General features: G+C 71.5%; 49 protein-coding genes. 10 read left to right on the top strand and 39 right to left on the bottom strand.

Annotated features, from left to right (window positions below; genetic code table 11):
* Window positions 1-167: 167 nt before the first annotated feature.
* The 3 genes from KBX21_RS22840 (at window position 168) to KBX21_RS22830 (ending at window position 2,390) form a co-directional block, all read left to right on the top strand.
* The gene (locus KBX21_RS22840; protein WP_210843590.1) at window positions 168-977 is read left to right on the top strand and encodes an alpha/beta fold hydrolase; all 810 of its coding nucleotides are present in this window, start codon (window positions 168-170) and stop codon (window positions 975-977) included.
* Window positions 970-1,560: a TetR/AcrR family transcriptional regulator gene (locus tag KBX21_RS22835; protein WP_210843588.1), complete on the top strand. Its 591-nt coding sequence runs from the start codon at window positions 970-972 to the stop codon at window positions 1,558-1,560. Before KBX21_RS22840 ends, KBX21_RS22835 begins: the two co-directional genes overlap by 8 nt.
* 104 nt (window positions 1,561-1,664) lie before the next feature.
* Entirely contained in the window at window positions 1,665-2,390 is a 726-nt protein-coding gene (locus tag KBX21_RS22830; RefSeq protein ID WP_210843586.1) for an HNH endonuclease family protein, read from the top strand.
* Between the two features lie 62 nt (window positions 2,391-2,452).
* Here KBX21_RS22830 and KBX21_RS22825 read toward each other — a convergent pair whose 3' ends face one another.
* The 9 genes from KBX21_RS22825 to KBX21_RS22785 form a co-directional block, all read right to left on the bottom strand.
* On the bottom strand, window positions 2,453-2,959 hold the full coding sequence (locus KBX21_RS22825; protein ID WP_082206674.1) for a hypothetical protein: 507 nt from the start codon (window positions 2,957-2,959) through the stop codon (window positions 2,453-2,455).
* A gap of 180 nt (window positions 2,960-3,139) precedes the next feature.
* Window positions 3,140-4,357, bottom strand: coding sequence for an L-2-hydroxyglutarate oxidase (lhgO, locus tag KBX21_RS22820; protein ID WP_049578246.1), 1,218 nt, complete (start codon window positions 4,355-4,357; stop codon window positions 3,140-3,142).
* Between the two features lie 74 nt (window positions 4,358-4,431).
* Window positions 4,432-4,884 carry a DUF742 domain-containing protein gene (locus KBX21_RS22815; protein WP_210843583.1) on the bottom strand — a complete coding sequence of 151 codons (453 nt, stop codon included), beginning with the start codon at window positions 4,882-4,884 and terminating at the stop codon, window positions 4,432-4,434.
* Window positions 4,874-7,348 carry a nitrate- and nitrite sensing domain-containing protein gene (locus KBX21_RS22810; protein WP_082206676.1) on the bottom strand — a complete coding sequence of 825 codons (2,475 nt, stop codon included), beginning with the start codon at window positions 7,346-7,348 and terminating at the stop codon, window positions 4,874-4,876. The genes KBX21_RS22815 and KBX21_RS22810 overlap by 11 nt, the downstream gene beginning before the upstream one ends.
* 270 nt (window positions 7,349-7,618) lie before the next feature.
* Entirely contained in the window at window positions 7,619-8,536 is a 918-nt protein-coding gene (locus tag KBX21_RS22805; protein WP_049578250.1) for a sirohydrochlorin chelatase, read from the bottom strand.
* Between the two features lie 147 nt (window positions 8,537-8,683).
* A complete protein-coding gene (locus tag KBX21_RS22800) occupies window positions 8,684-9,304 on the bottom strand; it encodes an ATP/GTP-binding protein (protein ID WP_049578253.1) in 621 nt (206 codons plus the stop codon).
* Window positions 9,285-9,794 carry a DUF742 domain-containing protein gene (locus KBX21_RS22795; protein WP_369801130.1) on the bottom strand — a complete coding sequence of 170 codons (510 nt, stop codon included), beginning with the start codon at window positions 9,792-9,794 and terminating at the stop codon, window positions 9,285-9,287. The genes KBX21_RS22800 and KBX21_RS22795 overlap by 20 nt, the downstream gene beginning before the upstream one ends.
* Window positions 9,791-10,225 (bottom strand): roadblock/LC7 domain-containing protein, encoded by a 435-nt coding sequence (locus KBX21_RS22790; protein WP_017546610.1) that lies wholly within the window; start codon window positions 10,223-10,225, stop codon window positions 9,791-9,793. Before KBX21_RS22790 ends, KBX21_RS22795 begins: the two co-directional genes overlap by 4 nt.
* A 1-nt stretch (window position 10,226) precedes the next feature.
* The gene (locus KBX21_RS22785) at window positions 10,227-12,872 is read right to left on the bottom strand and encodes a nitrate- and nitrite sensing domain-containing protein (RefSeq protein WP_307869253.1); all 2,646 of its coding nucleotides are present in this window, start codon (window positions 12,870-12,872) and stop codon (window positions 10,227-10,229) included.
* A gap of 286 nt (window positions 12,873-13,158) precedes the next feature.
* Here KBX21_RS22785 and KBX21_RS22780 point away from each other — a divergent pair, with 286 nt between their 5' ends.
* Window positions 13,159-13,740: an XRE family transcriptional regulator gene (locus tag KBX21_RS22780; protein WP_049578256.1), complete on the top strand. Its 582-nt coding sequence runs from the start codon at window positions 13,159-13,161 to the stop codon at window positions 13,738-13,740.
* Window positions 13,741-13,846: 106 nt separating this feature from the next.
* On the top strand, window positions 13,847-14,740 hold the full coding sequence (locus tag KBX21_RS22775; protein WP_210843581.1) for a trans-aconitate 2-methyltransferase: 894 nt from the start codon (window positions 13,847-13,849) through the stop codon (window positions 14,738-14,740).
* Between the two features lie 29 nt (window positions 14,741-14,769).
* Here the strand turns inward: KBX21_RS22775 and argH are convergent, their stop codons facing one another.
* The 20 genes from argH to ruvX all read right to left on the bottom strand — a co-directional run bounded on the left by argH (window position 14,770) and on the right by ruvX (window position 38,172).
* Window positions 14,770-16,188, bottom strand: a complete 1,419-nt coding sequence (gene argH, locus KBX21_RS22770; RefSeq protein WP_017546606.1) for an argininosuccinate lyase — start codon at window positions 16,186-16,188, stop codon at window positions 14,770-14,772.
* Between the two features lie 80 nt (window positions 16,189-16,268).
* Window positions 16,269-16,802: an arginine repressor gene (locus KBX21_RS22765; RefSeq protein WP_049578261.1), complete on the bottom strand. Its 534-nt coding sequence runs from the start codon at window positions 16,800-16,802 to the stop codon at window positions 16,269-16,271.
* A complete protein-coding gene (gene argF / locus KBX21_RS22760; RefSeq protein WP_049578264.1) occupies window positions 16,799-17,746 on the bottom strand; it encodes an ornithine carbamoyltransferase in 948 nt (315 codons plus the stop codon). Before argF ends, KBX21_RS22765 begins: the two co-directional genes overlap by 4 nt.
* Window positions 17,743-18,951: an acetylornithine transaminase gene (locus KBX21_RS22755; RefSeq protein ID WP_049578266.1), complete on the bottom strand. Its 1,209-nt coding sequence runs from the start codon at window positions 18,949-18,951 to the stop codon at window positions 17,743-17,745. Before KBX21_RS22755 ends, argF begins: the two co-directional genes overlap by 4 nt.
* Window positions 18,948-19,898, bottom strand: coding sequence for an acetylglutamate kinase (gene argB / locus KBX21_RS22750; protein WP_156208153.1), 951 nt, complete (start codon window positions 19,896-19,898; stop codon window positions 18,948-18,950). The genes KBX21_RS22755 and argB overlap by 4 nt, the downstream gene beginning before the upstream one ends.
* Window positions 19,899-19,936: 38 nt before the next feature.
* Window positions 19,937-20,743: a bifunctional ornithine acetyltransferase/N-acetylglutamate synthase gene (locus KBX21_RS22745; protein ID WP_210843580.1), complete on the bottom strand. Its 807-nt coding sequence runs from the start codon at window positions 20,741-20,743 to the stop codon at window positions 19,937-19,939.
* Window positions 20,744-20,758: 15 nt separating this feature from the next.
* Window positions 20,759-21,787, bottom strand: a complete 1,029-nt coding sequence (gene argC / locus KBX21_RS22740) for an N-acetyl-gamma-glutamyl-phosphate reductase (RefSeq protein ID WP_210843578.1) — start codon at window positions 21,785-21,787, stop codon at window positions 20,759-20,761.
* Window positions 21,788-21,929: 142 nt separating this feature from the next.
* A complete protein-coding gene (locus KBX21_RS22735) occupies window positions 21,930-23,348 on the bottom strand; it encodes an FAD-binding oxidoreductase (protein ID WP_247666184.1) in 1,419 nt (472 codons plus the stop codon).
* Window positions 23,349-23,544: 196 nt separating this feature from the next.
* Window positions 23,545-24,057 carry a MarR family transcriptional regulator gene (locus KBX21_RS22730; protein ID WP_199776680.1) on the bottom strand — a complete coding sequence of 171 codons (513 nt, stop codon included), beginning with the start codon at window positions 24,055-24,057 and terminating at the stop codon, window positions 23,545-23,547.
* 209 nt (window positions 24,058-24,266) lie between these two features.
* The gene (locus KBX21_RS22725) at window positions 24,267-25,493 is read right to left on the bottom strand and encodes an aspartate aminotransferase family protein (protein ID WP_049579221.1); all 1,227 of its coding nucleotides are present in this window, start codon (window positions 25,491-25,493) and stop codon (window positions 24,267-24,269) included.
* A 500-nt stretch (window positions 25,494-25,993) separates the two neighbouring features.
* Window positions 25,994-28,483 (bottom strand): phenylalanine--tRNA ligase subunit beta, encoded by a 2,490-nt coding sequence (gene pheT, locus KBX21_RS22720; protein WP_210843574.1) that lies wholly within the window; start codon window positions 28,481-28,483, stop codon window positions 25,994-25,996.
* A complete protein-coding gene (gene pheS, locus KBX21_RS22715) occupies window positions 28,483-29,601 on the bottom strand; it encodes a phenylalanine--tRNA ligase subunit alpha (protein WP_049579225.1) in 1,119 nt (372 codons plus the stop codon). Before pheS ends, pheT begins: the two co-directional genes overlap by 1 nt.
* A 188-nt stretch (window positions 29,602-29,789) precedes the next feature.
* A complete protein-coding gene (locus tag KBX21_RS22710) occupies window positions 29,790-31,025 on the bottom strand; it encodes an ATP-binding protein (RefSeq protein WP_049579228.1) in 1,236 nt (411 codons plus the stop codon).
* Window positions 31,026-31,695: 670 nt separating this feature from the next.
* On the bottom strand, window positions 31,696-32,544 hold the full coding sequence (locus KBX21_RS22705; protein ID WP_049579230.1) for an RNA methyltransferase: 849 nt from the start codon (window positions 32,542-32,544) through the stop codon (window positions 31,696-31,698).
* Between the two features lie 30 nt (window positions 32,545-32,574).
* A complete protein-coding gene (gene rplT / locus KBX21_RS22700; RefSeq protein WP_026117095.1) occupies window positions 32,575-32,946 on the bottom strand; it encodes a 50S ribosomal protein L20 in 372 nt (123 codons plus the stop codon).
* A gap of 163 nt (window positions 32,947-33,109) precedes the next feature.
* Entirely contained in the window at window positions 33,110-33,304 is a 195-nt protein-coding gene (gene rpmI, locus KBX21_RS22695) for a 50S ribosomal protein L35 (RefSeq protein ID WP_017546591.1), read from the bottom strand.
* 186 nt (window positions 33,305-33,490) lie between these two features.
* Window positions 33,491-34,057, bottom strand: coding sequence for a translation initiation factor IF-3 (gene infC / locus KBX21_RS22690; protein ID WP_307869254.1), 567 nt, complete (start codon window positions 34,055-34,057; stop codon window positions 33,491-33,493).
* A gap of 409 nt (window positions 34,058-34,466) precedes the next feature.
* Window positions 34,467-35,303: a shikimate dehydrogenase gene (locus KBX21_RS22685; protein WP_210843572.1), complete on the bottom strand. Its 837-nt coding sequence runs from the start codon at window positions 35,301-35,303 to the stop codon at window positions 34,467-34,469.
* Window positions 35,303-37,687: an endolytic transglycosylase MltG gene (gene mltG, locus KBX21_RS22680; protein ID WP_210843570.1), complete on the bottom strand. Its 2,385-nt coding sequence runs from the start codon at window positions 37,685-37,687 to the stop codon at window positions 35,303-35,305. The genes KBX21_RS22685 and mltG overlap by 1 nt, the downstream gene beginning before the upstream one ends.
* Window positions 37,684-38,172, bottom strand: coding sequence for a Holliday junction resolvase RuvX (gene ruvX, locus KBX21_RS22675; protein ID WP_049565729.1), 489 nt, complete (start codon window positions 38,170-38,172; stop codon window positions 37,684-37,686). The genes mltG and ruvX overlap by 4 nt, the downstream gene beginning before the upstream one ends.
* Between ruvX and KBX21_RS22670 the strand changes: the two genes are divergently transcribed.
* Window positions 38,164-38,313 (top strand): hypothetical protein, encoded by a 150-nt coding sequence (locus KBX21_RS22670; protein WP_169336572.1) that lies wholly within the window; start codon window positions 38,164-38,166, stop codon window positions 38,311-38,313. The genes ruvX and KBX21_RS22670 overlap by 9 nt on opposite strands.
* Before the next feature lie 387 nt (window positions 38,314-38,700).
* Here KBX21_RS22670 and alaS read toward each other — a convergent pair whose 3' ends face one another.
* From alaS to KBX21_RS22645, 5 genes are all read right to left on the bottom strand, one after another.
* Entirely contained in the window at window positions 38,701-41,367 is a 2,667-nt protein-coding gene (alaS, locus tag KBX21_RS22665; RefSeq protein ID WP_210843566.1) for an alanine--tRNA ligase, read from the bottom strand.
* 341 nt (window positions 41,368-41,708) lie between these two features.
* Window positions 41,709-42,362 carry a hypothetical protein gene (locus tag KBX21_RS22660; RefSeq protein ID WP_210843563.1) on the bottom strand — a complete coding sequence of 218 codons (654 nt, stop codon included), beginning with the start codon at window positions 42,360-42,362 and terminating at the stop codon, window positions 41,709-41,711.
* A gap of 97 nt (window positions 42,363-42,459) precedes the next feature.
* A complete protein-coding gene (locus KBX21_RS22655; protein WP_210843561.1) occupies window positions 42,460-43,017 on the bottom strand; it encodes a hypothetical protein in 558 nt (185 codons plus the stop codon).
* 149 nt (window positions 43,018-43,166) lie between these two features.
* A complete protein-coding gene (locus KBX21_RS22650; RefSeq protein WP_049565716.1) occupies window positions 43,167-43,445 on the bottom strand; it encodes a hypothetical protein in 279 nt (92 codons plus the stop codon).
* Complete coding sequence (locus KBX21_RS22645; protein WP_017546580.1) at window positions 43,442-43,834, bottom strand: DUF948 domain-containing protein; 393 nt, start codon at window positions 43,832-43,834, stop codon at window positions 43,442-43,444. The genes KBX21_RS22650 and KBX21_RS22645 overlap by 4 nt, the downstream gene beginning before the upstream one ends.
* Before the next feature lie 402 nt (window positions 43,835-44,236).
* Here KBX21_RS22645 and KBX21_RS22640 point away from each other — a divergent pair, with 402 nt between their 5' ends.
* A complete protein-coding gene (locus tag KBX21_RS22640) occupies window positions 44,237-45,799 on the top strand; it encodes a serine/threonine-protein kinase (protein WP_210843558.1) in 1,563 nt (520 codons plus the stop codon).
* A 453-nt stretch (window positions 45,800-46,252) separates the two neighbouring features.
* Here KBX21_RS22640 and KBX21_RS22635 read toward each other — a convergent pair whose 3' ends face one another.
* Together KBX21_RS22635 and KBX21_RS22630 are read right to left on the bottom strand one after the other, a co-directional pair.
* Window positions 46,253-47,590, bottom strand: a complete 1,338-nt coding sequence (locus KBX21_RS22635) for a replication-associated recombination protein A (RefSeq protein ID WP_049565710.1) — start codon at window positions 47,588-47,590, stop codon at window positions 46,253-46,255.
* Window positions 47,591-47,645: 55 nt separating this feature from the next.
* The gene (locus KBX21_RS22630) at window positions 47,646-49,700 is read right to left on the bottom strand and encodes a SpoIIE family protein phosphatase (protein ID WP_049565707.1); all 2,055 of its coding nucleotides are present in this window, start codon (window positions 49,698-49,700) and stop codon (window positions 47,646-47,648) included.
* A 578-nt stretch (window positions 49,701-50,278) separates the two neighbouring features.
* Between KBX21_RS22630 and KBX21_RS22625 the strand changes: the two genes are divergently transcribed.
* On the top strand, window positions 50,279-50,419 hold the full coding sequence (locus KBX21_RS22625) for a hypothetical protein (protein WP_169336573.1): 141 nt from the start codon (window positions 50,279-50,281) through the stop codon (window positions 50,417-50,419).
* A gap of 60 nt (window positions 50,420-50,479) precedes the next feature.
* Here the strand turns inward: KBX21_RS22625 and KBX21_RS22620 are convergent, their stop codons facing one another.
* The 3 genes from KBX21_RS22620 to KBX21_RS22610 form a co-directional block, all read right to left on the bottom strand.
* Window positions 50,480-52,147: an ATP-binding cassette domain-containing protein gene (locus KBX21_RS22620; RefSeq protein WP_210843556.1), complete on the bottom strand. Its 1,668-nt coding sequence runs from the start codon at window positions 52,145-52,147 to the stop codon at window positions 50,480-50,482.
* Window positions 52,148-52,452: 305 nt separating this feature from the next.
* Entirely contained in the window at window positions 52,453-54,219 is a 1,767-nt protein-coding gene (gene aspS, locus KBX21_RS22615) for an aspartate--tRNA ligase (RefSeq protein WP_082206225.1), read from the bottom strand.
* Window positions 54,220-54,372: 153 nt separating this feature from the next.
* Complete coding sequence (locus KBX21_RS22610) at window positions 54,373-55,050, bottom strand: MBL fold metallo-hydrolase (RefSeq protein WP_049565699.1); 678 nt, start codon at window positions 55,048-55,050, stop codon at window positions 54,373-54,375.
* A 458-nt stretch (window positions 55,051-55,508) separates the two neighbouring features.
* Between KBX21_RS22610 and KBX21_RS22605 the strand changes: the two genes are divergently transcribed.
* Together KBX21_RS22605 and KBX21_RS22600 are read left to right on the top strand one after the other, a co-directional pair.
* Window positions 55,509-56,741, top strand: a complete 1,233-nt coding sequence (locus KBX21_RS22605; protein ID WP_049565696.1) for a DUF349 domain-containing protein — start codon at window positions 55,509-55,511, stop codon at window positions 56,739-56,741.
* Window positions 56,742-56,873: 132 nt separating this feature from the next.
* Window positions 56,874-57,647 carry an LPXTG cell wall anchor domain-containing protein gene (locus KBX21_RS22600; RefSeq protein WP_210843554.1) on the top strand — a complete coding sequence of 258 codons (774 nt, stop codon included), beginning with the start codon at window positions 56,874-56,876 and terminating at the stop codon, window positions 57,645-57,647.
* The last annotated feature ends 24 nt before the right edge of the window (window positions 57,648-57,671 follow it).

Raw genomic sequence — 57,671 nt, 5'->3', positions numbered from 1 at the left:
CCCTCACACGACCACGCTACCGGCCGGGTGTCGGCCCAGTTCACGCGGCAGCGGGTGCGCGTAGGACACCGGTAAGGGCCGTGCCTTGACGCGCTGGGCTAATGGGATTAGCTTTATGGCTATGGGCATGAGCCACAGGGTTCGCGCCACGGACGAGGGACACCGTCATGCACCACCTCCAGCGCCCCGACGGGCGAATCGCCTATGACCTCCACGGTGCCGGGAACACCGGAACACTCGTGATCTGCGTGCCCGGCATGTTCGACCACCGCTCCTCCTTCCGGTTCGTCGCCGCCGCGCTCGCCGAGGCCGGGAACCGCGTGGCCGTCATGGACCTGCGCGGACACGGGGACAGCGACACCACCTTCGAGCGCTACGACAGCCGCGTGGCCGCCGGCGACGTCGTCGCCCTGGCGGAGGAACTCGGCGGCGGGAGGGTGGTCGTCGCGGGCAACTCCATGGGCGCGGCGGCCGCGACCATCGCCGCGCTGGACCGTCCCGACCTGGTGAGCGGTATCGCCCTGCTCGGCCCGTTCCTGCGACCCGGCGTCCAGAGCCGACTGGAGCGTGCCTCGCTGAGGCTCCTCGTCTCCGGGCCCTGGATGGCGCGGGGTCTGACGATGGTCTACGACTCCCTGCACAAGGGGCGCGTCCCCGAGGGGCACGCCGAGCAGAAGGCGCGCGTCCACGCGATGCTCCGCCCCGCCGAGCGGCGTCGGGCCGTGGCCCGAACCATCGGGGTCACCAACGAGACGATCGACGACGCGAGCGGGCTGTCCGCTCGGGCCGTGGTGATCATGGGCGAGCTGGACCCCGACTGGAAGGACCCCCGTGCAGAGGCCGACTGGGTGGCCTCCGTGGTGCGGGGCGACGTGGTCATGGTCCCCGACTGCGGCCACTACACGCAGTCCCAGCGCCCCGACGTCGTGGTTCCCGCGCTGGTCGACCTGATCGAGAAGGCGGAAGCCGTTGCCTAGGGCGGGGCTGACCCCCGTGGTGGTCACCGCGGAGGCGGCGTCGCTCGTCGACGAACGCGGGTTCGACAGCCTGTCCCTGGCGGCGCTGGCGAAGCGGTTGGGTGTGGCGACCCCGAGCCTGTACAAGCACGTCGACGGGTTGGACGGGCTGCGACGGGAGGTGTCCCTGCTCGCCGTCGGCGAACTCGCCGAGCGGCTCCGGTCCGCCGCGACGGGCCGGTCCGGCCCTGATGCCCTGCGGGCGCTCTTCGATGCCCACCGTCGCTACGCGCTGGAATACCCGGGCCGCTACGTGTCGATCCAGCGGGCTCCCGCCCCGACGGACACCGAGGCGCGAGCGACCTTCGCTCGGCCCGTCGAGGTGATCGCCGCGGTGCTGCGCGGGTTCGCGATCCCCGAGCGGCAGATGGTGCACACGATCCGCGCGCTGCGCAGCGCCGTGCACGGGTTCGTCGATCTGGAGACCCACGGCGGCTTCGGGCTGCCGGAGGACGTCGACGAGAGCTACGCCGTGCTGGTGGAGGGCTTCGTCCGCGCCCTGGACAACTGGCCCGGCCGCGATGAGGGGGCCAGGGAGATCTGACCCCGGGTGTCGTTACGGTCCGGGCCGGTGATGGGCCAAGCTTGAGGGACCCGGATCGGACGACCCGCCCGTCACGGGAGGCAAGACAGTGTTGGAGTTCCCCGATGGCCCAGAAATCCTCCCCCCGAAACCCCGCCAGGGGCGGGAAGCCCTCCTCTCGGCTGACCGCGATCATCAGTACCGTCGTCGGCGTCCTCGTGCTCGCCGCCTTCGTTCTGCAGCAGCTGGGCGTGATCGACCTGGAGTTCGGTGAATCCGGTACCGAACCGCAGAGCTCACCGGAGTCGAGTTCCTCCGACGTCGACCAGGCCAGGCAGCGGTTGGAGGAGATCCGTGTCGAGGAGGAGAACGACCCGCCGGGATACGACCGCGCGCTGTTCCCTCACTGGGACTCCGGGGTCCAGGACAACTGCTCCACCCGTCAGGTCGTGCTGCTCCGCGACGGTGAGGACGTCCAGACCAACGACAAGTGTCAGCCGGTCTCCGGTTCCTGGCACAGCCCCTACGACGGTGAGACCTTCACCGACGCGCAGGACATCGACATCGACCACATGGTGGCGCTGAAGGAGGGGTGGCGGTCGGGTGCCCACGCCTGGTCGACCGAGGAGCGCCAGGAGTTCGCCAACGACCTCGACTCCTCGCAGCTGTGGGCGGTGAGCGCCTCGACCAACCGGGCCAAGGGTGACGCGGACCCGGCGAACTGGCTGCCGCCTCTGGAGTCCTCCCACTGCGACTACGTGGTGTCCTGGATCGAGGTCAAGCACAAGTGGGACCTGACCGCCGATCCCGAAGAGGAGACCGCGCTGCGCGAGGTTCTCGACGGTTGCTGACCGGCCCCCGCGCCGATCCGCTGATCACGTGACGCGCTGGCCCGGCACCCCGGGCCAGCGCCCTAGGCCGGGTTCTCCTGGGCCATGCCCCGTGCGGTCGCCAGGATCTCCTCTTCGCCGATCAGCCCGAAGGGGTCACGGACCTCGACGGCCACCCCAGGCGCGGGCGTCCAGAAGGCCTCGGACCCCCCGTACAGTCCCCCGGTCCCGTTGTTGTCGAAGTCGCCCAGCTCCCAGGTGTCGGGATCGCGCTCGTGGTAGCGGGTGAGGAAGGAGCGGACAGTATCCAGGTCGGTGAGCTCCTCCCCCCTCAGGACCAGGACCTGGAGCAGCACCTCGAACCCACCACCCTCCTTGGCCTGTTCCCAGGCCCGTTGGGTGAAGGCGACGTCTCCCCACTCGTAGGTGAAGTCCGAGGCCGAGGCCTCTGGCCCGACCTGCGCGGGCAGGTGGCCGATGGTGAATCCGTCCAAGGGTCCTCCTCGGGGGCCGACGGCGGACACCGCCGCCGTGAGAACGAGTACGAGCACGGTGGCGAGGGCCACCTGGGCCCACCTGGTCGGGCGCATGTCACCTCCACCGGCGCCCCCGGGACCGTCCCGGGGGTGACCGGTGATTCCATGCTCCGCCGGGCGGGCGGTCAGTACCAGAGTGTCCTCGAACCTGTGGATAACTCCGCTCCGACACACCCCGCCGGTCCGCCTCCACGGGGGTCCCCACCCCGGTGAAACCTTCCCGGCTGTCCTGCCTCAGCCCGCGTTGACGTGGTGGTCGTACAGGAACTCGGCGATCGCCAGGGAGGAGGTCGCCGCCGGGGAGGGCGCGTTGCGCACGCACACGACCCGACCGTGCGTGTCCACGTGGAAGTCATCCAGGAGTCCGCCGTCCCGGCCCAGCGCCTGGGCCCGCACACCGGCGGGGGCGGGACGCAGGTCGGCGGCGGTGAGTTCGGGGAGCAGGCGACGGGCCTGACCGGCGAACACCGCCTTGGAGGCCGACACCAGCGTCTCCCGGGCGCCGACGGTCCAGTGCTGGCGGGCCAGGCGCCAGAAGCCGGGCCAGGCGAGCGTCTGCGCGAACTCGCGGGCCCGCAGGTCGCGGGCTCGGTATCCCTCCCGGGCCAGGGCCAGGATGGCGTTGGGCCCGGCCATGACCTCGCCGTGCACGTGGCGGGTCAGGTGCACGCCCAGGAATGGGTACCTGGGATCGGGGACCGGGTAGAGCAGGCCTCGCACGAGATCGCGGCGCTCAGGAACGAGTTCGTGGTAGTGACCCCGGAAGGGGACGACCCTGGGGTCGGCGCCGCCGCCTGCCATGCGGGCGAGCTGGTCGCTCTGGAGTCCGCCGCACAGGACCATGCGGTCGAACCGGTGGATGACCCGCTCCCCCTTGGGGTCCCCGGTCAGGGCCTCCGTGCCGTCGTGGTCCTGGCGGAGGTCGATGACGGGGGTGTTGAGCAGGACCCGGCCACCGGAGCGGCGCACGTCGTCGGCGAGCTGTTCGGCGACCGCGACGAAGTCCGTGATGGCCGTGGTGGGCGAGTGCAGCGCCCCGACGCCAACCGCGTGGGGTTCGATCTCGCGCAGTCCGTCGGGGCCGAGACGGGTGACGCCGGGGACGCCGTTCTCCTTCGCCTTGCCCTCGATGTCGTCCAGGCGCGCCTCGTCCTCGGCGTTCACCGCGACGAGGAGCTTGCCCGCCTCCTCGTAGGGCAGGCCGTTCTCCGCGCAGTAGTCCCTGAGCAGTCCGACCCCCCTGCGGCAGAGGGTGGCCTTGAGTGAACCAGGGCGGTAGTAGAGGCCGGCGTGGACGACGCCGCTGTTGTGGCCGGTCTGGTGCGCGGCGACCCGGTTCTCCTTCTCCAGGACGGTGACTCGGGTGCCGGGGCGGTGGAGGGTGATGTGGCGGGCCAGGGCCAGGCCGACGATCCCCGCTCCGATGATGCCGATGTGTTCGGTGCTGCGCATGGGCGCACGCTAGCAACCCGGTGTCCGGCGCCCGGGCACCGGGTGACGAGGAACACGGGACAAGCGGCCGCGGATCACAGTGAGCGCAGTCCCACCAGCACGGCGTGCAGGATGTCCTCGTGTCCCAGGGGACGTGAGGGGCCGCAGCACTGGAGTGAACCCTCGGCGACCATGACGGTGGCCATCGAGCGCACCTGTCCCATGGGGAGACCGACCTCGGCGGCGAGCTCGGCCACTGTCCGGGCGCGCCTTGCGTGGTTGAGGATGGCCTCCCGCTCCGGGCGCAGCCACTCGTGGTGGCCGGGGGTGCGGGCGGCCACCACGAGGGTGAGCAGGTCGAGGTCGGCGGAGTCCGTGGTGCGCGGCGCGGCGTGTTCCGTGGTTCCGACGTCGACGGCGTAGGGGCGCAGGAACCTCTCGTTCCCCGCGTCCTCTGCCTCGTCGACGGGTCTGTGGCCGTTCGCGTCGGTGCGGTCGGCCGGGCCACGTTCCGTCAGGCGACGGGCGCGGCGGCCCTCAGCGGTCACTGGGTCCTCCTGGTGGTGTCGGGAAGGGCGAGGTGTCGGTCGGCGCGGGACCGAAGGGGGCCTGTTCCCCGGAGTCGAGCCGAACGGACGGCCCCGTGGTGCCGCCGCGGTTCTGCGGCGCCGACGGGTCGTGCGGTCGCTGGGCGCCGGAGGGCCCGTACGGCCCTCGTGGCTCCGAGGCCCCGATCCGGTAGTGCGCGCCGCTCGGTGGCCGAGGGCCCGCCGTCCGGGGCTGAGGGCCGGTACGGGCCTGGGGGCCGGTCTGGGGTTGAGGCCCGGTCTGGGGTTGAGGCCCGGTACGGGCCTGGGGGCCGGTCTGGGGCTGAGGCCCGGTCCGGGAGCGGGGGTCGTGCTGGTCGGGGACCCCTTGGGGCCCGGACTGGCCGAACGGTCCCCGGGGTCCCGTCTGTTGGCCGGTCCCCTGGCCGGTCAGGTGACTCAGCGCGCCCGGGAAGGCGGGCACCCCAGCCGGGGCCCCGGTGACGGGGACCGGGTTGTCCACGGGCTCCAGCAGGCTGTCCGGGATGAGCGCGGTGGCCAGAGTCCCGCCGTAGGGCGAGGGGTGCAGCCACACGCGGATGCCGTGCCGTTCGGCCAGGCGGGCCACGACGAACAGCCCCAGCCTCGGGTCGTCCGGAAGGGCCATGACGTCGAACTCCGGCGGCCGTGTGAGCGTGCGCTCGGCCGCCGCGTAGCCCTGCTCGGACATGCCCAGCCCGCGGTCCTCGATCTCCACCACGAGTCCGCCGCCGACCGGGGCGCAACCCATGTCCACGGTGGTCCCGGCGGGAGAGAACTGGGTGGCGTTCTCCACCAGTTCGGCGAGGAGGTGAACGACGTCCGCCACGACCTGGCCATGCATGAGCACCCGGGGCGCGGACGTCAGCCGAACGCGCTCGAAGTCCTCGGTCTCGGCGATGGAGGCGCGCAGCACGTCCACAAGGGGGCGGGGCTGGCGCCAACGGCGCGCGGACTGGCCACCGCCCAGGATGATGAGGTTGTCGGCGTAGCGGCGGGCGCGGGTCGCCAGGTGGTCCAGTCGGAAGAGTCGGCGCAGCGCCTCGGGGTCCTGCTCCTTGTACTCGATCTCGTCGAGCAGGCGCAGTTGGCGTTGGACCAGGGTCTGGTTGCGGAAGGCGATCCCCAGGAAGGCTCGGTTGGCGCCCCTGCGGATCTCGGCCTGGCGGACGGCCGCCTCCACCGCGGTGATCTGGGCGCTGTCGAAGGCGTCGGCGACCTGTCCGATCTCGTCGTCGCCCTCCTCGTCCAGGGCCGGGAGTTCGTCCACGACGTCGACCTTGTCCCCGCGCTGGGCCCGCTCGATGATGTCGGGCAGGTCCGCGTCGCGGTCCAGGATCTGTTCGCGCAGACAGGTGAGGCGTTCGGTGAGGCGGCGCGAGGACCGGCCCACGAGCGCGATGGCGACCACTCCGCCGAGCAGGGTCACGGTGGCGGCCGCGACTCCGAGCGTGACCCTGAGCAGGGCCGCACTCCAGGCGAGGTCGACGGTGCGTTCGATCTGGGTCCTGGCGATGTCGTCCAGGGACCGGGCGGCGACGGCCGAGGAGGTGTCCCAGTCGTTGGCCTCGATGTCGATGGCGGAGTTCCACTCGGTGAGGGGTTCCTGGCCGGGGAGGGCGTCGTCGTTCTGCGCGACCGGGGGCCGGGTGACGACCCTGCGGCTGAACCCCTCCGCCCTGGTCCACGCGTCGTCCTGGACCAGGGCCTCGTGGGCCGCGCGGACGCTGGGGTGCATGGCGTGGCTGACGGTGTCGAGGGTGGCGCGGTAGGAGGCGGTGAGGAAGGTGAAGTGGGCCGTCTCCTCATAGGTCATCCGCTCCGCCGCGATGACCCCGGCGAGCAGGGCGTCGGCCGTCGCGTACTCCTCACGGGCGGCGAGAAGCTCCCTGGTGAGGACCGCGTCGGTGAGGTTCTCCCCGCCGTCGGTGGTGTGCAGCAGCGCGATGACGGTGTCTGTGAGGGTCCCCAGGAGGTCGCTGTAGCCGCTGAGGGCCTCCTCCCGGTTGGCCGTGCGGGCGTCGACCGTGGAGCGCAGGGCCTCGAGGCGGTCCGGGGCGCCGGTCACCAGAGCGGCGTGGCGGTTCACCTCGACGTCACGGCCGTCCTCCAGTCCCTCGCCGAGGGCCACGGCCTCGGCCAGGGCGTCGTCCGTGCTGGCGCGCTGCTCCTCAAGGTCGTCCTGGAGGGTCGCTTCCCCTCCGGCGTCCTGGACGCCCAGGTGGACCATGGACAGGCGGCGTTCGGCGCGGAGCTCGGTCGCGACCCCGGACAGGACCTCGGTGCCCTCGCGGGCCTGGCTCACGGCGCTCATGAGCTGGGCGGCCTGGGCTGTCCCGAGTGTGGCCACGATGAGCCAGAGCGCGAGGAAGCACAGGCTCGGGATGAGCACGATCCGGGTGAGCTGCCCGCGGATCGTCCGGGTGGACGCGTGTGTTCTTCGCAATGGCCCCCTCCAGCCCGTGCGGGTGCCGGGGCGTCCTGGGGAGGTGCCTCGGCGGCTTTCGGTCCTGCCGAGGCTATCGAAAAACCATTGCCGTACGTTGTCAAACAATCACGACTAGTTATCCGAGCTTGTGGGAAGGGCCGCCGAGCACGCCCTGGGGCGGTTCGTGTCCGGGGTGAAGGGGCAGGTCACCGCCGATCAACGCGACAGGGCCGCCCGGTGGTCCGGGCGGCCCTGTTCGACGGAGTCCTGGCGGGGCGTGTCGCGGAATCAGGACTCCGGACGGTGTCGGGAACCCACCGGGGCGGGCAGTTCCTCGGCGGTGGGCGGCTGCTCCACACCGAGCGAGTTGAGCACCTCGGCGTAGCGCAGCGCGGCGATCTTGCCCAGGAGGCTGTCCGCCCCCAGGGGAGCCCCGGGACGGGCGCCGTGGCGCTCGGCGAGGTCGGCCAAGTACTGGGCCGGGATCTCCGGGCCGACGGCGCTGGGCGCGATGACCGGACGCTGACAGCCGCCCTGGCGCAAGTGGGCCACGACCTGCTCGATCGAGGCCTCGTTCTCCAGGTCGGCCGGGAGCACCGTCAGCCCGAGCCGGGCCGCGAGCAGCACGGCGGTGACGCCGGCCGCTCCCACGGCGCCCTCTCCGCCCACGGCACCGACGACGACGCCGTCGGCCATGGTGGTGTTGCGGGCGGTCACGCTGATCAGGCGCATCCGGTCGGCGCGCACGAACCCGGCCTCGGCCAGGCGCAGGTGCAGCACCTCGGCCAGCATGGGGTGCGGGCCCAGGCCCTCGGTGACGCGGACGTCGGCCCCGGAGGAGGCCACGGCCGCCGCCACCGCGGCGTTGGTGCCCCCGTGCGGCGCCGTGACCAGGGGGACCACGACACCGCCGAGTGGTCGTTCGTCGGACTTCTCCAGGTCGGCCAGGGCCTCTTCGATACCCAGTTCGTGGCCCTCGGTGTGCCCGAACCTGATGGTGACCTCGGGGCGGTAGGCCCGGACGAGATCGGCCATTCGGGCACCGATCAACTCACCGTCGGCGTCCCTGGCCTGTTCGGCAGTGCCCGGGACCGCCATGATCAGTGTGGGGGTACCGAACCAGTTGTCGAAGGACAGCGGGTTGCGGTGGCGTCCGGAACGCCGCTTGGGCAGTTCGCGTGGGGGAAGTCGGTCAGAGTTTCGCATACCAGGATTCAGACGAGAAGTGGATGGGGCGCGCTGTCAAAGCGGGTGGTCACTGCCGCGACATTGTAGCGTTCAACACCACATTCACGGGCGTTTCTCCCGAACGTACAACGGACCGACCCGGCTCGGACTGGCGGGGTCGCCCGGTCAACCGCTGAGCACCGGGCGACGGCTGTTGATGACGTGGGTGACCAGCTGGACGAGGACGTCCTTGGACGACTCCCGTTCCCTGGCGTCCGCCATCAGCAGCGGCACCTCCGACGGTATGTCCAGCGCCTCGCGCACCTCCTCCGGCTCGTAGTGGGCCGCCCCGTCGAACTGGTTGACGGCGACCACGAACGGCACGCCCCGGCGTTCGAAGAAGTCCACCGCGTGGAAGCACGTGTCCAGCCGACGGGTGTCGGCCAGCACCACGGCGCCCAGGGCACCCTCCACCAGCTCGTCCCACATGAACCAGAAGCGGTCCTGTCCCGGTGTTCCGAACAGGTACAGCACGATGTCGTCGTTGATCGTGATGCGGCCGAAGTCCAGCGCGACGGTCGTCGTGTACTTGTTCTCCACTCCCCCGAGGTCGTCGACCCCCTGGCTGGCCTCGGTCATCACCTCCTCGGTGCTGAGCGGGGTGATCTCGCTGACGGAGGCCACCATCGTCGTCTTGCCTGCGCCGAACCCTCCGGCGATGATGATCTTGACCGCCTGGGGTATCGCCTCCGGCGCCTCACGCGCGTCCTGCGTACCCGGTCGGTTCTCAGAGTCTGCGGATGCCATCGAGTACCGCCTGAAGTACTTTCTTCTCGGGAAGCTGGGTCACGGGCATCGCTGCCCGGGTGTGGACGTCGCCCTCGGCCACCAGGTCTCCCAGGAGCACCTTGACCACCGTCAGGGGGATGTCCAGGCGCGCGGAGATCTCCGCGACCGAGATGGGCCTGCGACACAGGGCCAGGATCGCCTGGAGTTCGGGGTCGCGGACGCGGTCGTCGAGGTCGCGGGCGGCCATGACGATCGTGATCAGGTCCAGCCCGCGCCCGGCGCTGCCGGGTCGGGTCCTGCCCCTGGTCATCGTGTAGGGACGGACCAGCGGACCGGCCGGGGCGTCGCCCGCGGTGGCCCCGGCCGCTGGCCCCTCGGAGGTGGGGTGCCCTCTGCCCCGGTGCCAGGTGGGGTGCGTACGCCGTGCCGGGCCCGCACCCTCCCGCTCTCCTCTCACCGACGGCACGCTCGACAGCGAGCCGCCGCGCTGTTCGCCCGGGGTGTTCACGAACTCCCGCCTCCCATGGCCGTGAGGTGGCCCGGGCGCCGTGGCGGCGCGGTAAGGAACTGGCCCACCCTCTTGACCCGGAGGTTCATCTCGTAGGCGACCAGTCCGACGTCGGCGTCCTCGGTCGCCAGGACGGCCAGACAGGCCCCGGTGCCCGCCGCGGTGACGAACAGGTACGAGTGCTCCATCTCCACGACGGTCTGGCGGACGTCGCCGCCGCCGAAGTGGCGCCCGGTGCCCCGGGCCAGGCTCTGGAACGCGGAGGCCACCGCGGAAAGATGCTCGGCGTCGTCCGAGACCAGTCCCCGGGAGCGCCCGAGCAGCAGTCCGTCGGCCGACAGCACGATCGCGTGGCTGGCGCCCACGACGCGGTCGACCAGGTCGTCAAGGAGCCAGTCCAGGTTGTCCGCGGCCTTGCTCATGCCCACCATCTCAGTCGCTCTCTCCTGTGTGGTCGTCGGCGCCTGCACCGACCTGGTCATCACTGCTGTGCGCGAGCCCGTCGCGGCCGATCTCCTCGGCTCGACCGCGTCGGGTTCCGGCGCTGAAGGCGTCCATCATGCGGCGGGCCTGTTCGGGGCTTCGCTGCGACACCGGTCCGGAGCCGTGCGGGTCCGCCCCGGTCGAGGGGTCGTCGCGGAGCTGGGGTGCGAGGTTGGCCTGCCGCCTGCGGCGGGGCAGGCCCGCCCGGTCCGGTCTGGATCCGGCACCCGTCTCGTCTCCTCCTCTTCGGGGCAGGGGTGCGTGGCCGCTGGGCCGCGACCGTCCGGGCTCGGGTCCGGGGTCGTCCGGCGTGGGCTCGGGCTCGGGTGTCAGGTCCGGCACCTGGCGCAGCAGCGGGCCGTCGGGGACATGGTCGTTCGTCTCGTCGCCGGGCTGGCGGTCGTCGTGCTCGGGGACCGACCGCAGGACGGGGCGGGCGTGTCGGGGCCCCGACTCCGCGGCCAGCAGGTCGGCGGGGCCGTCGTGGTCCTCGCCCGCCTGGGGTTCGGGGCTCACACCGTTGGAGCGGGCGAGCACCGCCGCCCGGGGGCGCTCCACCGGGGCGCCGCCGCTGGAGACCACCAGGGCGTTGGGCACGAGCACCACGGCGCGGGTTCCTCCGTAGGGCGAGTGCCGCAGCTGCACACCGATCTCGTGCTTGAGGGCGAGCCTGGCCACGACGAACAGACCGAGGCGGCCGTCCGTTCCGGGGGTCATGACGTCGAACTCCGGCGCCTCGGAGAGCGTGGCGTTGTTCTCGTCCAGGACCTCCTCCGTCATGCCCAGCCCCCGGTCCTCGATCTCGATCACCACACCCTTGGGGACGTTGTCCGTGGCGATGGTGACGTTCGTGTGCGGCGGCGAGTAGGCGGTCGCGTTCTCGACCAGCTCCGCGAGCAGGTGGATGACGTCGGCGACCACCGCTCCCACCAGCGACAGGTCCGGTACGGAGGTGAGTTCGACCCGTGCGTACTCGTCGGTCTCGGAGATGGCTCCGCGCAGGATGTCCACGAGCGGGACGGGGTGGCGCCAGCGCCGGCCGGGCTGGGCGCCGCCGAGGATGATGAGGTTCTCCGCGTGGCGGCGGCCCCGGGTCGCGAGGTGGTCGAGCTGGAAGAGGCTCTCCAGCAGGTCCGGGTCCTCCTCCTCCCGCTCCACGCGGTCCAGGAGTTGGAGCTGACGCTGCACGAGGGACTGGTTGCGATGGGCGATGCCGAGGAAGACCCGGCTGACGCCCGCACGGATGTCGGACTGCTTGACGGCGGCGCCGACTGCGGTGCGCTGGGCGATGTTGAAGGCGTCGGCCACCTGTCCGACCTCGTCGGTTCCGTGGTCGAGCTGCTTCATCTCGGTGTCGAGGTCCACGCTCTCCCCCGCCTCCAGACGGCGCACGATCCGAGGGAGGTCGCTGCGGGCGATCCCCAGTGTCTCCGCCCGGAGCCTGGCCAACCGGTAGGTGAGGCGGCTGGCCGAGCTGGCGGCCACCCCGTAGGCGACCGTTCCGGCGAACAGGGAGGTGATACCGCCGCCGAGGGCCATCGTGAACATCCACGAGCTGGCCTCCTCGGTGGAGGTGACCACGCTGTCCACCCGGTCGGTGGTGACCTCGGCGAGCCCGGTGTTGACCTCGTCGGCCGCCTCTCGCCAGTCGCCGAGGCCGCTCGGCGGGGTGCGGTCGCGGTTGATCTCCCCGGTGAGGGGGTCGATCTCCACGGGCGCCTCGTGTTGCATGAGGGTGTCGGCGATCCCCATGGCCTCCACCCACGCGGCACCGCGGGTGATCCGCTCGACGCGGGAGGCCTGATCCTCCTCCTGGGAGACCGTCCCGGGAGCGAGCCCGGCCTCCGCGGGGGCCTCGGCACCCCGGTCCGGGATCTCCTCGGGCGTCTCCTCCGCGCTCAGACGGCGACGCGTGTCGCCCGCGAGCGAGGCGATCTCGGCCTGGTGCGAGCGGGTGAGGTCGTTCTCCGCGAGAACGGCGGTGATGACGGCGTCGACGTGGCCGAAGCTCTCCATGGACCACAGCAGGTTGTCGGCCTCGGAGGCGGCGTCGGAGACGAGCCCGTCGTCCAGTCCCTGGACGGTGGCCGAGTAGAGGCGGATGCCCTGTTCGATCGCGCCGGTGTAGGTGTCCAGGACCTCCGTCACCGGGCCGGGGTCGGCGAGATTGTCGGTGCGCAGTGCCTGGACGTCCTCCAGGGAGCCGAAGAACGCCAGGGCCAGCGGCTCGGGTTCGCCCCGGCCGCCCTCCAGGGTGTCGCGTACCTGGCGGAGCTGGGCGAGGGCCTCGTCGGTGGTCCGCGCCGCGTCGACCAGCGCCTGTCGGCTGTCGCCGCCGGGGTCGGTCACGAACTCGACGCCGAGTCGGCGTTCGTCCTGGAGCGCCGTGAGCGCTCCGGCGAGGTCGGCCCCGGCTCGGCCGTCGGTGACGGAGTGGTGCAACGACACCGCCTGCGCGAGTGTGGCCGTGCTGAGCAGGATGAACAGCGCGAGGAAGGTGACGGTGGGGATCAGCACGATCCGGTTGAGCTGTGTCCTGATGCCGGGACCGTTCCCGCTCTTGGGCCCGCGACCCGTGCTCACTGGCTGACCCACTGCGCTCCTCCCACGGACTCGACGCGGGCACCGGAGACCACGCTTGGTGCGTGCCGGTCCCCGCACGGGTCGTCACGGTACGCGCAGATGGAAACACGTGCGGTGTCCGCAGACTCTGGACGCTACCGCACTCTTCCCCCTGGCGCGGGGGAATCGGAGATTGGATCCCTCGCGGGCACGGGCCCTGGGTGCGTCGGTGGTCTGGTGTGTGCACGCATGTCAGGGGATGGTGCCGGAAGTCCGTACCTCAGTGCGGTTGTTGCTCCTGGGACATAGGGTTCTGCCCATGACGCAAGAGGATCGTGATCTGGACCGGCTGGTCAGAGGGCGTATCCGCGCCCTTCGGGTGGCGCAGGGCTGGTCCCTGGAGGACTTGGCCGCACGCGCCCGGCTGAGCCAGTCGACCCTGAGCCGGATCGAGAACGGGCAGCGCCGACTGGCCCTCGACAGCCTGGTGACGCTCGCCCGGGCGCTGGACACCACCCTGGACCAGCTCGTGGAGAGCGCCACCGACGACGTCGTCACCAGCCCGATGGTCGACGGCAACCACGGCACGCTGCGCTGGCCGGTGAGGGCGGACCCCGGCATGACCGTCATGCGCCAGAGGCTGACCGATCCCCCGCCGGACCAGCCGTCTCGGATGCGGGCGCACCCCGGCCGGGAGTGGCTGGTCGTGCTGTCCGGCACGGCCGTGCTGCTGTTGGGAGAACGGCGCCTACGGATCGAGACCAACCAGGCGGCGGAGTTCCCGACCATGCTTCCGCACGCGATCGGGGCGGAGGGCGGTCCGTGCGAGATCCTCGGCATCTTCGATCGGGACGCCCGCCGTGGGCACCAGCGGGGCGGCGCGGAGGACTCCCCCGCGTGAGCCCGGAAGCGGGCGCGCTTGCGCGTCCGGCAGCCGCGGTCGGCACTTTCTTGCTTTTGGCGAAAGCAGTACTGCCACAGGCGCAAGGGGTGCCTAACCTGGGCGCATGACGCACTCTCACACACACCACGGTCAGCACTCCGAGCACCAGCACCACGACCACCAGGCGGGCCACCGGCCCGCTCCCGGCTCCCACGACCAGGCGGTGATCCTCGACCTCGACGCGCGGGTCATGGCACCGCAGACCGACCGCGTCATCGGCTGGCTGCCGCTCCGGGAGGAACCGCGCGAGATCGTCGACCTCGGCTCCGGTACCGGGGCCGGGACCCTGCCGCTCCTGGACCGCTTCCCCGAGGCCCGTGTGACCGCCGTCGACTCCTCGGCCGAGCACCTGGACCGGCTGCGGGTGAAGGCACGGGAAGCGGGGGTCGAGGGCCGCGTGCGCACCGTCCTGGCCGACCTCGACCAGGCCGACTGGCCCGATCTCGGCGCCCCGGACCTGGTGTGGGCCTCGGCGTCCCTGCACCACATGGCCGACCCCGACCTCGCCCTGCGCCGGGTCCGGGACCTGCTCGCGCCCGGCGGGCTCCTCGCTCTGGTGGAGCTGTCCGGCTTCCCTCGTTTCCTGCCCGAGGACGCCCCGCAGGAGCGGCCCGGACTGGAGGAGGCCCTGCACGCGGTGAGCGACCGGTGGCACGCCGGGCACCTGCCGCACCGGGGCGCGGACTGGACGCGGAAGCTGACGGACAACGGGTTCGTCATCGAGGGCGAGCGCACCGTGACGGCGGAGGTCGAGGGCGCCGGGGACCCGGTGATCGGCGAGTACGCCCTCACCAGTCTCCGGCGCCTGCGGGAGGGCGTGGCCGACGAGCTGGCCCCCGAGGACCTCGCGGCGCTCGACCGGCTGCTGGACGCCGGGGGCCCGGGCGGGATCACGCGCCGCGACGACCTGACGGTGCGTACCGTGCGCTCCGTCTGGGCCGCCCGCCGCTCGGACTGATCCGGGTCCGTGCGTCGGACGGCCGGGGGCTAGGCCACGAAGGCCTTGCGGTGCTCCTCGACGTCGGAGCGCAGGCGCCCGAGCTGTTCGGCGACGCGGACGGGGGCGGTGCCGCCCCGGCCCGCGCGGGAGGCCAGGGAACCCGGGACGGTCAGGACCTCGCGCACGCCCGGGGTCAGGTGCTCGGAGATCTCCGCGAAGTCGGCGTCGGTGAGATCGGGCAGGTCGATGCCGCGCTCCTCGCAGACCCGCACGCAGGTACCGGCGATCTCATGGGCATCACGGAAGGGGACGCGCTCGCGGACCAGCCATTCGGCGATGTCGGTGGCCAGGGAGAAGCCCTGCGGGGCCAGCTCGGCCATCCGGTCGGTGTGGAAGGTGAGCGTGGCGACCATGCCGGTCATGGCGGGCAGCAGCAGGTGCAGGCTGTCCACCGCGTCGAAGACCGGCTCCTTGTCCTCCTGGAGGTCCCGGTTGTAGGCCAGCGGGAGCCCCTTGAGCGTGGTGAGCAGACCGGTGAGGTCACCCACCAGCCGCCCCGCCTTGCCACGGGCGAGCTCGGCGACGTCGGGGTTCTTCTTCTGCGGCATGATCGACGAGCCGGTGGAGAAGGCGTCGTCGAGGGTGATGAAGGAGAACTCCTTCGTCGCCCACAGGATGATCTCCTCCGAGAGCCTGGACAGGTCCACGCCGATCATGGCGGTGACGAAGGCGAACTCGGCGACGACGTCGCGAGCGGCCGTCCCGTCGATGGAGTTCTCCGAGGAGGCCGGGAAGCCGAGTTCGTCGGCGACCGCCTCGGGGTCCAGCCCCAGGGAGGACCCGGCCAGGGCGCCGGAGCCGTACGGGGAGACGGCGGCGCGGCGGTCCCAGTCCCGGAGTCGTTCGACGTCCCGGACCAGAGGCCAGGCGTGCGCCATCAGCTGGTGGGCGAGCAGCACCGGCTGCGCGTGCTGGAGGTGGGTCCGGCCGGGCATGGCGGCGTCCGGGTGCGCCCCGGCCTGGTCGGCGAGGGCGCGCACGAGGTCGAGGAGCTGGTCGGCGATGGACCGGGCCTCCTCACGCAGGTACATGCGCACCAGGGTGGCGATCTGGTCGTTGCGGGAGCGCCCGGCGCGCAGCCGCCCGCCGAGTTCGGGTCCGACCCGCTCGATGAACCCGCGCTCCAGCGCGGTGTGCACGTCCTCGTCCTCCAGCACGGGGGTGAAGTCCCCGGAGGCCACGTCGGTCTCCAGCCGGTCCAGTCCCGCGATCATGCGGTCCAGTTCGTCGGCCGTGAGCAGCCCGGCGCGGTGCAGGGCGCGGGCGTGGGCGCGCGATCCGGCGATGTCGTGGCGGGCGAGGCGCCAGTCGAAGTGGGTGCTGAGCGAGAGGCGGGCCAGGGCCTGGTCCGGTCCCCCCTCGAAGCGGCCGCCCCACAGGCGCAGGGCCTCGGGCTGGTCGGCCATCGTGGTCTCCTTCGTGACGTTTCGGTTGGTGCGGGGGACGGCGCGGGCCGTCCGAAGCCGGGTTGACGGCGCCAGGGCCGTCAGGGTCTGCGGTCGGCCAGCCGCAGCAGCGCCGCGGCGAGGTCATCCCCGCCCTGGGGGTCCCGGGAGATCACCAGGATGGTGTCGTCTCCGGCGATGGTCCCCAGGATGGTGTGGAAGTCCGTGTGGTCGATGGCCGAGGCCAGGTACTGGGCGGCCCCCGGCGGGGTGCGCACGATGACCATGTTGGCGGAGGCCTCGGCCGAGACGAGCAGGTCCTCGGCCAGCCGGGTGAGGCGGGCCCCGGAGACCTGTTCGAGGCTGAGGGTGTCAGGGCGGGTGCGCTGGAGGCGTTCGCCGCCCTCCCCCGGGAGCACGTAGGCCAGGTGACCGTCGGCGGTACGGAGTTTGACCGCGCCCAGTTCGTCCAGGTCCCGGGAGAGGGTGGCCTGGGTGACCTGCACCCCGGCCTCGGAGAGGCGTTTGGCCAGTTCCCCCTGGGAGCGGACGTCCTCACGGGTGAGGACGTCCGTGATGCGGGCGTGCCGGGCGGCCTTGGTCATCGGGACCGGTCCGCTGTGGTCGTGGCTCATCGTGTCTCGGGCTCGGGGTTGTCGCTGCTCTCCAGCAGGTGGGCGAGCAGGGCCTTCTGGACGTGGCGGCGGTTCTCGGCCTCGTCCCAGACCACGCTCTGGGGGCCGTCGATGACCCCGGCGGTGATCTCCTTGCCCCGGTAGGCGGGCAGGCAGTGCAGGACGATGGCCTCGGGGTGGGCGGCGGCCACCAGGTCCTCGTCCACGATGTAGGGGCGGAACGGGGCCTCCCGGTCCTCCTTCTGGCCTTCCTGGCCCATGGACACCCAGGTGTCGGTGGCCACGACGTCGGCGCCCTCGGCGGCCTGGCGGGGGTCGGTGGTGACGGTGACCGACCCGCCGGTGCCCTCGGCGATCTCGCGGGCCCGGGTGAGCACGACCTCGTCCGGGTGGAACCCCTCGGGGGCGCCGATCCGCACGTGCATCCCGGCGGTGGCGCACCCCAGCAGGTAGGAGTGGGACATGTTGTTGGCGCCGTCGCCGAGGTAGGCGAGGGTGAGCCCGGCCAGCGTGCCCTTGGACTCGCGGACCGTCTGGAGGTCGGCGAGGATCTGGCAGGGGTGGAACTCGTCGGTCAGCGCGTTGATCACCGGGACGCCGATGTGCCGGGCGAGGTTCTCCACGTCGGCCTGGGCGAAGGTGCGCCAGGCGACGGCGGCGACCTGGCGCTCCAGGACGCGGGCGGTGTCCTCCAGGGGTTCGCCGCGCCCCATCTGGGTGCTGCCGGAGTCCAGGACCAGCGGGCTGCCGCCGAGGTCGGCGACGCCCACGGAGAAGGACAGCCGGGTCCGGGTCGAGGGCTTGTCGAAGAGGAGGGCGACGGTGCGCGGACCAGCCAGGGGGCGGTACGCGAAGCGGTCCCGCTTCATCTCGTCGGCGAGGTCGAGGACGCGGCTCTGCTCTTCGGGCGTGAGGTCGTCGTCACGCAGGAAGTGCCGGGTCATGACTGCTGCTCCTTCGTGGCGGCGGCCTCGGCGGCGTCGAGGATGGTGGGCAGTGCCTCGATGAACACCCCGATCTGTTCCGGGGTGATCACCAGGGGCGGGGCCAGACGGATCGCGTCGGGGGCGACCGCGTTGACCAGGAAGCCGCGGACCGCGGCCTGCTCCTGGACGTGCGCGGCGTGCGGTCCGGTGAGCACGAGGGCCCGCCAGAGACCGCTGCCGCGCTGTCCGGCCAGGAGCGGGTGGTCGATGCCCTCGATCTGCTCGGCGAGGAGGTCGCCCATCACCTTGGTGTGGGCGAGCAGCCCCTCGGCCTCGATGGTGTCGATGACGGCGAGGGCGGCGGCGCAGGCCACGGGGTTGCCGCCGAAGGTGGAGCCGTGGTCGCCCTTGTGGAAGGCGTCGGCGAAGCGGCCGAAACCGACGCAGGCGCCGATGGGCAGGCCGCCGCCCAGGCCCTTGGCGAGAGTGAGCACGTCGGGACGCACGCCCTCCTCCTGGTGGGCGAACCACTCACCGGTGCGGCCGATACCGCTCTGGATCTCGTCCAGGACGAAGGCGGCGCCGGTGCGGTCGCACAGGGCGCGGACCCCGGCGAGGTAGCCCTCGGGAGCGGGGACCACGCCCGCCTCACCCTGGGTGGGTTCGACGAACACGGCCACGCAGTTCTCGTCGACCGCCTCGGTGAGGGCGTCGATGTCGCCGTGGGGCACGAAGCGCACGTCCATGCCGAAGGGGCCGAAGGGCTCGCGGATGGAGTCCTTGCCGGTCAGGGCGAGGGCCCCCGCGGAGCGGCCGTGGAAGCCCTTGGCGGCGGCCACGAAGTAGTGGCGGCCCGATCCGGCGGCGCGCTTGACCAGCTTGAGCGCGGCTTCGTTGGCCTCGGTGCCGGAGTTGGCGAAGAAGACCTTGGCGTCGCCGCCGACCAGCTCCACGAGGCGCTCGGCCAGCTGGACCTCGCGCTCGTGCACGAAGAGGTTGCTGGTGTGGGCGAGGGTGGCCGCCTGGTGCGCGACCGCCTTGACCAGGGCGGGGTGTCCGTGTCCGAGGCTGGAGACGGCGATGCCCGCGATCAGGTCGAGGTACTGGCGGCCGTCGGCGTCGTAGACCTCGCAGCCGCGCCCGAGGGACAGGGCCACCGGCGGCACGCCGTAGTTGGGCATGAGCGAGGCGGCGAAGCGCTCCCTCAGGTCGCTGCTGGTCACTTGTGGGCTCCCGGGTTCTGATCGGTGGTGTACGTGGGGCGCCAGGGGCGCGGGTAGTGGCCGTTTCCGGAGAGGAGTTCGGCCTCCAGCTCCTCGTCGGCGACCATCGTGCCCACTCCGAGGTCGGTGAAGACCTCGAGGAGCAGGGAGTGCGGCACACGGCCGTCGATGATGTGGGACTGGGGCACGCCGCCCTCGACCGCCTTCAGGCAGGCCTCCATCTTGGGGAGCATGCCCGAGGAGAGGGAGGGCAGGATGGCGCGCAGCTCGTCGACGTTGAGGCGCCGGATGAGGTCGGTGTTGGCCGGGTAGTCGGCGAACAGGCCCTCGACGTCGGTGAGCATGATGAGTTTGCTCGCGCCCAGGGCCACGGCGAGCGCGGAGGCGGCGATGTCGGCGTTGACGTTGTAGACGCCGCCGTCGTCGGCGCGCGCGACGCTGGAGACGACGGGGATGCGGCCGTCCGCGATGAGCGCGGACACGGCACCGGGGTTGACCTCGCTGACCTCGCCGACCCGGCCGATGTCGACGGTCTCGCCGTCCACCTCCACGCTCTTGCGCTCGGCGTAGAGGAGGTTGGCGTCCTCGCCGGACATGCCGACCGCGAACGGGCCGTGCTGGTTGATCAGACCGACGATCTCGCGGTTGACCTGTCCGGTGAGGACCATGCGGACGATGTCCATGGCCTCGTCGGTGGTGACCCGCAGGCCGGCGGTGAAGCTGGACTCGACGCCGGAGCGGTCGAGCATGGCACTGATCTGGGGTCCGCCGCCGTGGACGACGACGGGGCGCAGGCCCGCGTAGTAGAGGAAGACGATGGACTCCGCGAAGCGGACCCGCAGCTCCTCGCTGATCATGGCGTTGCCGCCGTACTTGACCACGACCGTGCGGCCGTGGAAGCGCGAGAGCCAGGGCAGCGCCTCGATGAGGTGCGCCGCCTTGTCCATGGCCTGGGCCTGGTCCTGGGTGGTGTGTGTCGCGGAGTTCACTGGTGGGCCTGCCTGTCCTCGGGGGCGCCGGGTTCGGCGGTGACGGGTGCGGGTGCGTCCGCCGCGATCTGGGCGGCGAGTTCCTCGCAGACCCCGGTGAGCAGGAGGGCGATCTCCGACTCGTCCGGGGTGGCCGGGGCGGCGCCGCTGGCGAGCAACAGGACGGTGTCGTTGGTGCCGGTCAGCGGGGCGAGGGCCGAGGCGGCCGCGTCGCCGACCAGGCGCTGGCACTGTTCGGGGCTGAGGGCGGCGTCGGTGGTCAGGACGCACAGCGCCGAGTCAACGGAGGCGTCGGGGCCCTTGGCCATGCCTCCGACGGTGACTCCCCCGCCTCTCCGGAAGGCGAACTTGGCCACGGTGTCGTCGGTGCGGATGGCGTCGGCGGCGGAGAGTCCGCCGCCCCGCGCCGCTTGGGCGAGCGCGTCCGCCACTGCGGAGTTGAGGGTGGCGGCCGGTGGGACGGCCCCGACCTCACCGGCGGAGCAGAGCGCGATCTCGGCCGCCGAGTCCGCCAGCAGCTCGGCGGTGTGCTCGGCCTCGGCGTGGGCCGTCTGGAAGCCGAGCGGGCCGGTGGCGGCGTTGGCGCTGCCCGCGTTGAGGACGACCGCGCGGACGCGGCCGCCCGAGACGACCTGTCGGGTCCACAGGACGGGTGCGGCGGGGTCGGGGTGGTCGGTGAAGACGGCCCCGGCCGCGCGTGAGGGGCCGTCGTTGACGACGACGGCGACGTCCCGGGCGTGGTCCTCGCCGGTGCCGGTGGTGACACCGGCTGCGCGGAACCCCTGGGGTGCGGTGACACTCATGTCGGCCCCCCTCCCCTAGGGCGCGACCGCGGCGAGCGGGAGGCCGGTGGTCTCGGGCAGGCCCAGGGCGAGGTTGGTGCTCTGGACCGCTCCGCCCGCGGTGCCCTTGGTGAGGTTGTCCAGGGCGGCGACGGCGACCATGCGGCCCGCGTCGGCGTCCACGGTGACCTGCACGAGCGTGGTGTTGGCGGCGAGGGTCATGGCGGTGTTGGGCCAGGTGTCCTCGGGAAGCAGGTGGACGAAGGGTTCGTCGGCGTAGGTGGTCTCGTAGGCGGCGCGGACCTGGTCGGCTGTGACCCCGGGCTTGAGGGGCGCGGTGCAGGTGGCGAGGATGCCTCGGGGCAGGGGGGCCAGGACCGGAGTGAAGGAGAGCCGGACCGGTTCGCCGCTGACAGAGGTGAGGTTCTGGATGATCTCCGGGTTGTGCCGGTGGGCACCGCCGACTCCGTAGGGGCTGAGGGCGCCCATGACCTCGCTGCCGACGAGGTTGGGCTTGGGTGCCTTGCCCGCGCCGGAGGTGCCGGTGACAGCGACGACGGTGAGGTCGGTCTCGACCAGCTGTTGGGCCAGGCTGGGGAAGAGGCCGAGGGTGGCGACGGTGACGTGGCAGCCGGGGACGGCGATCCGCCGGGCGCCGGTGAGGCGGTCGCGCTGTCCGGGCAGCTCGGGCAGGCCGTAGGGCCAGGTCCCCGCGTGGGGAGTGCCGTAGAAGCGTTCCCAGGCGGCGGCGTCGTCGAGGCGGAAGTCGGCTCCGCAGTCCACGACGAGGACGTCGTCGCCGAGCTGTTGGGCGATGTCGGCGGACTGGCCGTGCGGCAGGGCGAGGAAGACGACGTCGTGGCCGCGCAGTTCCTCGACGGTGGTGGGCACGAGGGTGCGGTCGGCGAGCGGCAGCAGGTGGGGCTGGTGCTGGATCAGGGGGGTCCCGGCGTTGCTGCCCGCGGTGAGGGCGCCGATCTCGATGTCGGGGTGTCCCAGGAGCAGACGCAGCAGCTCGCCTCCGGCGTAGCCGCTGGCTCCGGCGATGGCCGCTGTGTATCCCATGGTGAGACCCTCTCTTCTCGCTTGGACTGAACCATCATGCATGCCAGTGTAAGTTTATGCAACTGGTGGCGGCCGAAGCGGGGGGTGTACCAGGAGGGTGCGGCGGGTGCGGCGGGGGCGCGGCCGGGGTGGGGCGCTCGGGTCAGTTGCCGGGCATCCGGGTGGCCAGATCGGCCAGGCGGGAGGTGTGGCCCCCCTCGGTCCGGGACTCGCGGCGGTCCGCGGTGCGGTACAGCCCGCGCACGACCTGGGTCCCCATCCAGCGCAGCGGCTCGGGCTCCCAGCCGCGCACCTCGTGACCGACCCACGGCAGGCGGGTGAGGTCGGTGCTGCGCCCCAGGACCAGGTCGCGCAGGGTTCGACCGGCCAGGTTGCTCGTGGAGACCCCGCTGCTGGAGTAGCCGCCCGCCCAGCCCAGTCCGGACTCGGCGTCCAGGTTCACCGTCGGCGACCAGTCCCGGGGCACACCGAGCACACCCGACCAGGCGTGCTCGATCGGAGCGTCGGCGACGTCGGGGAACATGCCGGTCAGCGAGCGCCAGAGCTCAGCGATGGCCTGCGGCGCGGTGGCGCCCTCGTTGTCCTCCGAGGCGCCGAGGCGATGGGGCGCGCCCCGGCCACCGATGGCGATGCGGTCGTCGGCGGTGCGCTGGGCGTAGACGTAGGAGTGGGCGGAGTCGCGCAGGAGCTCACGGCCCTGCCAACCGATGCGTTCCCACAGGTCGGCGGGGATCGGCTCGGTGACGATCATCGAGGAGTACATGGGGCGCCACCGGCGGCGCTGACCGCGCAGGGTGGAGGTGAAGCCCTCGGTGGCCCGCAGTACGTGGTCGGCGCGGACGGTGCCGTGCTCGGTGACCACGGACGGGCGCTCGGAGCCCTGACGGGGTCGGATCTCCGTCACCGGGGTGTCCTCGAAGATCTCCACGCCCAGGGCCTCGACCGCCCTGGCCAGGCCGGTGACCAGTCTGGCCGGTTGGACACGGGCGGCGTGCGGTGAGTAGGCGGCCGCGACGGCGCCCTCGACCGCGATCGGGGGCGCGTGGTCCAGGTCCACCATGTGGATGTCGTCCGGCCAGTACCCCCAGTCCTGGAGGTAGTCGATGTGGGCCTGGAGGCGTTCGCGCTGGGCGGGGTTGCTGGCGACCACGCGCATGCCGCCCTTGACGACGTCCGCTTCGATCCCCTCGGTCTCGGCGACCGAGACGACCTCGTCCACGGTGTTCATCAGGGCGCGCTGGAGGGCGATCATGGCGGGCTTGCCATGTGACCGTGCGTAGTCTTCCTGGGAGCCGGAGAACTCGGCGGACAGCCACCCTCCGTTACGCCCCGAGGCCCCGAACCCGGCGAACTCCCGCTCGACGACACAGACGCGCAGGTCGGGCTGGTCCTTCTTGAGGTAGTAGGCGGCCCACAGGCCCGTGTACCCGGCTCCGACCACGCAGACGTCGTAGTCGGCGTCGCCGGGGAGCGGGGCTCTGCGCTCGGGCAGACCGTCCTCCCGGAACCAGAAGGAGACACCGCCGTTGGCGAAGCGAGAGGACCGGGGAATGGGCCTCATCTGGGCAGCAGTGGTGAACAGCCTCATCATTCCCCCCGGAACCTCAGTGCTCCCGACCCACCCCGCGTTGGGCCCCCGAATCTCTGGCCAACCTACATGGGAACGAACGCGGATGGGATGTTTTCTGCACATTCACGTGGATCGCCACACCACTGAGTGGGGATTCGACTACGCAGAGTCCTCATTCGGGCTCGCGTCAGCCGCGGGCACTGTCACGGAGCGTACGCGCGATGGCGGCGAGTTGTCGAACCCCCGTCTCACCGAGCGGTGCGAGGACGTGCTCCCTGAGGCGTTCGACGTGTCTCACCCGTGCGGCGACGATGAACTCCAGCCCCTCCTCGGTGAGGGTGGCGTAGACGACCCGGCGATCGCTCGCACAGTTGTGTCGTTCCAGGTAGCCCTCCTTCTCCAAGCGGTCGGCCAGCTTGGTGAAGCCACCCGTGCTGAGACTGACCTCGCGGGCCAGGCGGCTCATCGGCAGCTGGTGCCCCGGGGTGCGCTGGAGGCGGATGAGGACCTCGAACCACGGCCCGGCCATGTCCTTGCCGTCCGGAGTGATCCCGTGCAGAAGGCGAGGCTGGATCGCGTTCATCGCCTCGTGCACCAGCCCCCAGGCCGTGATCAGGTCGTCGTCGCTGGCCCCGGAGTCCTGCGGTTCGACGGTGTCCGCACCGTCCCGCTCCTCCGTGGCGTCGCTCTGTGCCGTCATGGACCGCTCCCTGTCGTGTGACCGGGGGCCTCGTCCACACGCACCCCCGAAGAAGTATCTTCCCAGTAAATATTACTGCACGATACGAGCACCTGACAGAGGTTTCCTGGGAAAATAACCAACCCACCGGCGCCGTGCACCGGTGGGTTCCTCGGATCCTGCTGTGGGTCCTTCTTCCGGGGAGCCCGGAGTGACCGGGCTCCCCCTCGTCAGTGTCGGGCCATGACCGCGTCCAGGGCCGCCGACAGGGTGGACGTCAGGTGCTCCACCTGCTCCCAGGTGATGACCAGGGGCGGCGAGACCAGCAGGGCCTTCGGGACCGGCCGGACGATGACGCCCCGCATACGGGCCTCGGCGAAGACCTCCGCCGTGGTGATCCCGCGCTCGGTGAGGGCCTCCTCGGTGAGCTCCACCGCGCCCATCACCCCCATCCCGGAACGGACCTCGGCCACCAGCGGGTGGTCGGCCAGGCCGCGCAGCGCGGAGTCCAGGTGGGTCTCCACCTCACGGGAGACCGTGAACAGGTCCTCGCGCTCCAGGATGTCCAGGTTGGCCATGGCAGCGGCGCAGGCCGACGGGTGCCCGGCGTAGGTGGTTCCGTGCAGGAACGGGTTTCCCTCCTCGTTCCAGAAGGGATCGGCCACGCGACCGTTGACCACGACCCCGCCCAGCGGCAGGTATCCGCTGGAGACGCCCTTGGCGAAGACGATCATGTCCGGGCTGACCCCGAACCGCTCGATCCCGAACCAGTTCCCCATGCGCGCGAAGCCGCAGATCACGCTGTCCACGACGAAGAGGACACCGTACTTCCGACAGATCCGCGCCACGTCGGCGAAGTAGTTCTCCGGAGGCAGGAAGACCCCGCCCGCACCGATCACCGGCTCCGCGAAGAAGGCGGCCACCCGGTCCGCCCCGACCCGCAGGATCTCGGCCTCCAGAGCGGCGGCGGAGTCGTGCGGGACCACCGAGGTGTCCTCGATGAGGTTCCCGTAGCCGGAACGGAAACGCTCCATGCCGATGATGCTCGTGCCGAAACCGTTGAGGCCGTGGTAGCCCCCGGTGCGGCTGATCAGGTGCTGCCGCTCCGGCTGGCCCTGCGTGGCCCAGTAGGCCCGTGCCAGCTTGGCGGCGGTGTCGATCGACTCCCCTCCCCCGCAGGTGAGGATGATGCGCGGGTCGTCGACCGGGGCGTGGGCTGCGAGGCGGTCGCTCAGCTCCATCGCGGGTACGTTGGCGAAGTCCCCGTAGACGGTGTAGGCGTCCAGGGTGCTCATCTGTCGGTGGACCGCGTCCGCGATCTCCGCGCGACCGTGCCCGACGTTGGAGTACCAGAGACTGGCGGTGCCGTCCAGGTAGCGGTCACCGAACTGGTCCCAGAGCCAAACGCCCTCGGCGCGGGACACGACGAACTCCGGGCCCTTGGCCACGGTGTTCATATCACAGAAGGTATGCCAGAGGCGGCTGGGCTCCCGGTGTTCCTTGGGAGCGAGCGCGGACGAGACAACCGTTTCGGTCATATGGCGACCTCCGAGCCGTGACATGCGCGAGAACGCGCAGCGGAAAACGGATCTGACCCCTTCCTGGGGCGCCCAGGTCGTGGCAGGTACTCGCAGGCTAAGTTCTCATGCCGCTCCACAGCAAGAGCCAAAACGAGCTTTCATGCCCCGAAACCCAAACTTCATTCCGGCTACCCCCGGCGCCTCGCGCTAAAACCCTTACTACGCTGGAAAGACGTGGTTGCAATTTCCTTGAAATCCGAACGCCGCCGCCGCGCGTTTCACAACAGGTGGCGGACGTGGTCCTTCCTTCTCGGCGGTGTCCGGACCCCGCTCCCCCTGTCGTAACACAGAAGGGTGGGGCGGGTCCTCCTCCTCAGGGAGTACCCGCCCCACCCTTCCCGCGACCCCGGGCCCCTTCGGACCGGAGCCGGCCGGGATCAGCCGCGCAGGACCGCGCCGGTGCGCTCGGTGGCCAGGGCGACGGCGGCGTCACGCGCGGCCCCCGCCTCCTCGGCCGTCAGCGTCCGGTCCTCGGCCCGGAACCGCAGCGCGAAGGCCACGGACCGGCGGCCCTCCCCGACCTGCTCGCCGGTGTAGACGTCGAACAGCCGCACGCTCTCCAGCAGCGGGCCCGCCCCCTCGGCCAGAGCCTCGCTGATCCGGCCGACCGGCACCGAGGCGTCGACGACCAGGGCCACGTCCTGGGTGGCCACCGGGTAGGTCGACACCGTCGGCGCGGGCGAGTCCGTTCGGGCCCGCTCGACGCCGTCGAGGTCGATCTCCGCGGCGGCGGTGCGCTCCGGCAGCCCGAACGCCTTGACGACCCTCGGGTGCAGCTCACCGGCGTGGCCGACGAGCACCCGTTCGCCCTCGACCCGCACGTACAGGGCCGCGCAGCGGCCGGGGTGCCACGGCGCGCGGGCGTCGGCCTCGATCTCCAGGTCGACCCCGGCGACACGGGCGACGTCGCGGGCGGCCTGGATCGCGTCGGCCCAAGTGGCCGCGCGTCCCTCGCCCCACCAGCCGGCGCGCTCGGCGTCACCGGTGATGACCACGCCCACGCGGCGCGGCTGCTCGGGCAGGGCGGCGTCGACGAGCGCGAGCTCCTCGGCGCTCGGACCACGGTTCACCGGCAGGATCGGAGCGCGGGTGGCGCCGGGAACCGGCAGGTACACCAGACCCGTCTCGAACAGCGCGACGTCGGTGAGGCCCCGGCCCACGTTGCGGGTCAGCGCCTTGAACAGCCCCGGCAGGAGGGTGGTCCGCAGCAGCGGCTCCTCCTCGTTGAGCGGGTTGGCCAGGCGCAGTGACGCACGGCGCGGGTCGTCGGCGGCCAGCTGCAGGCCGTCGAGGTCGCGCTCGGCGGTGAACGGGTACGAGAGCACCTCGTTGAAACCGGTGTCGGCCAGAACCCGGCCGACCGCCCGGCGCAGGCGCTGGCTGGAGGTCAGGCCCCGTCCCGAACCGCTGGGCCGGATCGAGGGGATGTTCTCGTACCCCTCGAAGCGGATGATCTCCTCGGCGAGGTCGTTGGGGTCGGTGATGTCGGGCCGCCAGGTGGGCGGGGTGACCCGCAGCAGGTCCCCGTCCGTCTCGACCGCGCAGCCCACGGCGCGCAGCCACCGCTCGCTGGTGCCCTCGGGGTAGTCGACGCCCGCCACGCCCGAGGCGTGGGAGGCCCGGATGACGATGGGCTCGCGCGGGGTGCTCTCGTCGACCACCGTGTAGGCGGTCTCGACCGTGGCACCGCCGAGCTCGGCCAGCAGCTCCACAGCTCGGGTGGCGGCGACCAGCTGCCCGGCGGCGTCGATGCCGCGTTCGAAGCGGCGGGAGGCCTCCGAGGAGAGCTGGTGCCGCCGGGAGGCGCGCGCGATGCTCATGGCGTCGAAGTGAGCCGCCTCGACCAGGACGCTGGTGGAGTCCGGGCCGATCTCGGTGTCGAGCCCGCCCATCACACCGGCGACGGCCTGGGCGCCGGAGTCATCGGCGATGACGATGTCGTCGGAGTCCAGGGAGCGCTGGACGTGGTCCAGGGTCTCCAGCTTCTCCCCCGCCGCGGCCTGGCGGACCCGGATCGCGCCGTTGACGCGGTCCCGGTCCCAGGCGTGCAGCGGCTGACCGAGTTCGAGCATCACGTAGTTGGTGACGTCCACGGCCAGGGAGACGGGGCGGACCCCGCTCTGGTGCAGTCGGCGCCTCATCCACAGCGGGGTTGGGGCCTGCGGGTCGAAGCCGGTGGCGCCGCGCAGCACGAGGCGGTCGCAGCGCGCGGGGTCCTCGACCGAACCCGGGTGGCCGGGGCCGGTGGTCCCGGCGACGGTGACGTCGGCGGGGTCGTGGAGCGCGACCCCGTACAGCGCGGCGACGTCACGCGCCACGCCGCGCAGGGACAGCGCGTACCCGCGGTCCGGGGTGACGGCGATGTCGAGGACGTCCTCGCGCAGGCCGAGGGCGGCGATGGCGTCGGCACCGATCTCGGCGAAGCCCTCGGGCAGCACGACGATGCCCTCGTGGTCCTCCCACAGGCCGAGTTCGGTGGCCGAGCAGATCATGCCCGCCGACATCCGCCCGTAGGTCTTGCGGGCACCGATCCGGAAACCGCCGGGCAGTTCCGCTCCGGGCAGGGACACCACGACGAGGTCGCCCTCGGCGAAGTTGCGGGCGCCGCAGACGATCTCCTGCGGCTCGCCGGTGCCGTTGGCCGAGCCGACGTCCACCCTGCAGTAGCGGATGGGCTTCTTGAAGCCGGTGAGCTCCTCGATCTCCAGCACCCGTCCGAAGACGACGGGGCCGGTCAGGTCGGAGCCGAGCTCGTCGACGGTCTCGACCTCCAGCCCGGCCAGCGTCAGCCGGGAGGCGAGGTCACGGGCGGAGACGTCGGCCGGAAGCTCGACGTACTCACGCAGCCAGGTCAGGGGGACGCGCATCAGTTCTCACTCCCGAAGGCCGAGGTGAAGCGGATGTCGCCCTCGACCATGTCGTGCATGTCGCGCACCCCGTGCGCGAACATCAGTGTCCGTTCGATTCCCAGGCCGAAGGCCCAGCCGCTGTGGACCTCGGGGTCCACGCCGGCGGCGGTGAGCACACGCGGGTTGACCACGCCGCAGCCGCCGATCTCGATCCAGCCCTCGCTGGAGCAGGTTCGGCAGGGCCGGTCGGGGTCGCCCACGGAGGCGCCCCGGCAGACGAAGCACTCGATGTCCACCTCGGCGGAGGGCTCGGTGAAGGGGAAGTAGGACGCGCGGAAGCGGGTCCGCAGGCCCTCACCGAAGACGGACTCCACGAACGCGTCGATGGCGCCGCGCAGGTGCGCCAGGGTGATCCCCTTGTCGACGACCAGCCCCTCCAGCTGGTGGAAGACCGGGCTGTGCGTGGCGTCCAGCTCGTCGGTGCGGAAGGTCTTGCCGGGCGCGACCACGTACACGGGCAGCTCGCGCGAGAGCAGCGCGCGGATCTGGACCGGGGAGGTGTGGGTGCGCATGACCAGGCCGGACTCGCCGCCGTCGGGACCCTCGACGAAGAAGGTGTCCTGCATGCTGCGGGCCGGGTGGTCGGGCTGGAAGTTGAGGGCGTCGAAGTTGAACCACTCCGCCTCGACCTCGGGACCCTCCGCGACCTCGAAGCCCATGCCGACGAAGACGTCGGTCATGCGCTCGGCGACGGTGGTCAGCGGGTGGCGGGCCCCGCGGGGCGTGCGGTCCCAGGGCAGGGTGACGTCGACGCGCTCCTCCACGAGGACGCGCTCGTCGCGCTCGGTCTCCAGCACCGCCTGGCGGGCCTTGAGGGCCTGCCCGACGTCGCGTCGGGCGCCGCCGACGCGCTTGCCCGCGTCGGCCTTGGCGGCCGGGGGCAGGGCGCCGATCTCCCGGTTGGCCAGAGCCAGCGGGGAGCGGTCGGAGGCGTGCGCGAGCCGGACCTCCTTGAGTTCGGCGAGGTCGGCGGCGGCCTCGATGGCGGCCAGGGCCTCCTCGCGCATGCGGGCGACCTCGTCGGGGTGCAGGGAGGTCACCTCGACCGGGTCGAAGGAATTGTTCGGTGCAGACATGGTTGGTTGCCTCGCCGTCACCGGCCCTCCACGGAAAGCGGGGACCGGCGCGGCAGTCACGGTCCGCACGGGGGCGGACGAAGCCGACAGGAAAAGCACAGGCGGTTTCGGGCAGCCCGGGAAGGTTTCCGTCGCGGGGTCCGGGACATGCCACGTGCGCCCACCGGGGGGCCGAAGGGTCTGAGGGCTCAGACGAACTCGGGCGTCCCGGCGGGCACGGTAAATCGGAACTCGGCGCCGCCGTTGGGGGCGCGTCCGACGGTGATCGTGCCGCCGTGGGCCTCGACGAGGCCCTTGACGATGAACAGTCCGAGGCCGGTTCCGCCACGGCGCTTCCCGCGCCAGAACTGACGGAAGACGCGCGGAACGGTCTCGGGTGCTATGCCCTGGCCTTCGTCGCGCACCGACACCGCTGCTCCTCCTTCACACGGCTCGATCACGACACTGACAGTACCAGCGCCGTGCCGCACCCCGTTTTCCACGAGGTTGGAGAGGATCTGTTCCAACTTGTCGGAGTCCAGCCACATCTGCGGGAGTTCTCCGCGGGCTTCGACCCGGAAGCGCTCCTCGGCGTAGCCGGAGGCGACACGGCTGGCGACCAGACGGCGCACGGCCGCGGGCAGGTCGACGACCTGGCGGTGCACCTCCAGGCGGCCGGACTCGATGCGGGAGACGTCCAGGAGGTCGTGGATGAGCCGGGTGACGCGGTCGGCGTCGGCATTGACGGTCTCCAGCATGAACAGCTTCTGCTTGTCGGTGAGCCGTTCCCACTTGTTGAGCAGGGTGGAGGTGAAGCCCTTCACGCTGGTGAGCGGGGAGCGCAGCTCGTGCGCGACCTCGGAAACGAGGTCGGCACGGGAGCGCTCGGAGCGGGCGGAGGCGTCCCTGACTGTGAGGACCAGGCGCACGAGGTCCCCCCCGGGCCGGGCCCGCACGTAGCGGGCGGAGACGAGGATCTCGCGTTCGTCGGGCAGGCAGAGCACGCGCTCGGGCTGGCGGGTGCGTTCGCGGTCGCCTCCGTAGGGGTCGCTGGACTCCCACCAGTTGTGACCGTCCAGACCCTTCAGTGGCAGGGCGGCGCGAAAGTCCCGGCCGATCGCGGAGGCCGCGGAAACCCCGGTCAGCTGCGCAGCGAGGGTGTTGAAGAGGACGACCCTTCCCCCCGCGTCAGCGACGACCACTCCGTCGGGCAGGTCGTCGGCGTGCAGGGGCGGACCGTCGGCCGCAGAGGCGGTGTCGACCTCCCACAGAGCGGACGCGGCACCGCGGCGACGCCCGCCACGGGGGTCCGCTCCCTGGACGCCCTCCCTGTCGGCCGGGACGTCGGTGGTGTGTCCTTGCCCTGGGACGGGGTCCTTTGAGGGTCGCGCCGCCGCACCGTCAGAGTCCTCCGCCGGTTGGCCCACGTGTCGGCCGCTGCCCACGCCTCTCCCCGCTCCCCTCCGAAGGTCCGCGACCACAGGACTCCTGGGTCGGGATCGCTGACCGGTCGTGCCCGTGGGCTGAACTCCCCGGACACCACCGCAGATCTACCCTGCACTCCCACCTGGTACGCCTGATGACCCGGGATACGGAGTCACCCGGAACCCGGGAGACGGCCACCGGTTCCGTCACCGCCGTCCGAGATGGTCGGACGCACGTCGGCTCCGGGGCACGCCCGCCGCAGCGTTCGGGCTCCGTGTGCTCACGCCCTGTCGTCAAGCCCGTCGTGTCGTGGCGGACACGCGCACCGTCCCACCCGTGACAGGGATCGGGCGGGGGTGGACAAGCGGGATGCGCGTGAACCACCGTCGTACTGGCCCGACCCTATCGACACTCGAACCCCGTGCACGTGCATTTCGGATGGTTGAGGCGACCTGTTACCGAGCGTGTACACCGCCCCACGCTCCACCCCGGGTCAGCCACCCGAAGGTGACGCGGAGTGATGATCGGGCGCGGTTCCGCCACGCCGGAGAGTCGGCTGAACGGGTTCGGGGGCGACGCCCCCGGAGCCGCGTGAGAACTCGCCAGGGGACCGTCAGGAACGGGACCGGATCCAGCCTTTCGGCCCCGCCGTAGACCGGGGGGCCGTGCTGCCGGACCTGCTGGGGTGGCTCAGGCGCGGCGCTGCTGGCGGGCGGTCGTGTACAGACAGACCGCCGCGGCCGTGGCCAGGTTCAGGCTCTCGGCCCCGCCGTAGATCGGGACGCTGACCGCGCCGTCCGTGAGCTGGACGATCTCCTCCGGCAGACCCCAGGCCTCGTTGCCGAAGACCCAGCCGACCGGGCCGTCCAGGTCGCCGTCGTCGGCAAGCTGGTGCAGGTCGCGGTCGCCGCTGCCGTCGGCCGCCCAGGCCTTGGCCCCGACGCCGTGCAGGAAGTCCACCGCCTGGGCCACCGGCACCCCCACCACCACGGGCAGGTGGAACAGGCTTCCGGCGGAGGCGCGCACGCACTTGCCGTTGTAGGGGTCCACCGAGGCGTCGGTGAAGATGACGACGTCGGCTCCGGCCGCGTCGGCGGTGCGCAGGACCGTACCGGCGTTGCCGGGGTCGCGCACGTGGGAGAGGACGACGGCGAGCCGCGCGTTGGAGACGCTCTCCAAGGGGACGTCGACGAACTCGCAGACCGCGATGACCCCCTGCGGGGTGATGGTCTGCGCCAGTTCGGACATCACGTCGAGACTGACCCGGTGGGTGGGCACGCCCGCTGTGTGGGCGGCGTCCATCAGGTCGATGTGGCGCTGCATGGCCTCCGCCGTGGCGTAGACCTCGGCGACGCCATGGGCGGCCCCGTTGTAGGGGGACCGCCCGTGGCCGCCGTTGACGGCGGCCAGGGCCTCCCGTACGGCCTGCGGCCCCTCCGCGAGGAAGCGCCGCTCACGCTGACGGAAGGTGCGCTTGGCGAGCCGCCGAACCCCCTTGATCCTGGGTGACCGGACACTCGTGAACTCGTGGCTCGCCATCGCTACCCGTCTGGTTCTTCCGACTGCCCGCTAGGCCGCGGCGGTGGTGGGGAGGGCCTGCTTGGCCTTCTCCACCAGGACGGCGAAGGCGGCCTCGTCGTTGACGGCCAGCTCGGCCAGCATGCGACGGTCGACCTCGATCTCGGCCAGCTTCAGACCCTGGATGAGACGGTTGTAGGTCAGGCCGTGAGCGCGGGAGGCGGCGTTGATGCGCTGGATCCACAGACGACGGAACTGCCCCTTGCGGTCCTTGCGGTCCCGGTAGGAGTAGGTCATCGAGTGGAGCATCTGCTCCTTGGCCTTGCGGTACAGACGCGAGCGCTGCCCGCGGTAACCACTGGCCCGGTCGAGAACGACCTTGCGCTTCTTCTTGGCGTTGAGAGCCCGCTTCACGCGTGCCACAGTGACTCCCTCATTGGTTCTTCCGGCGCGCACGGCGCGCCGACCGGTCCGGCCAGGACGCACCCAGCGGCCGCGTTCGCTTCAGGTGGTTGTCCTCCTGGCGCCTCAGCGCGCCGACGGGGTCGGGCGCACGGGCTGGCCAAGGAGGACGGGTGCTCCGGTGCTACTTGCCCAGGAGCTTCTTGATGTTCTTGGTGTCGGCCGGAGCGAGCTCGGCCTCCGTGCCCAGCTTCCGCTTGCGCTTGGAGGTCTTGTGCTCAAGGATGTGGTTCTTGTTGGCACGGCGGCGCATGATCTTGCCGGAGCCGGTGACCTTGAAACGGTCCTTGGCTCCGCTGTGGGACTTGTTCTTCGGCATGTCGCCGTCGTCTCCTACTCCGTCGGCGCGGCACCCGCACAGGATGCGGACACCGCGATTGTTCCGCCACTACGGCGGGGTCCCGTCGCACACCGGTGCATCACGGACTGGTCGGGCGCAGCCCACCCCACCACCCGGTCGTCGCCTTGGACGGCGTCCGGGCGGTGGGGGACTCCCCCTGGCGCCTTACGCCTGGTCGCGCTCGTCGCGGCGGGTCTTGTCCCCCGCTGCGGCGCGGGCCTCGGCCTTGTGCTCGGAACGCCGCTTGTGCGGACCGATCACCATGACCATGTTGCGGCCGTCCTGCTTGGGCTGGGACTCGACCGTGCCAAGATCCTGGACGTCCTGGGCCAGACGCGCCAGCAGCCTGCGCCCGAGCTCGGGCCTGGACTGCTCGCGGCCACGGAACATGATCGTCACCTTGACCTTGTCCCCGCTCTTGAGGAACCGAACGACGTGACCCTTCTTGGTCTCGTAGTCGTGCGGGTCGATCTTCGGGCGGAGCTTGATCTCCTTGATGATCGTGTTCGACTGGTTCTTGCGCGACTCACGGGCCTTGACCGCGGACTCGTACTTGAACTTGCCGTAGTCCATCAGCTTCGCGACCGGCGGGCGCGCGGTCGGCGCGACCTCGACGAGGTCGAGGTCCGACTCCTGGGCCAGACGCAGCGCGTCCTGCACGGAGACGATTCCGACCTGCTCACCGTTGGGTCCGACGAGTCGGACCTCGGGCACCCGGATACGGTCATTGATGCGGGGCTCTGTGCTGATGAGACCCCTCCCTAGCTTTCTCGGATTACCTGGGACCGGCCGCCCACCCCGTGGTGGTCGGCCTGTTCGACCGGGTCGCCCGTGCTTGTTCAGGCCACCCGCCCGCGTTGGGGTCTCACCAAAAACGAAAAACCCCGCCAGCGTGTGCAAGCGGGGCGATCCGACCGGATGTTCACGACGGAACCGCGAACCAGAACGACGGAACCCGTACACGGGTGTCCGACGTACTCGGGGCGGCGTGCCCATCGTCTGACCGGGACCCACACGGGCGCGGCCCGGTAGGTGGGAGGATCATCTCCGCTTGCGGCTCCGGTGTGTCAGACACACCGGACCAAGTCGATGACACCCAATATAGCAGGACCCCGCGACTGCCCGACCACCGTGCCGGGGGTCAGTGGGCGACCCGGGCGGAGCGCCGGAGCAGTTCCGCCTCCCCCGCGGCCCTCATGGGCTCCACCGGGACGTCCTCGATCCCCGTCATCAGGCGGACCTGGGCGACGGCCTGGTGCAGGAGCATCGGGAACCCGCCGACCACGCGCCCGCCACGGGCCGCCACCGCCGAGGCGGTGGCGGTCGGCCATGGGGCGTAGATCACGTCGAACAGGTCGGCCCCGGAGGCCCCGATCCGAGTGGCGTACACGTCCGTCGCCCCCGAGGGCAGGGTGGAGACCACGAGGTCCGCGTCCAGGTGGTGCTCGATCTCCGTCAGCGGCGCCACCCGGACGGGGCGGCCGAGGCGCTCGGCCGCCGACGTGACCTCGCCTGTGCGCGCCGTGTCACGGGCCAGGATCGTGACCGGTCCGGTCGTGCCCAGCTCCCGCAGTGCCGCCAGGGCCGAGGCCGCGGTGGCCCCGGCGCCCAGGACGAGCGTGCTGGTCGGGACCCTCACACCCCCTTCGGTCAGGGCGGCGGCGATCCCCTCGACGTCGGTGTTCAGCGCCGACCACCCCGCCCCCCGGCGGACCAGGGTGTTGGCGCCGCCGACCTCCGTGGCCAGGTCGGAGACCTCGTCCGCCAGGTCCATGGCCCGTCGCTTGAGCGGCATGGTGAGGGAGAGTCCGGCCCACTCCGCCGGGGCCAGGTCAGCGAGGAACGGGGCCAGCCCCTCCTCGTCACACTCGAAGAGCCCGTAGGACCAGTCGCCCAGGCCCAGCGCCGTGTAGGCGGCCGTGTGCAGGACCGGGGAGAGGGAGTGGGCCACCGGCGAGCCCAGGACAGCGGCGCGCATCACTCCTCGTTTCCACCGTTGTAGGTCTCCTGGAAACGTTCCTTGAGGACTTCGAACTCCGCGTGGGTCTCGGCGAACTCGGTGACACCAGCCTCCGGGTCGGTGGCCACGAAGTACAGCCACTCACCGTCCGCCGGTTCCAGTGCGGCCTCGATGGCCTCCTGACCCGGGGCGACGAACGGGCCGGGGATCAGCCCGGTGCTGTAGTAGGTGTCGAACCCGCTGGTGTCGTCCCGGCACTGGATCAGCTGTTCGTTGTTCAGCGCGATGCCGTACTCACCGATGGCGTAGAAGCAGGTGCTGTCCATCTGGAGCGCCATGTCGATGTCCAGGCGGTTGTGCACCACCCGGGAGATCTTCGGCATGTCCTCGGCCCGGCCGCTCTCCGCTTGGACGATGGAGGCGATGGCCATGATCTCGTTGGAGTCGTACCCGAGGTCCGCGGCGCGGGACGCCAGGTTCACCTCCTCGGCGACCTGCCGGTACTGGGTGACCATCGTGCGCAGCATGGAGAGGGCCTCGGTGTCGGGCTCGAACCGGTACGTGGACGGGAACAGGTAACCCGCCGGGCCCTCCGAGGCGTAGTCGGGCAGGCCGAGCTCGTCGGTCTGTTCGTACGCTTCCTCGAGCTCCTCCAGGCTCAGCCCCGTGTTCTCGGACAGGAGCTGGAGCACCTGGTCGGAGCGGAGCCCCTCGCGGATGGTGACCCGCCCGCCGAGACGGTTCTCCGGGTCGAGCAGGGCCGCCACCGCGCTCTCGCCGCTCATGCCCTCGGCCAGGGAGTAGGTGCCCGGAACCAGTCCGTCGCCCTCGCTGGAGCTGAGCGCGTTGGTGAAGGACCGCACACTCGCGACCACGCCCTGGTCCACCAGGCTCTGGGCGACAGCGGTACCGCTCTGCCCCTCCTCGATGGCGAAGACGACCTCGCCCTCACCCTCACCGGAGAAGTCGGGCGGGAACACGTAGGCACGAGCCACCCCGTAACCGCCACCCGCGACCACGAGCAGCAGGACCAGGACGAGCAGGACCGTCAGGCCCTTGCTCTTCCTGCGCTTCCTGGGCTTGCCCTTGTTGAGCCGGGCGGCCTGCGCGGCCTTGGCTCGCTTGGCGCGCTTGCGGTTGGCGCGGCTGTCGCCGTAGGAGGCGGCGATGTCCTCGAGGCTGTCCTCTTCGTAGAGGTCCTCCTCGGGCTCCTCATCGACCTCGGGCTCGGGCTCGGGTTCGGCCCGGCGCCCCCGCTTGGCGCGACGACGGCCGCGACGCCCCTTGGGCTCCTCGTCCTCCGGTTCCTGAGCGAGGAAGGAGCCGGTGTCCGTGAGGTGCTGCTCGTCCTCGTCCAGGTTGGACAGCTCCGCGAAGGCACCGGTGTCGGTGACCGGCGCGGCGGCGAAGGCCCCGGTGTCCTCGGGCTCCTCCTCCGCCGCACGGCGGGCGCGGCGACGACCGCGACGACCGGCCGGCTCCTCGGGCTCCGGGTCGGGTTCCTGGTCGAACTCGGGCTCGTGTGCTCGGAGGGCCCCGGTGTCCTCGGGCTCCTCCTCCACTCCACGGCGGGCGCGGCGACGACCGCGACGACCCGCGGGTTCCTCGTCCTCCGGCTCCAGCGCGCGGAAGGCCCCCGTGTCGCGCACGGGCTCGGGCTGCGCCTCCTGGGCGCGCTTGCGGCGGCTCCTTCGGCCCTGGGGTTCCTCCTCCGGGGGGTCCGTGTGGAAGGCGGGGGCGGGTTCGTCGGCGTCGTCGCCCCAGAAGGCGGAACGCGGCTCCGCGGGCTCCTCGGCGCGTGCGCGCCGGGCCCTGCGTGGAGGCTGCTCCTGTGCCGGGGGGTCCGCGGGCGGCTGGGGGGCGCCGGTCCCGCGTGAGGGGTTCTGGGCGCCACCCAGGTTGGCCAGGGCCGCCAGGGCGTCCTGGGTCGCGTCGGCGCTGGGTCGCTGGTGGCTTCCGGTGTCCGAGGGGGAACCCTGCTCGGGGTGCTCGGGTGTCTGCCCGCCGCGTGCGGCACGGCCACCGCGCAGGGCGTCGGCGGCACCGAAACGCCGGGGACCGGCGGCCTGCGGTTCGCCGTTCCACGGTGTCTCGTCCGCGGGCGGTTCGGCCCTGCGGCGGCGACCGGGGGCGGGCGCGTTCCGGCCGCTCGTGTCGGCTTCCCCGGGGGCGGGGGCCGCGTACCGGGGGGCGCGGGCATCGCCGGCGGGTGGTCCGGAGTGCCCGAACTCACCCGTCCCGGGCTGCTCGGCCCAGGGGTTGGACTGGGGCTCGGGGCGCGCCCGACGTCCGCGTGACGGCGGCTGCGCGGGCAGCGGGTCGGACAGCGGGTCGTAGTCGTAGCCGCCCTCGCGGTCGGCACGGCCACGGTAGGGATCGGGGTAGTCATCCCTGTCGGTCATGAATCTCCCTGGCTTGCACGGACGATCTCGCCCGGGGGATGGCCTGTTGACCGTTCCTGGTCCAAGGCGCTCTGCAAGAGCACGGTGGCGGCCGCCTGGTCGATGACCGAGCGGCGGGCCCGGCCGCCCTTGGCCCCCTTCTTCCCGAAGGAGGCGCCGGAGAGCAGCTGTCCCTGGGCGGTCACCGTGGTGAGTCGTTCGTCCACGAGCCTGACGGGGACGGGGTCGAGGAGTCGGGCCAGGGTGTTCGCGAACTCGCGCGCGGACCGGGCCGCCGGTCCCTCCTGGCCGGACAGTGAAGCAGGGTAGCCCACGACGACCTCGCGGGCCTCCTTCTCCAGTACGAGGAGGGCGATGCGCTGCACGTCGCCCCTGCCTCGCGGGATGGTCTCGACCGGGCTGGCCAGCACGCCGCTGGGGTCGCTGGCGGCGACGCCGATACGCGCGTTGCCCGGATCGATCGCCAGGCGCACACCGTGTCTCACGAGGACGCCTCCTCCTGCCTGGGGGCGCTGCTCGCGCGGGCCGTACCGTCGACGGCACAGCACCGCTGCTGGGAAATCCTCAACACGGTGGTCCTGTTCATCAGCTGGATCGCGGGAATCTCCGCGCAGACAGCCATGTGATCGGCTGTGACGCGCCACAGTATGCCCGATTCGATGACGGTGCGCAGCCTGACCCATGGAACGCCCCCGGTCGCGCGGGGACCGGGCCAGGGGCCTCGGGTCCGGCCGTGTCAACGGGGACCGGGGCGCACACGTACGGTCCGAGTGTAGGTCACAGTGGTCACGCACCGGGCCCGGGCGGGTGTCACCGGGTCGTCCGGCGGCATCGTGCGTCGGATCGGGTCCCGGCGGCTCGGGAACCGTCAGCTTGGTCACATAACGAAACTGTACGGACAGGTTCGACAACTCGGGGTGATTGACCCGTTCGGAGTGGCGAAAAGGCGACCGCGCCCCGCGTGACCCACAAGGCCCCACGAGGCGCGGTCGGACGGACCAGCGCCCAGGCGGCTAGGCGCCCGCGACGCGCGCCTCCACGGCGCGCAGGGCCTCGTCCACCTTGCTCGCGTCGGTGCCGCCGCCCTGGGCGATGTCGGGCTTGCCGCCGCCACCGCCGCCGAGGGCGCGGGCCGCGACGCCCACGAGGTCGCCCGCCTTGATCCCGGCCTTCTGCGCGGCCTTGTTCGCGGCGATCACCACGACGGGACGGTCCTTGGGCACGGCGGTCATCGCCACGACCACGGGCTCGTCCTCACCGAGGCGTCCGCGCACGTCCAGGACCAGCTTGCGCAGGTCGTCACCGCTGGCACCCTCGGGCGCCTCGGCGGCCACGACCCGGGCCGAGCCGTGTCGGCGCGCGCCGGCCGCGAGGTCGCCCGCGGCCTGGAGCACCTGGGCGGCGCGCAGCTTCTCGATCTCCTTCTCGGCGACGCGCAGCCGCGAGACCATCGTGTCGATCCGCTCGGGCAGTTCCTCGCGCGGCGTCTTGAGCTGCTCGGAGAGCTGACCGACCAGGGCCGACTCCTTGGACAGGCGCCTGAAGGCGTCCACGCCCACGGCCGCCTCGACGCGGCGCACGCCCGAACCGATGGAGGACTCCCCCAGCAGCTTGACGATGCCGAGCTTGGCGGTGGAACCGACGTGCGTGCCGCCGCAGAGCTCGACCGAGTAGTCGCTCATCTCCACGACCCTGACGCGGTCGCCGTACTTCTCCCCGAACATGGCCAGGGCGCCCATCCTGAGCGCCTCGTCCAGGCTCCTCTCCTCGGTCTGGACCGCGATGTCACCGGCGAGGACGGTGTTGACCTCCTCCTCGACCTCGGCCAGGCGCTGGCCGCCCAGCGCGTTGTCGGCGGTGAAGTCGAACCGCAGCTGGCCGGGGCGGTTCTCCGAACCGGCCTGTCCGGCGGAGGGGCCGATCGCGTTGCGCAGCGCCGAGTGGATCAGGTGGGTGGCCGAGTGGGACCGTTCGATGGCGTGGCGGCGACCGGTGTCGATCTCCGCGTGCACGGTGTCGTCCAGGACGATCTCTCCGGAGCGGACGGTGCCCCGGTGCACGAACAGGCCCGGGAGCGGCTTCTGGACGTCCTCGACGTCCACCACGCCGCGCCCGTCGACGGTCAGGGTTCCGGTGTCGGCGAGCTGACCTCCGCTTTCCCCGTAGAACGGGGTGCGGTCCAGGACGATCTCCACCTTGTCGCCCGCGCGCGCGGCGGGGACGCCCTCGCCGTCAACGACGATGCCCTTGACGTGGGAGTCGCTCTCGGCCTCGGTGTAGCCCAGGAACTCGGTGTTGCCGGCGTTCTCGTGCATCTGCGCGTAGAGCGAGATGTCGGCGTTGCCGAGCTTCTTCGCCTTGGCGTCGGCCTTGGCGGTGTCCTTCTGGCGCTGCATGAGTTCGCGGAAGGCGCCCTCGTCCACGCTCAGACCCTGCTCGGCCGCCATCTCCAGGGTGAGGTCGATGGGGAAGCCGTAGGTGTCGTGGAGCTGGAAGGCGTCCACACCCGAGAACTCGGTACCGCCCGCGGCGCGGGTGCGCTCGGCGGCGCGGCCGAAGAGCGTGGTGCCCGCGCGGAGGGTGTCCGCGAAGTTGCGCTCCTCGTTGTCGACCACGCCGTGGATGACGTCGGCCTTGTCGAGCAGGTCCGGATAGATGTCCTTCATCGCGTCGATGCTGACCTCGGTCAGATCGTGCAGGAAGAAGGAGTCGGTGCCCGAGAGCAGCCGCAGGTTGCGGATCGAACGGCGAAGGATGCGGCGCAGGACGTACCCGGCCTTCTCGTTGCCGGGCTTGACGCCGTCTCCGACGAGCATGACGGCGCTGCGCACGTGGTCGGCGACCACGCGGAGCATGACGTCCTGGTCATGGTCGTCACCGTAGGCGGTGCCGGTCAGCTCGGCGGCGCGGTGCAGCACGCGGCCGATGATGTCGGTCTCGTAGATGTTGTCGACGCCCTGGAGGACCGCCGCGAGGCGCTCCAGACCGAGACCGGTGTCGATGTTCCTCCTGGGCAGTTCGCCGAGGATCGGGTAGTCCTTGCCGGAGCCCTCACCCCGCTCGTACTGCATGAAGACGAGGTTCCAGATCTCGATGTAGCGGTTCTCGTCCGCCTCGGGACCGCCCTCGACGCCGTACTCGGGGCCGCGGTCGTAGAAGATCTCGGAGCAGGGGCCGCAGGGACCGGGCACTCCCATGTCCCAGTAGTTCTCGTCCATGCCCATGCGCTGGATGCGCTCGGGGCGGACACCGACCTTGTCGCGCCAGATCGACGCGGCCTCGTCGTCGTCGAGGTAGACGGTCACCCACAGCTTGTCGGGGTCGATCCCGAATCCGCCCTCGGACACCGGGGTGGTGACGAGCTCCCACGCCAGCGGGATCGCCCGCTCCTTGAAGTAGTCACCGAACGAGAAGTTTCCCAGCATCTGGAAGAAGGTGGCGTGACGGGAGGTCCTGCCGACCTCCTCGATGTCCTTGGTCCGGATGCACTTCTGGACGCTGGTGGCGGTGTCGTAGGAGGGTGTGCGCTGACCCAGGAAGTAGGGCTTGAAGGGGACCATGCCTGCTGGCACCAGCAGCAGCGTGGGGTCCTCGGCGATCAGGCTTGCCGAGGGCACCACGGTGTGTCCGTTCTTCTCGAAGAAACTGAGGAAGCGGCGCGCGATCTCTGCCGTCTCCATTGATGCCCTCCTGTGCTTGGCTCCGCCGCCCGGTGGCGGCGGGGTTGTCCCTGGGTGGGACCGTGGTCACGCGTGGTCGGTAGGGGCCCATCGTAGAGGGGACCGCCACGTCTGCGCGCATGGTTTGCAGTGGCCGCCGAGGACCCGCACCGTTGATGACAACGGCGGCGGTCCGGCCATTCCAAGGCTATCGCCGCTGGCCACCGACGCATCCCCGATGGGCCGCCAGCGAGGGCTCCGGGCCGGGTGCGGGAACGCCGAGGGGCCCGGCGGTCTCCCGCCGGGCCCCTCATCGGAGGTCACGCTTCTCCCGCCGGGTCGGCGGGTCGTGACGAGGCGCCTCAGGCGCCGTAGAACTGACGCACCCTCGGGGCGAACATGAGCCCGGTCATCGTGGCGTGGAAGGCCAGAGGGAGCAGGGACGTGGGCGCACCCTCCATGGCGAGCGCGCTGACCAGGTTGAGGACCAGCAGGAGCGCGGAGACGATGTTGAACACGACGACGCCCCAGTAGAGGCCCTTCGTGCGCTTGCCCATCCTGGCGGCGAGCGTCGTCGAGACGATGCCGTAGACCAGGGGGATCAGCGCGAAGAAGGCTCCGAGGGCGCCAAGGGCTCCCACCATCCCGGCGACCTCGGCACCACTCGCCTCGGACGCGGTCCCGGCCGCCGCGCCCACGCCCACGCCGAGTGCGACGAACACCCCGATGATCAGACCGAGGAGGATGCCGACCGGACCGCCGATGAACATCAGCACGCGGACCGTGGTGGCCGGGCCGGGCATCGTGTCGGGGGCTCCGGGCGAACCGTGGAACTGCGGAGGCGGGGGCGGGGCGCCGGGCGCTCCGTAGGGCTGGCCGGGGCCGTGGCCGTGCTGCATCGGCTGCTGGGGGTAGCCGTAGCCGCCCTGCTGGTGCTGGGGCGGACCCTGCGGGTGCTGGGGCGGGTGGCCCTGGCCGTAGGGCTGCTGGGGGCCTGAGGGAGGCGTGGGGTACACCTTGGTCCTCTCTGAGGGAGCGTGTGGACAGCGGGAGGATCTCGACAGGGACAGACCCGGAGAGAGCGGTGCCGGGGCGGGTGTTGCGCCCCGGATCTCAGTAACCGGGGTAGTGACCGGCGGGCGCGGGCTTGTAGTACGCGCGGGTCGCCGGGACCACCATCAGGACGATCATGCCGATCGCGAAGAGCAGCGGGATGAACGACCCGATGGCGCCGGTGAAGATGTTGACGAGCAACAGGAGGGCGGCCAGGGCCTGGAAGACGACGATCGACCAGAGGATGCCGCCGCTGCGCCGACCCATGAACGAGGCCAGGGCGGTGGAGACGAGGCCGTACACGAACATGACCCCGCCCAGGATCGCCATGACGGCGACGACCTCGGCGGCGCCGATGTTGACCCCTGTCTCCTGCACGCCCTCGGCCAAGGCCTGGCCGAGCTCGTTGTCACCGCCGGCCATCAGCCCCATCAACAGGACGAGGCCGCCGAAGAGCAGTCCGCACACACCGCCGATGAACATCAGCACGCGCACGGTGATCGCGGTCCCGGGCATCTTGGGCGGTCCCTGCGGGACGCCGGGGTAGCCGGGCTGTCCCTGGTTGTAGGGGTCCTGACCACCGGAGTAGGGACCCTGGGGCGGCTGTGGCGGGTACATGGCGCTTCCTCACGTGTTGCACTGGTTCGTCAACCCTACAGACGCGCATCCGAGAGCATCGGTTCGCGATTGCGACGTAACGATCCGACGGATGCGACGCCCGCGCGGTTCCCCTCGTTGCCCCAGGTTGTGCCCATTACGGCCAGCCGCTACCCGCGGTCGCGGAGTCCCCTCGGCTCAGGGTCCGAGGAGCGCAGGGAGCGGGACTGGGGCGCGTAGCGGCGCAGCAGCTCCGCCTCCTCCTCCCGGACCGCCTCCGCGAGGTCCTCGTTGAGCTCCTGGAGGGCGCCCCGGTACTCGCTGACCCGGCCCTCGACCCGGTCGGCGATGCCCCCGGGCGTCATGGCCCGGCGGGCCCGGTGCACCCGGTGCACCGCGTAGCCGCCGATCGCCGCCCCGGCCGCGATGTAGAACAGTCGTCCGATCACCGGTTCTCCCTCCGCTTGCGGCCGCGCATCACGGCCAGGGCCTTGCGGCGGCCCAGGACCTGACGTACGGCGTAGGAGAACGAGGCGATCCTCACCAGCGGGCCGGTGAACACCGACCGGGTGAGGGCGGTCATGGTGGACACGTCCTCCGAGGAGGCCTGGACGTTGGCGGTGATCTCCTCGACCCGCTCCAGTGACGTGTTGGTGCGCTCCACCGTGGAGGCCACGTCGTCCAGCAGCGGCGGGGTCCGGTCCCCCACCTCGGAGACGACCTTGGTGGTCTCGTTGATGAGTTTGATCAGTTTGACGAGCGCCACGCACATGAACGTGGCCAGCACCGCCCAGACCACCGCTGCGACGAGCGCGGCGACCTCTCCTCCGGTCAGCATGAAGGCTCCGTAGGGCAGATAGAGGGTTGCTTCGAGGGTGTGCGAACGGTCCCCGCGCGCGCTCGGGCGCGCACCGGACACCTTGGGGCGGGGTACGGGGGCCAGCGATCGCGCCGGGTCGGGGCTCCCGATCCGCGTCCGCCGCCGCTGCCACTGAGGGCCGGGGCGGCTGGTTTCGGCCGACCCTATCGCGTCCGGTGTCGGCGCGCGTGGGCGCGCCACGGTGTGGCAGGCGGTGGGAACGGTCACGTGTCCGAGACGTCCGGTTCGGGACCCTCGGGGATCGACGGACCGGCGGGCGTCGGCGAGAATCACCGCAGAGATGGTTCTTCACTACGATGTCCGGACACCAGGGCACGCCCCGCAGCCCCTCGCTGGCCCAGAAGCACCGACAGGACACCCATGAGCCCCCGTTCTCCGCGTGAGATCTCCGTACTGGTACCCCCGGACCTGGCACCCCTCTACCCGGACGACCCGTCGCGGATCGGCCCCTACCTCGTCCTCGGACGACTGGGGCAGGGTTCCACCGGCACCGTGTACGCCGCAGTGGACACCGCCTCCACCACCGCCGGCGACCGCCTCGTCGCCGTGAAGCTGCTCCGGTCCCCCGAACTGGAGTCCCCCGACGTCTACCCCGCGCTGGCTCGGAGGTTGCGCAACCTGTCACAGGTCGACCCCGAACGGGTCGTCGTGCCGCTCGCCTTCGACTCGGACGCCAACCCGCCGTGGCTGTCCATGCCCTACCTGGCTGGGCAGCGGTTGTCCCACTACGTGACCAGGCGTGGCGGTGTCGGGGTCGGGAAGCTGATCGCGCTGGCCACCGCGTTGGCAGAGGGGTTGTCGGCCCTGCACGCCCGCGGGGTGTCCCATGGATCGCTGCGTCCCAGCGAGATCCTGCTGGAGTCGCACGGGCCGCACATCATGGAGTGCGCGATCGCCCCGAAGGCGGAGCGGCTGCGCGGCTCGGGTGCCACCTGGCTGAGCCCCGAGCGGTACCGGGGAGGGGCGCCGTCGCCCGCGGCTGACGTGTTCGCCTGGGGCGCCGTCGTGGCCTTCGCGGGGACCGGGCGTCTGCCCTTCGGCCCCGGTGAGCCCGAGGAGATCGCCGAGCGGGTGGCCGCCGGGGACTTCGCCCTGGACGGGCTCGCGCAGGGTCTGCGCCCGGTCGTGGGGCGCGCCCTGGATCCCGACCCGGACCGTCGGCCCAGCCTGCGCGAGGTGACCGGAGCGGTCATCGCCGTGTGGCACGCGGAGGGCGCGGAGGAGGGTGACGCCCCGACCGGCGGACGCGAGGAGATCAGCCGCCTCCTCGAACGCGAGTGGCACGCGGTGGAGCCGCCCGCCCGGGTGCCCGAGGTGATCCGGTTGGAGGGCAGGATGGGCAACCACCGTCCCACCCGCACCCTCTTCCTGGCGGGCGCAGCCTCGGTCGCGGCCGTGCTGGTCGGCGGCGGTGTCTGGGGCCTGTCGCAGATGGTCGGCGACGGCGCCGAGGCCGACCCGGTCGCCGACGAGGCCTCGGAGGCCCCCGAGTCCGAGCCCGCGGAGGAGGAGGCCCCGGGCACGCTGGTGGTGCGGTTCGACCCCTCGGAACAGGAGGAGCCGGAGGCGGGGGTGGAGGAGCGGACCTGGGTGTACACACCGGTCACTCGGGACGACGAGATCCCGCGCAATCAGGGCATCCCGAGCCATGAGGCCTGGGCGGAGCAGTGGCAGGAGGCGGGCGATCCGGGTGAGGCGGTGATCAGGTCCGACGCCGAGGTGAAGTGCGCCCGCTTCTGCGCCGCTCCCGAGCACGTCTTCCTCGACGAGGAGGCGCGCGGCACCTGGGACCTGAGCGGGAGCGACTTCGTCGACCACCTGTCCTGGGGGCCGGTGATGATCGTGGAGATCACCTTCGCGGAGGAGCAGGAGGGTGACGGGCCCCGTGAGGTGGTGGAGGTCGTGGAGCTGTTCTCCGACTGAGCCGGGGGCGGTCGCAACCGCCCCCGGTGACACGGCCCCGGCGCACCGCGCCGGGGCCGTCGTGCGTCCAGGGCGTGTTTCTTGGATGCCTTCGCCGGTTGGCGGCGGAGACCCATCGATACGAGTGGCCGTCTCCCCTACTGCACCGCTACGCAGGCTCCGCAGTCCCACACAGAGGGGCCCGGCCATCTTTCACGAGCTGTGGAGCGAAGCTGCCCCTGCAGTGCGCTGCTACGCAGGCTCCGCAGAGTCGCACAGCGGGGCCCGCCCGGGGGTTGGCTGTGCGAGCTTCGTCGGTGCGGCGAGGGGCGGGCTGGTGGTGACGCGAGGGCACCGCGCCGCAGGCATCCGTTGAGGGCGGTGGAGGGCGACGAAGAGGGAAGGCACCGCGCCGCAGGCGTCCGTTGAGGGTGGTGGCGGGCGAGGGGTGGGCGGGGGATCCACAACCACCCCCTAACCCTCGCTCTTGAGGACGCTCCTGATCTTCTGGAGGATCTCGGTGAAGCGACGTTCGGCACCGTGCTGGGTGGGGCGGTAGTACTCGCGTTCGGTGAGCCCCTCGGGGGCGTGCTGCTGCGGGGCCACCCCGCCCGGGTGGTCGTGCGCGTAGCGGTACCCCCTGCCGTGCCCGAGGTCGGCGGCGCCCTTGTAGTGGGCGTCACGCAGGTGGGCCGGGACGGGACCGGCCCGGCCCGCGCGGACGTCGCCCATGGCCTCGTCGATGGCGGTGATCACCGCGTTGGACTTGGGGGCCAGACTGATGTGGATGACCGCCTGGGCGAGGTTGATCCGGGCCTCGGGCAGCCCGATCAGCTCCACCGCCTGGGCGGCCGCGACGGCGGTCTGGAGGGCGGTGGGGTCGGCCATGCCGACGTCCTCGCTGGCGTGCACCACCAGGCGCCGGGCGATGAAGCGGGGGTCCTCCCCCGCCTCGATCATGCGGGCCAGGTAGTGCAGGGCGGCGTCCGGGTCGGAGCCGCGCATGCTCTTGATGAAGGCGCTGATGACGTCGTAGTGCTGGTCTCCGGAGCGGTCGTAGCGCACGGCGTGGCGGTCCACGGCTCGCTCGACGTGCTCGGCGGTGATCTCCACCGGGCCCTCGGCGGAGGGTGGCCCTGCGACGAGGGCCCCCGCCTCCAGGTAGGTGAGTGAGCGTCGGCCGTCTCCCCCTGCCAGCCGGATGAGGTGCTCGGCGCCCTCCTCGGTGAGGGTGTACCTGCCGTCCAGCCCGCGCTCGTCGATCAGCGCCCGGTCGACCAGGGCCCTGATGTCGGAGTCGTCCAGGGACTCCAGTGAGAGCAGCAGCGACCGGGACAGCAGCGGGCTGACCACGGAGAAGAAGGGGTTCTCGGTGGTGGCGCCGATGAAGCTGACCCAGCGGTTCTCCACCGCGGGCAGCAGGGCGTCCTGCTGGGTCTTGTTGAAGCGGTGCACCTCGTCCACGAACAGCAGGGTGCGTGTGCCGTTCATGCCCATGCGGCGCTTGGCCTCCTCCACGACCGCGCGCACGTCCTTCACCCCGGCGTTGACCGCCGAGAGCTCCACGAACCTGCGCCGGGTGACGCGGCTGACCACGGTGGCCAGGGTGGTCTTTCCCGTTCCCGGCGGCCCCCACAGGAACACGGACATGGGCGCGTCGTCCTCGACCAGGCGGCGCAGCGGGCTGCCCTCGCCCAGAAGGTGGCGCTGGCCCACGACCTCGTCGAGGGTACGCGGCCGCATGCGTACGGCCAGCGGCTCCTGCCCCTTGGCGGCCTCGGCCCCGGCATCGTCGAACAGTGTTTCGGACACACACCCAGGGTAGGCGAGGACGGGCGCGTCCGTGGCCGGGCCCGAGGCGCCGGTCTCAGCCCTGGTGGACGGAGATGTTCTCGGGGCTCTCGGCCTGCTCGGGCGGGGGTGTGGCGCGCGGGATCATCCGGGTGATGAGCAGAGCGATGTCGTCGCCCCGACCCGCCGGAGCCATCTCGGCCAGGACCTGCGCGGCGGCGTTGGGGTCCTCCCCGTGCTGGGCGAGCGCCTCCCCCACCTGGGCCAGCCCGTCCTGCATGGTGACGTCGGAGCTCTCGACGAGCCCGTCGGAGCAGAGCAGCAGCGTGGTGCCGGGCGCCAGGACCCGGGTGGTGACGGTGTACTCGGTGTCCGCGAGCACGCCCAGGGGCGGTCCGGTCTCGGGCGACCACAGCTCGTAGGTGCCCTGGGTGGCGAGCACCGCTGGCGGCTGGCCCGCCCAGGCGGCCTGCATGACCCCGCTCGCCCGGTCCACCACGAGGTAGCCGCAGGTGGCGAAGACGATCTCGCCGGTCTCGGTGAGCAGCCGGTTGGTCTCCCCCAGGACGACGCCCGGGTCGGACTGGTTGCTGGCGTAGGCCCGGAAGGCGACACGGATCTGGCCCATGGCGGCGGCCGCCTCCACGCCGTGGCCCTGCACGTCCCCGACCAGGAGGCCCACCTTGTTGTCGGGGAGCTCGATGACGTCGTAGAAGTCACCGCAGATCCGCCACTCGGCGCGCGAGGGCAGGTACTTGGTGGCGATGTCCATGTCCGGGAAGCTCGCCACCTGGCGGGGCAGCATGCGGCGCTGGACGGCGTCGGCCAGTTCCAGCTCGGCCTGCTGGGCCTTGATCCGCTGGAGCGCCTGTCCGGCCAGCCCCGCGAAGGTGAGCATGAGGGCGCGTTCGTCGCGGCTGGCGTGGTGGGGCCGGTCCCAGACCATCTGCCACACGCCGAGGGCGATCTTGCCGTCGCCGAAGATCGGGACGGTGGCCCAGGCCTGGCCGCGGGCCGAGCGCATGAGGTCGACGGCGGCCGGGAAGCGGCTGGCGATCTCGGCGCGGCTCTCGAAGAACCGGGGCTGGCGGTCCTGGATGACCGCGCCCATGGGGAAGTCGGTGTCGTCGGCCCGTCGACCGTCTATGCGGTGGGTGTTTCCGCGCTCCCGGGCGCTGGGCGAGGTGCGCAGCAGGCCCTCCTCGACGTACAGCGCCAGGGCGTAGACACCGCCGAAGATCGGCAGGAACTCCTCGCTGAGCAGGTCCATCACCTTGTCGACGGTGGTGGCGGAGACGAGCTTGGAGGAGAGTTCGGTGACCAGACGGCCGTGTTCGGCCTCGGTGCGGCGGCGGTCGGCCAGGCGGCGCACCAGCTGGACGTGTTCGGTGACGTCGTCGATGATCCCGACCAGCCGGTCGGGCTGGCCGGGCACGAAGCGGGCCCGCACGTGCAGGGAGCGCTCGTCGCCGAGGCGGTCGAAGATCCGGAAGCGCTGCTCGTAGTCCCGACCGGTGAACGAGGCCGCCATGGCGTCGCGCACGCGGGCGTTGTCGTCGGGATGGATGCGTTCGAGGATCCGTTCCAGATCGCGGTCGTTCCCGGCCAGGAGCCCGCCCAGCGGGGTGGGTCCGAAGAGCTCGCGCAGGCGCCCGTTGCTCAGGTCCAGGCTCCACAGGACGGAGTCGGAGTTGTCCGTGCGCAGCTCGCCGACCACCCGAAGGTCGGTCTCCTCGGTGGAGAGCACGTGCAGGAGGACGACCACGGCCGGGGCGGAGGGGTCGTCGGGCACGAGGTCGACGTCGCCGTCGACGGGGCGGAGCCGGACCTCCGCCAGTCTGGAGGACTTGTCGGTGACGGCCAGGCGCAGTCGGGAACGGCGGTGCCAAGTCCCGGCGAGCGCGTCATGGTGGGCTCTGGTGCCCTGTTCGACGTCAGCGGAGTCCAGGAGCTCGAACCAGGGGCGTCCGGTGAGCTCGGCGGCGTCCCTGCCGAAGAGCTCGGTGAGCGCGCGGTTGGCGTGCTGGATCGCGCCGTCGGTCCCGGTGACCGCCATGGGCTCGGGGGCATGCCGGAACGCCTCCGCGAGTGCGTCCCCGGAGCCACCGCCTGAAGCGCGTTTTCCGTTCACGTATGACTCATCCTCATGTCGGCTCGGACGTCACACCCGCGTCAGGCGCGGTCACCCCTGGAACGTACCGATTCGGCTCATTGTAGTGTCCGGAACGCGACCGGTCCGGGGAGGGAACCGAGGCCGGCTCACCGGCGCCGCCTCCCGTCGGCTGCGTAACCTCGTCGAACACGGACCCTCATGGTCCATCAACGTGATGGGGTCGCGGCCGGTTCCACTCCGGAAGGCCGTAACCTACCGACCCCAGGGCGCGAATCGTTACGCTCGTGTGACTCGGCGGGGCAGAAATGCACTCCGCTCCCACGGCGCCCTCTTTTGGGACGGGCCCCGTCGACGCTCCGTGTTCACTCCCGGACACGTGCGTACCTCGGCGTGGGAGGGTGATTCGCCCCCAACGGTAGGGGATGACGGGCCTGGCCGCATCCGCGTGTCGACCTCTTCCGCATTACGGACGAGGTTTTTGACCTGATAAACACCTATTTTCACTTTCTGGCCGAATGTGGCACGTTCAAAGCGGGGTCATTACGGGCACCGAACTGGTCAGTCGAGAACTCGTCATCCCACCCCGAGGACTCACCATGCACCCTGAACGCGTCCGTGCCCTGACGGGAGCCCCCCTTCGCGACGCCGTCTGCGACTGGACCTGTCGGCTCTGCACCCACAGCAATCCCGAGGACGAGGACATCTGCTGCCAGCGCTGCGGCGCCACCAAACCCTGACCCGCTGACGCCGCCGGTGGCGGTGCGCGCGACGTTGCGCGCACCGCCACCGGTCGGCCACTATCCGAGCGCGGCCTCCGCGACCGCTTCGGTGGCCCCGAGGTCGAGCCGTTCCCAGGCCCCCGTGTCCCGCCGCAGCTGACGGTCGTGGGTGGCCAGGACCACCGCCGCGCGGGTCGCGCCGAGTCCCTCCGTGAGTTCCTCGACCAGCGGGATCGACAGGTGGTTGGTCGGCTCGTCGAGCAGCAGCACGTGCGGCCGCGAGGCCAGTGCGAGCGCCAGGTCGAGCCTGCGCTGCTGGCCCGTCGACAGCTCCCGCACCGGTCGGCCCGCGTCGGCGGACGAGAGGAGCCCCAGGGCGTTCAGGGAGACCGTCTCGTCCTCCCCCAGGACCCCCTCACTGACGAGGCGGCCCTGGTACGCGGCGAACACGTCGTGAGCCCGCCCCGTGCCAGCCGACGGCGACTCCTGTTCCAGGAGCCGCACCCGCGCGCCGCGCGCGGTCCGCACGGCTCCCGCGGTCGGTTCGGTCCGTCCGGTCAGTACGGACAGCAGGGTCGACTTGCCCGCGCCGTTGGGCCCGGTGACGACCAGCTTCGTGCCCGACTCCAGAGTGAGCGTGACCGGCCGCTCCAGCCTCCCCTTGACGCGGACCTCCTCGGCCCGCAGCAGGTTCGCTCCCGGGCGTGCGGGCAGCTCCGGGAACCGGAACGGCATGGGAGGCGGCGGCATGGTGACCGCGTGCGCCTCCAGGTCGTCCCGGCGCCGGTGGACGGCGCGGACCAGGGCGGGCGCCCGGGTGGCCCGCTGGTGCTTTCCGGTGCCCTTCTCCGGCCGCCAACCGCTGACAAGCCGGTTCTGGGCCTCGGACAGGTCCCGGGTGAGCCGGGCGTGCTCGGCGCGCTGCTGTTCGTACTCCTGCTCCCAGCGCTCCCGCTCGGCGCGCCTGCCCTCCTGGTATCCGGCGAACCCCCCGCCGAAGACGCGCGGCTCGCCGTCCCGGCTCGGGTCGAGGTCGAGCACGGTCGTGGCCACGTCCGACAGCAGGGCGCGGTCGTGGCTGACCAGCACCACACCGCCCAGATGCCCCCGCAGCCTTTCGGTGAGGAATTCGAGCCCGGCGGCGTCCAGGTGGTTGGTGGGCTCGTCCAGGAGGAGGAAGTCACGGGTGGCGCCGAGCAGACAGGCGAGTCTGACCCGGTAGCGCTGGCCCACGGACAGCTCCGCCAGGGGCCGGGACCGGTCGGTGACGGCTCCGAGGTGCTCCAGGGCGAGGTCGACCCGGCGGTCGGCGTCCCAGGCGTCCAGGACCTCGGCCGCGGCCAGAGCCTCGGCGTAGTGCTCGGCGGCCTTCGGGTCCCCGGTGGCCAGCCCCGCCGCGCCGGCGTCGAGCGCGGCCAGGGCCGCGCGGGCGTCGGCGAGTTCGGTGTCGACCAGGTGGCCGACGGTGCGGCCGTCCGCGACGGTCATCTCCTGTTCGGCGACGCCGAGCGTGCCGACGCTTCGCACCTGACCGGAGTCCGCGACGAGCGCACCGGTCAGGACGTGCAGGAGGGTCGACTTGCCACGGCCGTTCTCGCCGACCACACCCCACCGGGAACGGGGTGTGACGGTCATGTCGACGCCGGACAGGACGGGGCGGCCGCCGCGGGCGAGGTGGACACCGGTCGCGGTGAGTTGGGCCCGTTCTCCGGCGGGCAGGCCGGAAACGGGTGTGAGGGCGGTCAAGGTACCTCCGAACCGAGCTCCGCCCGGCCGGAACGCGAACTCGGTTCGACGGCGGGGCGCGTGTGAGCTCCTCGAGCAGACGGGATGACCCGGAAGGGGTCAGGACACACGTCCGGCACCCGCGGCCACGTCGTGGCGGGCGGGCGCCTCGGCTCGGATTACAGGAAGTAGAGGTACTGCACGGGCCCAGGCTAACAACGCGGAGAAGAGAGGGTCCAGGCAATAAGGGAGAGGCGCCGGTCACCGGAGGGTTCCGGTGGCCGACGCCTCGTGTCCGGCGGCCCCGTGTCCCGGGGCCGACTCGGCTACTTCTTCTTCTGCTCCGGGAGCACCGTGCGGATGTGCACGTCACGCAGCTGCTGCTCGGAGACGACCGCCGGAGCGCCCATCATGAGGTCCTGGGCGTTCTGGTTCAGCGGGAAGGCGATGGTCTCGCGGATGTTGGGCTCGTCCGCGAGGAGCATGACGATCCGGTCGATGCCAGGGGCGATGCCGCCGTGCGGCGGGGCGCCGAACTTGAGCGCCTTGAGCATGCCGCCGAACTCGGCCTCGACCGCGTCCTTGTCGTAGCCCGCGATGTCGAAGGCCTTGTACATGATCTCGGGCGAGTGGTTCCGGATCGCGCCGGAGGACAGCTCCACGCCGTTGCAGACGATGTCGTACTGCCAGGCGAGGATGTCCAGCGGGTCCTTGTTCTCCAGCGCGTCCATCCCGCCCTGGGGCATGGAGAACGGGTTGTGGCTGAACTCGACGTGGCCCTCGTCGGAGCGCTCGAACATCGGGAAGTCCACGATCCAGCAGAAGCGGTAGACCTTCTCCTCGGCGAGGTCGGCGCGGCGCCCGGCCTCGACGCGGACCGGTGCCATGATCCGGTTGATCTCCGCCTCGTCCTCGCTGGCGCAGAAGAACAGGCCGTACCCGGGACCGGCGTCCAGGGTCTGGAGCAGGTCGTCGCTGATCTCGGTGACGAACTTGGCGATGGGCCCGGTGAGCTCACCGTTCTCGCCGACCTTCAGCCAGGCCAGGCCCTTGGCGCCCTGCTCGACGGCGAAGTCGCCGATCCCGTCGAAGAACTTGCGCGGCTTGTCGCCCACCCGGGGGACGGCCAGGGCCCGGACCTTCTTGCCCGCGAAGGCACGGAAGTCGGTCTTGTCGAAGAGCGCGGTGACGTCGAGCATCTTCATCGGCACGCGCAGGTCGGGCTTGTCGGTGCCGTACCACTCCAGCGCGTCGCGGTAGGCGACGCGCGGGAAGGGCGAGGTGATCTCCCAGTCCGTGGAGAACGCGCGGAAGACGTCGGTCATGACGCTCTCGATGACCTCGAAGACGTCCTCCTGCTCGACGAAGCTCATCTCGACGTCGAGCTGGTAGAACTCGCCGGGCGAGCGGTCGGCGCGGCTGTCCTCGTCGCGGAAGCAGGGCGCGATCTGGAAGTAGCGGTCGAACCCGGCGATCATCAGCAGCTGCTTGAACTGCTGGGGGGCCTGCGGGAGGGCGAAGAACTCACCCGGGTGCAGGCGGGAGGGCACCAGGAAGTCGCGGGCGCCCTCGGGGCTGGAGCTGGTGAGGATGGGGGTCTGGAACTCGTTGAAGCCCAGCTCCGTCATCTTCTGACGGATGAAGGCCACCACCTGCGAGCGCAGCATGACGTTGCGGTGCATGCGCTCTCGGCGCAGGTCGAGGAAGCGGTAGGTGAGACGTCGCTCCTCGGAGGTGTTGTCCTCGGGGAAGACCGTCAGCGGCAGTTCCTCGGTGGTGCCGAGGACCTCCACGTCGGTGGCCTCGATCTCGATCTCACCGGTGGGCAGGTTCGGGTTGACGTTCTCCGCGCTGCGGGCCGCCACGACGCCGGTGACCTGGATCACCGACTCCTTGGAGATGCGGCTGAGCTCCTCGAACACCGGGGACTCGGGGCGGGCCATGAGCTGCGTGACACCGTAGTGGTCGCGCAGGTCGACGAAGAGCAGCCCACCGAGATCCCGGCGGTTGTGCACCCAGCCAGAGAGGCGCACCTGCTGCCCGACGTGCTCCTTACGGAGCTGACCACACGAATGAGTCCTGTAACGATGCATGAGTTACCAAGTCCACTAACTACGCGGCTGAGCGAGGATGCCGGGGAGCCCGAGACCGGGTCCGGCGGGGGGCGGGGCGTCGCCCCTTGAACAACTGGAATCCTACCGCCAACGGCACCGGCCGGGCCCCCGGAATACGACGGCGGGCGGGGGTCAGCCCGTGACCCCGCGCAGGTACGGGTTGGTGGTGCGCTCTCGCTCCACCGTGGTGGCGGGTCCGTGGCCGGGCAGGATCTGGGTGTCGTCGCCGCGTCCGAGGACGGTGCGGGCGAGGCTCGCGTTCATCGCCTCGCCGTCGCCGCCGGGGAAGTCGGTGCGTCCGATCGACCCCGCGAAGACCAGGTCCCCGGCGAACATGACCGGTACCCCGTCCCCGGTGCTCGTGAGGTAGACGACCGATCCGGGGGTGTGGCCGGGGGTGTGCTCGACGGTGAACTCCATCCCGCCCAGAGTCAGGCTCTGGCCGTCCGTCACCTCGACCAGCTGATCCGGTTCGCTGAAGGGGCCGGGGCCCAGGAGCATCTCGAGCTGCGCGGCGAATCCCGCGTCGACGCCCGCGGCCGGTTCGGTGAGCAGACCGCGGTCGGAGCCGTGCAGGTGTACCGGTACGTCGTGCAGTTCACAGAGTTCGGCGGCCGACCAGACGTGGTCGAAGTGGCCGTGGGTGAGCAGGATCGCGGCCGGTGTGAGGTCGTGTTCGGCCAGGGCCTTGGCGACCTGTGGAGCCGCGCCCTGGCCCGGGTCGACGATGACGCAGGCGCCGCCGGGCGCGGGTGCGAGCACGTAGCAGTTCGCGGAGAGGGGCCCGGTGGGAAGCGCGGCGATGAGCACGGCTGGTCGTCCTGTCCTGGTGGCTTCGGTTGTCCGGGAACCCTCCGACCTCGGCCGGAGCACGGGTCCCCTGGCCGCAGAGCCTACCGAGCCGGGTCAGGGCGGGCGAACCGGCGGGTTCGTCCGAGAACGCGTTTGATCACCATTCGATCACCGCGCGCGCCCCTGCTCTTTGCCTGGGCGCGCGGTAGTGCCATATTGGTCAGCGTCGTCGAGTTGATCGAGGCCCTCGACCTGCGCCTCCTCTTCCGAGGCGGGAGACGGGCCCGGCCGACGGCACGGCAGCGGGACCAGAACCCCCGAACTGCGTTGACGTGAGACACGGCGCGTCGTTGTCCGCCGAATCGTATGGATATCGTGCTGGTGCACGGTGGTTCCCATCACGAACAGGCGCGGTACCGCCGCGACGACCCGAACCCGACCGCGACCGGCCGGGTTCATGACAGCAGGAGGACACGGTGACCACGGACCCTTGGGGCCGCGTAGACGATGACGGCACGGTCTACGTGCGCACAGGTGAAGGCGAACGGGTCGTCGGATCGTGGCAGGCGGGCGCCCCGGAGGAGGCCCTGGCCTTCTTCCGGCGCAAGTACGACTCTCTGGTCACCGAGGTGGAGCTGCTGGAGAAGCGGCTCCGCAGCACCGACCTGTCCGCCTCCACCGCGATGACCACCATCGACAAGCTGCGCTCCACGATCACGGACGCGAACGCGGTCGGTGACCTCGACTCGCTCATCGGCCGACTGGACGCGCTGTCCGGCCGCGCCGAGGAGCGCAAGGTCGAGCAGAAGCAGGCGCAGGAGGAGGCCCGGGGCCAGGCCCGCGAGGTCAAGGAGCGGATCGTCGCGGAGGCCGAGCGGGTCGCCACGGAGACCACTCACTGGAAGTCCGGCGGCGAGCGGATGCTCCAGCTCATCGAGGAGTGGAAGAAGGCCCCCCGGGCCGACCGCCCCACCGAGCAGGCGCTGTGGAAGCGGATGTCCGCCGCGCGCAACTCCTTCTCCAAGCGGCGCAAGGCCTACTTCGCCAACCTGGACCAGCAGCGCGAGGGGGTGCGCACCGAGAAGGAGCGCATCGTCGCCGAGGCCGAGGGGCTGTCCACCTCCACCGACTGGGGGCCCACCGCACGCGCCTACCGCGACCTGATGCAGCGGTGGAAGGCCACGGGCCGGGCCGACAGGGCCAGCGAGGACAAGCTCTGGACCCGGTTCAAGGCCGCACAGGACACGTTCTTCGACGCCCGGAACGCGACCTTCGCCGAGCGCGACGCGGAGCTGCGTGTGAACGCGGAGGCCAAGGAGCGGATCCTGGCCGACGCGAAGGCCGAGATCCCCGGTATCACCGACCCCCGCCGGGCCCGCGCCCGCCTGCGGGACTTCCAGGAGGCCTGGGAGGAGGCCGGCGACCTGCCGCGGGACGTACGCGACCAGCTGGAGGGCGCGTTCCGGCAGATCGAGGACGGCGTGCGCCGCGCCGAGGACGCCGAGTGGGAGCGCACGAACCCCGAGGCGAGGGCCCGCGCGAAGGACACCGTGGACCAGCTGTCGACGGCGATCGCCGGCCTTGAGGCCAAGTTGGAGAAGGCCAGGGCCAACAACGACGCCCGCCGCGTCAAGGAGCACGAGGCCGCTCTGGAGGCCCGCCGTTCCTGGCTGGCCGAGGCCGAGAAGGCACTGGGCGAGTTGAGCTGAGGCTCTGCCGCCGGGCTCACGTGGGGCCGTACCCGTTCGGGTACGGCCCCTTTCGTGATTCTCGCCCTGTTTTCCTCTTTCGTTGTCGCGCCGATGAGCGCATCCGCGCGCGGGATTGATCACAATGGGTGCATGACTGATCACAGCAAGACGTCGAGTCGGCGCGACCAAGCACGACTCGGCACCATCGGCAGGGGCGCCCTGCGGGCCGCGGCCACCGCGACGGCGGGGGCGGTGGTGGCCGTCCCGCTCTTCTGGGGGTGGGGGTCGGCGGTGGCGGCCGAGTGGGACGCCCCGGCTCCAGCACCGCTGAGTGACGGCGGGTTCGTGACCGAGGGGGGACGGTCGGACTCCGATCCAGCAGTGGAGGGAGCGGCCCCGGGGGCGGACACCCGGGAGGACCGGCCGCGGGCCGACCCGGAGCCCCGGGGCGGCTACGGGTACGGCTACTCGGAGCCGGAGCCCCAGGACGGCCGCGGCCACACCGAACCGGGGCCACACACGGATCCGGAGACGGAGGCGAAGTCCGAGCCGAAGCCCGGGAACGCCCCGGACGGGTACGCCCCGGACGGGTACGCGGAACCGGACCCGGGTCATTCGACCCCCGGATATCCGGAACCGACCCCCGGGTACCCGAGCACCCCGCCCTCACCGAGCCCGTCGGAGAGCCCGAGCCCGTCACCCTCGCCCAGCCCGAGCGAGCCACCGCGCCCGTCGCCCTCCCCGAGTGAGAGTCCGTCTCCCTCACCCGGCCCGTCGGAGGGCCCGAGCGCGCCGCCCACCGCTCCGCCGACCCTGCCCGTCACCGGTGCGGGCGCGGTCGTCCCGGCGGTCGCCGGTCTGCTGACCACCGCCGCCGGTGTCGCCGCCCTGTTCGTCGGCAGGCGCCGCACCGAACTGGACTGATCCGTACGAGAGGCGGGGCCGGGG

Origin of the sequence: Nocardiopsis sp. B62, from assembly GCF_018070675.1 — a bacterium.
GTDB lineage: Bacteria > Actinomycetota > Actinomycetes > Streptosporangiales > Streptosporangiaceae > Nocardiopsis > Nocardiopsis prasina.
The sequence above is the reverse complement of the archived record's forward strand: the minus strand, read 5'-3'. Positions and strand labels throughout refer to the sequence as shown.

Coding starts and splice junctions, on each gene's coding strand:
- KBX21_RS22735 (WP_247666184.1), bottom strand. CDS start 23,348: ATGAGGCCCATTCCCCGGTCCTCTCGCTTCGCCAACGGCGGTGTCTCC.
- argF (WP_049578264.1), bottom strand. CDS start 17,746: ATGACCCGGCACTTCCTGCGTGACGACGACCTCACGCCCGAAGAGCAG.
- pheS (WP_049579225.1), bottom strand. CDS start 29,601: ATGTCTGCACCGAACAATTCCTTCGACCCGGTCGAGGTGACCTCCCTG.
- KBX21_RS22745 (WP_210843580.1), bottom strand. CDS start 20,743: ATGAGTGTCACCGCACCCCAGGGGTTCCGCGCAGCCGGTGTCACCACC.
- KBX21_RS22685 (WP_210843572.1), bottom strand. CDS start 35,303: ATGCGCGCCGCTGTCCTGGGCTCGCCGGTGGCCCACTCCCTCTCCCCG.
- KBX21_RS22825 (WP_082206674.1), bottom strand. CDS start 2,959: ATGCGCCCGACCAGGTGGGCCCAGGTGGCCCTCGCCACCGTGCTCGTA.
- pheT (WP_210843574.1), bottom strand. CDS start 28,483: ATGCGCGTCCCCCTGACCTGGCTGCGTGAGTACGTCGAGCTTCCGGCC.
- aspS (WP_082206225.1), bottom strand. CDS start 54,219: ATGCATCGTTACAGGACTCATTCGTGTGGTCAGCTCCGTAAGGAGCAC.
- KBX21_RS22790 (WP_017546610.1), bottom strand. CDS start 10,225: ATGGTGGGCATGAGCAAGGCCGCGGACAACCTGGACTGGCTCCTTGAC.
- alaS (WP_210843566.1), bottom strand. CDS start 41,367: ATGGAGACGGCAGAGATCGCGCGCCGCTTCCTCAGTTTCTTCGAGAAG.
- KBX21_RS22800 (WP_049578253.1), bottom strand. CDS start 9,304: ATGGCATCCGCAGACTCTGAGAACCGACCGGGTACGCAGGACGCGCGT.
- KBX21_RS22840 (WP_210843590.1), top strand. CDS start 168: ATGCACCACCTCCAGCGCCCCGACGGGCGAATCGCCTATGACCTCCAC.
- rpmI (WP_017546591.1), bottom strand. CDS start 33,304: ATGCCGAAGAACAAGTCCCACAGCGGAGCCAAGGACCGTTTCAAGGTC.
- KBX21_RS22725 (WP_049579221.1), bottom strand. CDS start 25,493: ATGAACACCGTGGCCAAGGGCCCGGAGTTCGTCGTGTCCCGCGCCGAG.
- KBX21_RS22625 (WP_169336573.1), top strand. CDS start 50,279: ATGCACCCTGAACGCGTCCGTGCCCTGACGGGAGCCCCCCTTCGCGAC.
- mltG (WP_210843570.1), bottom strand. CDS start 37,687: ATGACCGACAGGGATGACTACCCCGATCCCTACCGTGGCCGTGCCGAC.
- KBX21_RS22705 (WP_049579230.1), bottom strand. CDS start 32,544: ATGGCGAGCCACGAGTTCACGAGTGTCCGGTCACCCAGGATCAAGGGG.
- KBX21_RS22775 (WP_210843581.1), top strand. CDS start 13,847: ATGACGCACTCTCACACACACCACGGTCAGCACTCCGAGCACCAGCAC.
- KBX21_RS22765 (WP_049578261.1), bottom strand. CDS start 16,802: ATGAGCCACGACCACAGCGGACCGGTCCCGATGACCAAGGCCGCCCGG.
- KBX21_RS22730 (WP_199776680.1), bottom strand. CDS start 24,057: ATGACGGCACAGAGCGACGCCACGGAGGAGCGGGACGGTGCGGACACC.
- argH (WP_017546606.1), bottom strand. CDS start 16,188: ATGGCCGACCAGCCCGAGGCCCTGCGCCTGTGGGGCGGCCGCTTCGAG.
- KBX21_RS22600 (WP_210843554.1), top strand. CDS start 56,874: ATGACTGATCACAGCAAGACGTCGAGTCGGCGCGACCAAGCACGACTC.
- lhgO (WP_049578246.1), bottom strand. CDS start 4,357: ATGCGCAGCACCGAACACATCGGCATCATCGGAGCGGGGATCGTCGGC.
- argB (WP_156208153.1), bottom strand. CDS start 19,898: ATGGACAAGGCGGCGCACCTCATCGAGGCGCTGCCCTGGCTCTCGCGC.
- KBX21_RS22640 (WP_210843558.1), top strand. CDS start 44,237: ATGAGCCCCCGTTCTCCGCGTGAGATCTCCGTACTGGTACCCCCGGAC.
- KBX21_RS22655 (WP_210843561.1), bottom strand. CDS start 43,017: ATGTACCCGCCACAGCCGCCCCAGGGTCCCTACTCCGGTGGTCAGGAC.
- KBX21_RS22645 (WP_017546580.1), bottom strand. CDS start 43,834: ATGCTGACCGGAGGAGAGGTCGCCGCGCTCGTCGCAGCGGTGGTCTGG.
- KBX21_RS22780 (WP_049578256.1), top strand. CDS start 13,159: ATGACGCAAGAGGATCGTGATCTGGACCGGCTGGTCAGAGGGCGTATC.
- KBX21_RS22830 (WP_210843586.1), top strand. CDS start 1,665: ATGGCCCAGAAATCCTCCCCCCGAAACCCCGCCAGGGGCGGGAAGCCC.
- KBX21_RS22805 (WP_049578250.1), bottom strand. CDS start 8,536: ATGCGAAACTCTGACCGACTTCCCCCACGCGAACTGCCCAAGCGGCGT.
- argC (WP_210843578.1), bottom strand. CDS start 21,787: ATGGGATACACAGCGGCCATCGCCGGAGCCAGCGGCTACGCCGGAGGC.